Annotated in this window: 49 protein-coding genes, 7 tRNA genes and 3 rRNA genes (1 of these 59 running past the window's edge); 33 read left to right on the top strand and 26 right to left on the bottom strand. The window is 52.1% G+C overall.

From position 1 onward, the window contains the following. Positions 1 to 94: 94 nt before the first annotated feature. From N8M53_RS12720 to def, 6 genes are all read right to left on the bottom strand, one after another. Positions 95 to 373: a YihD family protein gene (locus tag N8M53_RS12720; RefSeq protein WP_269579029.1), complete on the bottom strand. Its 279-nt coding sequence runs from the start codon at positions 371 to 373 to the stop codon at positions 95 to 97. A gap of 94 nt (positions 374 to 467) precedes the next feature. Further along, positions 468 to 1,499 carry a GGDEF domain-containing protein gene (locus N8M53_RS12715; RefSeq protein ID WP_269579028.1) on the bottom strand — a complete coding sequence of 344 codons (1,032 nt, stop codon included), beginning with the start codon at positions 1,497 to 1,499 and terminating at the stop codon, positions 468 to 470. A 123-nt stretch (positions 1,500 to 1,622) separates the two neighbouring features. Next, a complete protein-coding gene (trkA, locus tag N8M53_RS12710) occupies positions 1,623 to 2,999 on the bottom strand; it encodes a Trk system potassium transporter TrkA (protein ID WP_069362349.1) in 1,377 nt (458 codons plus the stop codon). Between the two features lie 18 nt (positions 3,000 to 3,017). Then, positions 3,018 to 4,304 carry a 16S rRNA (cytosine(967)-C(5))-methyltransferase RsmB gene (rsmB, locus tag N8M53_RS12705; protein ID WP_269579027.1) on the bottom strand — a complete coding sequence of 429 codons (1,287 nt, stop codon included), beginning with the start codon at positions 4,302 to 4,304 and terminating at the stop codon, positions 3,018 to 3,020. A 102-nt stretch (positions 4,305 to 4,406) separates the two neighbouring features. Next, positions 4,407 to 5,351 carry a methionyl-tRNA formyltransferase gene (fmt, locus tag N8M53_RS12700; protein WP_269579026.1) on the bottom strand — a complete coding sequence of 315 codons (945 nt, stop codon included), beginning with the start codon at positions 5,349 to 5,351 and terminating at the stop codon, positions 4,407 to 4,409. A gap of 7 nt (positions 5,352 to 5,358) precedes the next feature. Continuing rightward, positions 5,359 to 5,871 carry a peptide deformylase gene (gene def, locus N8M53_RS12695; RefSeq protein WP_269579025.1) on the bottom strand — a complete coding sequence of 171 codons (513 nt, stop codon included), beginning with the start codon at positions 5,869 to 5,871 and terminating at the stop codon, positions 5,359 to 5,361. A gap of 117 nt (positions 5,872 to 5,988) precedes the next feature. Between def and N8M53_RS12690 the strand changes: the two genes are divergently transcribed. Genes N8M53_RS12690 through N8M53_RS12675 form a run of 4 tightly spaced genes read left to right on the top strand, consistent with a single transcriptional unit; the run spans position 5,989 to position 9,211 of the window. Further along, positions 5,989 to 7,050, top strand: a complete 1,062-nt coding sequence (locus tag N8M53_RS12690) for a LysM peptidoglycan-binding domain-containing protein (RefSeq protein WP_269579024.1) — start codon at positions 5,989 to 5,991, stop codon at positions 7,048 to 7,050. Then, positions 7,040 to 8,149: a DNA-processing protein DprA gene (gene dprA / locus N8M53_RS12685; RefSeq protein WP_420066614.1), complete on the top strand. Its 1,110-nt coding sequence runs from the start codon at positions 7,040 to 7,042 to the stop codon at positions 8,147 to 8,149. The genes N8M53_RS12690 and dprA overlap by 11 nt, the downstream gene beginning before the upstream one ends. A 2-nt stretch (positions 8,150 to 8,151) precedes the next feature. After that, positions 8,152 to 8,625 carry a DUF494 family protein gene (locus N8M53_RS12680; RefSeq protein WP_046074885.1) on the top strand — a complete coding sequence of 158 codons (474 nt, stop codon included), beginning with the start codon at positions 8,152 to 8,154 and terminating at the stop codon, positions 8,623 to 8,625. 28 nt (positions 8,626 to 8,653) lie between these two features. Beyond that, a complete protein-coding gene (locus N8M53_RS12675; protein ID WP_077673940.1) occupies positions 8,654 to 9,211 on the top strand; it encodes a type I DNA topoisomerase in 558 nt (185 codons plus the stop codon). Here the strand turns inward: N8M53_RS12675 and N8M53_RS12670 are convergent. Both N8M53_RS12670 and purE read right to left on the bottom strand, forming a co-directional pair. Then, positions 9,208 to 10,356, bottom strand: a complete 1,149-nt coding sequence (locus N8M53_RS12670) for a 5-(carboxyamino)imidazole ribonucleotide synthase (RefSeq protein ID WP_269579022.1) — start codon at positions 10,354 to 10,356, stop codon at positions 9,208 to 9,210. The two genes, N8M53_RS12675 and N8M53_RS12670, sit on opposite strands and share 4 nt — an antisense overlap. A gap of 4 nt (positions 10,357 to 10,360) precedes the next feature. Continuing rightward, entirely contained in the window at positions 10,361 to 10,843 is a 483-nt protein-coding gene (purE, locus tag N8M53_RS12665) for a 5-(carboxyamino)imidazole ribonucleotide mutase (protein ID WP_069362358.1), read from the bottom strand. Between the two features lie 178 nt (positions 10,844 to 11,021). Between purE and hemF the strand changes: the two genes are divergently transcribed. From hemF to N8M53_RS12650, 3 genes are read left to right on the top strand one after another with little or no spacing between them, the layout of a single operon-like run. Then, the gene (gene hemF, locus N8M53_RS12660) at positions 11,022 to 11,939 is read left to right on the top strand and encodes an oxygen-dependent coproporphyrinogen oxidase (protein WP_241836833.1); all 918 of its coding nucleotides are present in this window, start codon (positions 11,022 to 11,024) and stop codon (positions 11,937 to 11,939) included. Between the two features lie 3 nt (positions 11,940 to 11,942). Continuing rightward, complete coding sequence (aroE, locus tag N8M53_RS12655) at positions 11,943 to 12,767, top strand: shikimate dehydrogenase (RefSeq protein ID WP_269579021.1); 825 nt, start codon at positions 11,943 to 11,945, stop codon at positions 12,765 to 12,767. Continuing rightward, on the top strand, positions 12,764 to 13,024 hold the full coding sequence (locus N8M53_RS12650; protein ID WP_096630355.1) for a DUF1488 family protein: 261 nt from the start codon (positions 12,764 to 12,766) through the stop codon (positions 13,022 to 13,024). The genes aroE and N8M53_RS12650 overlap by 4 nt, the downstream gene beginning before the upstream one ends. Here N8M53_RS12650 and N8M53_RS12645 read toward each other — a convergent pair. Next, entirely contained in the window at positions 13,021 to 13,560 is a 540-nt protein-coding gene (locus tag N8M53_RS12645) for a gamma carbonic anhydrase family protein (RefSeq protein WP_269579020.1), read from the bottom strand. The two genes, N8M53_RS12650 and N8M53_RS12645, sit on opposite strands and share 4 nt — an antisense overlap. A 618-nt stretch (positions 13,561 to 14,178) precedes the next feature. On the opposite strand from N8M53_RS12645, the gene N8M53_RS12640 reads away from it, so the two are divergent. From N8M53_RS12640 to N8M53_RS12610, 7 genes are all read left to right on the top strand, one after another. Further along, a 16S ribosomal RNA gene (locus N8M53_RS12640) occupies positions 14,179 to 15,748 on the top strand. An 81-nt stretch (positions 15,749 to 15,829) separates the two neighbouring features. Beyond that, a tRNA-Glu gene (locus tag N8M53_RS12635) sits at positions 15,830 to 15,905 on the top strand. A 2-nt stretch (positions 15,906 to 15,907) separates the two neighbouring features. Beyond that, positions 15,908 to 15,983: transfer RNA gene (locus tag N8M53_RS12630), tRNA-Lys, on the top strand. A gap of 9 nt (positions 15,984 to 15,992) precedes the next feature. After that, a tRNA-Val gene (locus N8M53_RS12625) sits at positions 15,993 to 16,068 on the top strand. A gap of 312 nt (positions 16,069 to 16,380) precedes the next feature. Beyond that, positions 16,381 to 19,267 (top strand): 23S ribosomal RNA (locus tag N8M53_RS12620). Between the two features lie 121 nt (positions 19,268 to 19,388). Further along, a 5S ribosomal RNA gene (gene rrf / locus N8M53_RS12615) occupies positions 19,389 to 19,504 on the top strand. Together the 16S, 23S and 5S rRNA genes with 4 tRNA genes alongside form the textbook arrangement of a ribosomal RNA operon. A gap of 59 nt (positions 19,505 to 19,563) precedes the next feature. Beyond that, positions 19,564 to 19,640: transfer RNA gene (locus tag N8M53_RS12610), tRNA-Asp, on the top strand. Positions 19,641 to 19,718: 78 nt separating this feature from the next. Here N8M53_RS12610 and ilvY read toward each other — a convergent pair. Further along, the gene (gene ilvY / locus N8M53_RS12605) at positions 19,719 to 20,582 is read right to left on the bottom strand and encodes an HTH-type transcriptional activator IlvY (protein WP_269579019.1); all 864 of its coding nucleotides are present in this window, start codon (positions 20,580 to 20,582) and stop codon (positions 19,719 to 19,721) included. Between the two features lie 131 nt (positions 20,583 to 20,713). On the opposite strand from ilvY, the gene ilvC reads away from it, so the two are divergent. Continuing rightward, positions 20,714 to 22,201 (top strand): ketol-acid reductoisomerase, encoded by a 1,488-nt coding sequence (gene ilvC, locus N8M53_RS12600; protein WP_269579018.1) that lies wholly within the window; start codon positions 20,714 to 20,716, stop codon positions 22,199 to 22,201. A gap of 71 nt (positions 22,202 to 22,272) precedes the next feature. Here ilvC and ubiK read toward each other — a convergent pair whose 3' ends face one another. The 4 genes from ubiK to N8M53_RS12580 form a co-directional block, all read right to left on the bottom strand. Further along, positions 22,273 to 22,539 carry a ubiquinone biosynthesis accessory factor UbiK gene (ubiK, locus tag N8M53_RS12595; RefSeq protein ID WP_077773151.1) on the bottom strand — a complete coding sequence of 89 codons (267 nt, stop codon included), beginning with the start codon at positions 22,537 to 22,539 and terminating at the stop codon, positions 22,273 to 22,275. A 93-nt stretch (positions 22,540 to 22,632) separates the two neighbouring features. After that, on the bottom strand, positions 22,633 to 25,725 hold the full coding sequence (locus N8M53_RS12590; protein ID WP_269579017.1) for a multidrug efflux RND transporter permease subunit: 3,093 nt from the start codon (positions 25,723 to 25,725) through the stop codon (positions 22,633 to 22,635). 12 nt (positions 25,726 to 25,737) lie between these two features. After that, positions 25,738 to 26,844: an efflux RND transporter periplasmic adaptor subunit gene (locus N8M53_RS12585; RefSeq protein WP_269579016.1), complete on the bottom strand. Its 1,107-nt coding sequence runs from the start codon at positions 26,842 to 26,844 to the stop codon at positions 25,738 to 25,740. A gap of 21 nt (positions 26,845 to 26,865) precedes the next feature. After that, on the bottom strand, positions 26,866 to 27,426 hold the full coding sequence (locus N8M53_RS12580) for a TetR/AcrR family transcriptional regulator (protein ID WP_269579015.1): 561 nt from the start codon (positions 27,424 to 27,426) through the stop codon (positions 26,866 to 26,868). Positions 27,427 to 27,594: 168 nt separating this feature from the next. Between N8M53_RS12580 and rep the strand changes: the two genes are divergently transcribed. Next, a complete protein-coding gene (gene rep, locus N8M53_RS12575; protein WP_269579014.1) occupies positions 27,595 to 29,616 on the top strand; it encodes a DNA helicase Rep in 2,022 nt (673 codons plus the stop codon). 47 nt (positions 29,617 to 29,663) lie between these two features. On the opposite strand, the gene N8M53_RS12570 is transcribed toward rep, so the two are convergent. Next, positions 29,664 to 30,065 (bottom strand): cytochrome c5 family protein, encoded by a 402-nt coding sequence (locus N8M53_RS12570; RefSeq protein WP_316243047.1) that lies wholly within the window; start codon positions 30,063 to 30,065, stop codon positions 29,664 to 29,666. Between the two features lie 356 nt (positions 30,066 to 30,421). Between N8M53_RS12570 and N8M53_RS12565 the strand changes: the two genes are divergently transcribed. The 8 genes from N8M53_RS12565 (at position 30,422) to N8M53_RS12530 (ending at position 37,627) form a co-directional block, all read left to right on the top strand. Next, a tRNA-Arg gene (locus N8M53_RS12565) sits at positions 30,422 to 30,498 on the top strand. Between the two features lie 35 nt (positions 30,499 to 30,533). Beyond that, positions 30,534 to 30,609 (top strand) — tRNA-His (locus N8M53_RS12560). 25 nt (positions 30,610 to 30,634) lie between these two features. Beyond that, positions 30,635 to 30,711: transfer RNA gene (locus tag N8M53_RS12555), tRNA-Pro, on the top strand. 654 nt (positions 30,712 to 31,365) lie between these two features. Next, entirely contained in the window at positions 31,366 to 33,084 is a 1,719-nt protein-coding gene (locus tag N8M53_RS12550; RefSeq protein WP_269579013.1) for an ABC transporter ATP-binding protein, read from the top strand. Positions 33,085 to 33,172: 88 nt separating this feature from the next. Then, positions 33,173 to 34,726, top strand: a complete 1,554-nt coding sequence (locus N8M53_RS12545; RefSeq protein WP_077773158.1) for an ABC transporter substrate-binding protein — start codon at positions 33,173 to 33,175, stop codon at positions 34,724 to 34,726. A gap of 61 nt (positions 34,727 to 34,787) precedes the next feature. Beyond that, positions 34,788 to 35,765, top strand: coding sequence for an ABC transporter permease (locus N8M53_RS12540; RefSeq protein ID WP_077773159.1), 978 nt, complete (start codon positions 34,788 to 34,790; stop codon positions 35,763 to 35,765). Positions 35,766 to 35,768: 3 nt separating this feature from the next. Beyond that, on the top strand, positions 35,769 to 36,707 hold the full coding sequence (locus N8M53_RS12535) for an ABC transporter permease (RefSeq protein WP_269579012.1): 939 nt from the start codon (positions 35,769 to 35,771) through the stop codon (positions 36,705 to 36,707). Positions 36,708 to 36,829: 122 nt separating this feature from the next. After that, positions 36,830 to 37,627, top strand: coding sequence for a hypothetical protein (locus tag N8M53_RS12530; protein WP_269579011.1), 798 nt, complete (start codon positions 36,830 to 36,832; stop codon positions 37,625 to 37,627). Between the two features lie 71 nt (positions 37,628 to 37,698). Here the strand turns inward: N8M53_RS12530 and N8M53_RS12525 are convergent, their stop codons facing one another. Genes N8M53_RS12525 through hemC form a run of 4 tightly spaced genes read right to left on the bottom strand, consistent with a single transcriptional unit; the run spans position 37,699 to position 41,729 of the window. Beyond that, the gene (locus N8M53_RS12525) at positions 37,699 to 38,913 is read right to left on the bottom strand and encodes a heme biosynthesis HemY N-terminal domain-containing protein (RefSeq protein WP_269579010.1); all 1,215 of its coding nucleotides are present in this window, start codon (positions 38,911 to 38,913) and stop codon (positions 37,699 to 37,701) included. Further along, on the bottom strand, positions 38,910 to 40,040 hold the full coding sequence (locus N8M53_RS12520; protein ID WP_269579009.1) for a uroporphyrinogen-III C-methyltransferase: 1,131 nt from the start codon (positions 40,038 to 40,040) through the stop codon (positions 38,910 to 38,912). The genes N8M53_RS12525 and N8M53_RS12520 overlap by 4 nt, the downstream gene beginning before the upstream one ends. Then, the gene (locus N8M53_RS12515; protein WP_269579008.1) at positions 40,033 to 40,797 is read right to left on the bottom strand and encodes a uroporphyrinogen-III synthase; all 765 of its coding nucleotides are present in this window, start codon (positions 40,795 to 40,797) and stop codon (positions 40,033 to 40,035) included. Before N8M53_RS12515 ends, N8M53_RS12520 begins: the two co-directional genes overlap by 8 nt. Beyond that, positions 40,794 to 41,729: a hydroxymethylbilane synthase gene (hemC, locus tag N8M53_RS12510; RefSeq protein ID WP_269580048.1), complete on the bottom strand. Its 936-nt coding sequence runs from the start codon at positions 41,727 to 41,729 to the stop codon at positions 40,794 to 40,796. Before hemC ends, N8M53_RS12515 begins: the two co-directional genes overlap by 4 nt. Positions 41,730 to 42,118: 389 nt before the next feature. Here hemC and N8M53_RS12505 point away from each other — a divergent pair, with 389 nt between their 5' ends. Beyond that, entirely contained in the window at positions 42,119 to 44,704 is a 2,586-nt protein-coding gene (locus N8M53_RS12505) for a class I adenylate cyclase (protein WP_269579007.1), read from the top strand. Between the two features lie 50 nt (positions 44,705 to 44,754). On the opposite strand, the gene cyaY is transcribed toward N8M53_RS12505, so the two are convergent. Next, on the bottom strand, positions 44,755 to 45,066 hold the full coding sequence (gene cyaY, locus N8M53_RS12500; RefSeq protein WP_269579006.1) for an iron donor protein CyaY: 312 nt from the start codon (positions 45,064 to 45,066) through the stop codon (positions 44,755 to 44,757). A gap of 77 nt (positions 45,067 to 45,143) precedes the next feature. Between cyaY and lptM the strand changes: the two genes are divergently transcribed. From lptM to N8M53_RS12470, 6 genes are read left to right on the top strand one after another with little or no spacing between them, the layout of a single operon-like run. Beyond that, positions 45,144 to 45,254 carry an LPS translocon maturation chaperone LptM gene (gene lptM / locus N8M53_RS12495; RefSeq protein ID WP_240472642.1) on the top strand — a complete coding sequence of 37 codons (111 nt, stop codon included), beginning with the start codon at positions 45,144 to 45,146 and terminating at the stop codon, positions 45,252 to 45,254. Positions 45,255 to 45,278: 24 nt separating this feature from the next. Further along, positions 45,279 to 46,532: a diaminopimelate decarboxylase gene (gene lysA, locus N8M53_RS12490; protein WP_269579005.1), complete on the top strand. Its 1,254-nt coding sequence runs from the start codon at positions 45,279 to 45,281 to the stop codon at positions 46,530 to 46,532. Between the two features lie 8 nt (positions 46,533 to 46,540). Next, positions 46,541 to 47,371 carry a diaminopimelate epimerase gene (dapF, locus tag N8M53_RS12485; protein ID WP_269579004.1) on the top strand — a complete coding sequence of 277 codons (831 nt, stop codon included), beginning with the start codon at positions 46,541 to 46,543 and terminating at the stop codon, positions 47,369 to 47,371. Continuing rightward, a complete protein-coding gene (locus N8M53_RS12480) occupies positions 47,368 to 48,060 on the top strand; it encodes a DUF484 family protein (protein WP_269579003.1) in 693 nt (230 codons plus the stop codon). Before dapF ends, N8M53_RS12480 begins: the two co-directional genes overlap by 4 nt. Then, positions 48,057 to 49,028, top strand: a complete 972-nt coding sequence (gene xerC, locus N8M53_RS12475; RefSeq protein WP_269579002.1) for a tyrosine recombinase XerC — start codon at positions 48,057 to 48,059, stop codon at positions 49,026 to 49,028. Before N8M53_RS12480 ends, xerC begins: the two co-directional genes overlap by 4 nt. A 1-nt stretch (position 49,029) precedes the next feature. After that, a complete protein-coding gene (locus N8M53_RS12470; protein ID WP_269579001.1) occupies positions 49,030 to 49,758 on the top strand; it encodes an HAD-IA family hydrolase in 729 nt (242 codons plus the stop codon). Here N8M53_RS12470 and N8M53_RS12465 read toward each other — a convergent pair. Genes N8M53_RS12465 through N8M53_RS12450 form a run of 4 tightly spaced genes read right to left on the bottom strand, consistent with a single transcriptional unit; the run spans position 49,755 to position 52,093 of the window. Continuing rightward, positions 49,755 to 50,198, bottom strand: coding sequence for a DoxX family protein (locus N8M53_RS12465; RefSeq protein ID WP_269579000.1), 444 nt, complete (start codon positions 50,196 to 50,198; stop codon positions 49,755 to 49,757). The genes N8M53_RS12470 and N8M53_RS12465 overlap by 4 nt on opposite strands. A gap of 3 nt (positions 50,199 to 50,201) precedes the next feature. Beyond that, entirely contained in the window at positions 50,202 to 50,942 is a 741-nt protein-coding gene (locus tag N8M53_RS12460; RefSeq protein WP_269578999.1) for a DNA-binding domain-containing protein, read from the bottom strand. Beyond that, positions 50,939 to 51,778 carry a DUF692 domain-containing protein gene (locus N8M53_RS12455; RefSeq protein ID WP_269578998.1) on the bottom strand — a complete coding sequence of 280 codons (840 nt, stop codon included), beginning with the start codon at positions 51,776 to 51,778 and terminating at the stop codon, positions 50,939 to 50,941. Before N8M53_RS12455 ends, N8M53_RS12460 begins: the two co-directional genes overlap by 4 nt. Positions 51,779 to 51,832: 54 nt before the next feature. Beyond that, complete coding sequence (locus N8M53_RS12450) at positions 51,833 to 52,093, bottom strand: DUF2282 domain-containing protein (protein WP_046074463.1); 261 nt, start codon at positions 52,091 to 52,093, stop codon at positions 51,833 to 51,835. Positions 52,094 to 52,335: 242 nt separating this feature from the next. On the opposite strand from N8M53_RS12450, the gene uvrD reads away from it, so the two are divergent. Beyond that, a complete protein-coding gene (gene uvrD / locus N8M53_RS12445; RefSeq protein ID WP_069360776.1) occupies positions 52,336 to 54,516 on the top strand; it encodes a DNA helicase II in 2,181 nt (726 codons plus the stop codon). Positions 54,517 to 54,612: 96 nt separating this feature from the next. Here the strand turns inward: uvrD and N8M53_RS12440 are convergent, their stop codons facing one another. Beyond that, positions 54,613 to 55,254: a LysE family translocator gene (locus N8M53_RS12440; protein WP_269578997.1), complete on the bottom strand. Its 642-nt coding sequence runs from the start codon at positions 55,252 to 55,254 to the stop codon at positions 54,613 to 54,615. Continuing rightward, the gene (gene rarD / locus N8M53_RS12435) at positions 55,251 to 56,183 is read right to left on the bottom strand and encodes an EamA family transporter RarD (protein WP_077666780.1); all 933 of its coding nucleotides are present in this window, start codon (positions 56,181 to 56,183) and stop codon (positions 55,251 to 55,253) included. Before rarD ends, N8M53_RS12440 begins: the two co-directional genes overlap by 4 nt. A gap of 171 nt (positions 56,184 to 56,354) precedes the next feature. On the opposite strand from rarD, the gene recQ reads away from it, so the two are divergent. Then, a protein-coding gene (recQ, locus tag N8M53_RS12430) for an ATP-dependent DNA helicase RecQ (RefSeq protein ID WP_269578996.1) crosses the window boundary here: on the top strand, positions 56,355 to 56,861 show its start. 1,374 nt of this gene lie beyond the right edge of the window; only the first 507 of its 1,881 coding nucleotides appear in the window; its start codon is at positions 56,355 to 56,357; the stop codon falls past the right edge of the window.

Here is a 56,861-nt window from a genome sequence, read left to right as displayed (position 1 = left end):
CGAACTCCTTGAATACGCTACCAGAGTCATAGTTTGCAACATAGCCACAAACTCAATGAAATCTAGCTATAACAGACGATTAGCCAGACTGCTTTCACGACGATTGATGAGGTGGGATCCCGCGCGCGCGCAAAATCGCGGCTTTAAAATCGTCTTCACAATCTTTGGCTAGCCCAGGAATAGGGGCATTACTGTCCTCTAGTCGCATCTTGAGCTGATAGATCAACGTATCGTCTGACAGGGTGGTGACGTCCTGGCCGTGACCGGCTTCATTAGCGATCTGGATGAGCATTTGCATCAGAGAGTAGTCAGGGTTTTTTTGCCAAGATTGATTGAGTAGGTCGAGCAACTCATTAATACGGTGGCATTGCATGTGGGCATCCTCAGTGTGGCACGTAAAAAATGCCATTTTGCCTGACCACACTGAAGTGAAACTTAGCCAGGATCAAATTCCGCGCTGGTGGTGGTTAATTAATCGGCATCACGCGATTACGGCCTAGGTTTTTAGCTTGGTACAAGTGCTGGTCGGCACGATAAATCAGATCTGCGCTCGACTCTGTTTTCTCCTCATCATACTCTGCGACCCCGATTGAGACGGTAATACTATCGAGGGTTCGGCCGCGACGTCGGTCTTTGATCACCATGCGGTCAATCGCAGCGCGCAATGTTTCCGCTGTGCGTTTGGCGGTACTCAACCTTTTTTGTGGTACCAATAGCGCAAACTCTTCGCCCCCATAGCGAAACGCTTGTACGCCATCCCGACAATAATCGAGGATTCGCTTGGCGACTTGCTTTAGAGCAATGTCACCGAGCACATGACCGTAGGTATCATTAAGGTGCTTGAAGTGGTCGAGATCGATGAGTATCAAGCAAAACGGCCACGTTTGTGGGCTGTCAATATAGGCGGTGAGCTCGCGCTCAAAGGCCGCACGGTTAAGCAAACCGGTTAATCCATCATGGGTGGCTTGTTCGGTCATCTCTGCCAAGTTTTGCTTTAATTGCGCGATCTCTTGCTGGGCATCACTAAGCTGGTGCTTAAAGTAGCGGGTCGACTGGGTGAGCGCTTGCGAATCCTTGACCACGTTGCGCACCACGGCAATGGTCTCGTCAATGGATAGCCCTTCGTTTTCGACCCGTGACAGCTGCTCAAAGGTGTTATCGAGTACCGAATGGAAAGCGTCAGTATCTTGGATAGTATCTGACATTGAGTGGCTCATCTCGGTCATCATCGATTCTAAACTTTGCTTTAATGCATTGATGTCTCGGCTATGCTTATCGGCCATATGTTTTTGGTAAAGCATGTCGCTTTGCAGCGGGCTACAGGTACCGTGCTCATCCACGGTGGCATCGACATCCGCATTGAGTTTGGCATCGGTATTGGCGACATAGGTGTACCACAGGGCATAGTTGGTGGGCGTGGTGGGCACCTTGTATTTCATCATCAAAGGCACAGCTTTTTTGAGGAAGCTGGTAGATTGCTGAAACTTATCGTCCGACATGGCGTTCCTTTGTGTGTCATCGATACCGAGAGAACTTTTACTAGTGTATACCCAAAGTGACTGGAACGGCAGTAGACAGCGAAAAAGCGTGAGCCTGCAGGCAACAACGCCTGCAGGGTAGGATTAAAGGAAGAAAGGGCTGGGCTGGAACAGGCGTTCAACGTCAGGAATATATTTTTTGTTCACCAAGAACAAGACCACATGGTCATCTTGCTGGATCACGGTTTTGTCGTGCGCAATTAACACTTCATCGCCTCGCACCACGGCACCGATGGTGGTTCCTGGCGGTAGTTTGATCTCGCCGATGGCGCGCCCGACCACTTTCGAGGTTGACGCATCCCCATGGGCGATGGCTTCAATCGCCTCAGCGGCGCCGCGTCGTAGTGACGAGACATTAACAATGTCTGCGCGGCGCACATGGGTGAGTAGCGCAGATATCGTTGCCTGTTGAGGAGAGATGGCAATATCAATCACCCCGCCTTGCACCAAGTCCACATAAGCGCCGCGCTGGATAAGCACCATGACTTTTTTCGCGCCAAGGCGTTTCGCCAACATGGCCGACATAATATTGGCTTCGTCTTCGTTGGTGACCGCGATAAACACATCAATCTGATCAATGTGCTCTTCACTGAGCAGCTCTTGGTCAGAGGCGTCACCACAAAAGACCGTGGTTTCTTCCAGCAACTCAGAAAGGTGCTCGGCACGCGTGGGGTTACGCTCAATCAACTTCACACTGTATTGGCGCTCCAACGCCATCGCTAGGCCTGCGCCGATATTCCCGCCCCCGACAATCATGATGCGCTTATAAGGCTTTTCGAGACGCTGCAACTCACTCATCACCGAGCGAATATGGTTACTTGCAGCGACGAAAAAGACCTCATCATCGGCTTCGATAATGGTGGTACCTTGCGGGCGAATGGGCCGATCGCGGCGGAAAATGGCGGCAACGCGCGTATCCACATGCGGCATATGCTCACGCAGCGCCGACAAGGCCTTTCCGACCAGTGGGCCGCCGTAATACGCCTTAACCGCAACGAGGCCGACCTTTTTATCGGCAAAACTGACCACCTGTAAGGCACCTGGGTATTCAATCAGACGGCGAATATAACGGGTCACCAGCTCTTCAGGGGCGATAAGGTGGTCAACCGGACACGCGTCGCTGTTAAACAGTTGCTCTTTCACCGCCAAGTATTCAGGGCTGCGGATCCGGGCGACACGGTTGGGTGTATTAAATCGAGTATACGCAACCTGGCAGGCGATCATATTGGTTTCGTCTGAGTTGGTCACCGCAACCAGCATATCTGCATCTTGAGCACCCGCCTCTTGTAGTGTGGTCGGATGGCTGGCAAACCCTTGCACCACGCGTAAGTCGTACTTATCTTGCAGTTCACGTAGTCGTTCAGGGGCGCGGTCGACAATAGTGATGTCATTGTTTTCCCCCACCAAGTTCTCTGCCAACGTCCCGCCGACTTGGCCTGCACCCAAGATGATGATTTTCATGCTACTGTCACTCCCTGCCTAGTTGCTTGATGACTTCTCTAGGCATGCGTAATAAAAACCGTCCATGTCGTCTTCGCCAGGCAGAATTTGACGGCCTGGCTGCGTTTGCGTGCCGGTATGCAATATCGCTGATGGCTCACGGGATAAAAAGGCGCGGATTTGATCGCTGTTTTCATCTGGCAAGACCGAGCAAGTGGCGTAAACCAGCGTACCCCCTGGTGCCAATTGCTGCCACATTGCGTCTAAAATCTCTGCCTGTAACGTGACCAGGGCATGAATATCACTGTCACGACGCAGCCATTTTATATCAGGGTGGCGACGAATCACGCCCGTGGCAGAGCAAGGGGCATCCAGCAAAATACGATCAAACGCAGGCCCTTGATGCCAAGCGCTCGGCTTGCGGGCATCCGCGTGTTTCACCTCAGCATTAAGGCCCAACCGTGAAAGGTTGTCTTTGATCCGCGACAAGCGGTTTTCATCGGCATCAATGGCCGTCACGATGGCATCAGGCTGGTGCTCGAGGATATGGCAGGTTTTCCCTCCTGGCGCGGCACAGCAGTCGAGAATGTGCTCTGCAGACGCGGGTTGGAGGTAATCGACAGCCAGCTGCGCGGCGGCATCTTGTACCGACACCCAGCCTTGGTCAAACCCGGGTAAGCGAGACACATCACACGGCGCGTCGAGTTTCAGCGCATCCATCGCATCTGGGTGGGCACTGGCGCCAATACCGGCTTGTTGCAGCTGCGTTTGATAACTATCTCGAGAATGATGCTGGCGATTGACGCGCAGCCACATCGGCGCCTTTTGATGGTTCGCCGCGACAATGTCTTGCCAATTTGATGGGTAGGCGGCCTGAAGGCGTTTGAGTAACCAGCTAGGGTGACAATAAAGCCCGGCATCGTGTGCTTGACTGGCTTGGTCTAGCGCCGCTTGATCGCGTTGGTAATTGCGCAAGATGGCATTGATCAACCCTCGCAATTGCGGACGTTTCAGTGGCTTGGTGGCGTTGACTGTTTCAGCCACCGCTGCATGGGCAGGGATGCGCATGTAGCTAATCTGGTATAGACCGACCAGTAGCAAGTGATGGAAAACACGCTGCTTTCCTTTCAATGGCTTGTCCATCAGGGTTTGGACAATGTGCTCTAAGCGCGGCAGCCAGCGTAACGTGCCGTAACACATCTCTTGCAACAAGGCGGCGTCGCGTGGCGCGATCTGCTGTTGAGCAAGAGGAAGCTGCTGTGACAGTGATTGGCCCTGATCGACCACGTGATACAGAACGCGGGCAGCCGCGGCTCTTACATTCATATGTTTACCTATACAAAGGTCAAGTTGGCATCAAACGATGATGTTAGCCAGATAAAAAAAGGCCAGCGTACTGGCCTTATCGTTATGCAGGGCAAGATTAACCTACAGTTGGGTACCCGTTTCAAACCATTCACGACGTGCATTTAGTAGCTCATGCGCTTGCATGGCTTTTTTGCCTGGTGGCTGAAGTTGGGTCAGTTGGATCACGCCTTTTCCGGTCGCGACCTGAATGCCATGTTTGTCAGTGTTGATCACTGTGCCTGGCGCCGCGTCCACGTCGATATCTAGTGCGTTAGCGCCCCACACCTTGATGTTTTGCTCACCTAAGGTGAAGTAGCTGACCGGGCGCGGGTTAAATGCCCGTACACAACGTTCGATAAACGCGGCGTCTTGATGCCAATCGATCTGCGCTTCTTGCTTACTGAGCTTCTCGGCATAGTTGGCTTTGGCATCGTTTTGTGGCTCGGCAAGAATAATGCCGTTAGCCATGTCATTAAGACACTCAGTCAATGCCTGTGGGCCCAGCTCAGCAAGGCGCAAATATAGGCTACCACTGGTCTCTTTCTCTTCAATGGGTAAGGTCGCAATTTTAAGCATATCGCCGGTGTCGAGCCCTTCGTCCATCTGCATGATGGTGACACCGGTCTCATTGTCGCCAGCCCATACTGCGCGTTCGATAGGCGCTGCGCCACGCCAACGTGGCAGAATGGAGCCATGGACATTCACACAGCCTAATCGAGGTGTATCCAAGACCACTTTGGGGAGAATCAGCCCGTAAGCGACCACGACCATCACATCTGCATTCAAGGCAGCCAGCTCGGCTTGCGCTTGTTCATCGCGCAGCGTGCGGGGTTGGTAGACGGGTAAGTCATGCTCAAGTGCGAGCTGTTTCACCGGGCTGGCGGTGAGCTTTTTGCCTCGGCCAGCGGGTTTATCTTCACGGCTATAAACCGCAATCACCTCATGCTCACTGTCGAGCAGGGCTTGCAAATGGCGCGCGGCAAAATCCGGCGTGCCCGCAAATACTATACGCAGCGGTGTGCTCAAAGTGACCTCAACTTGCTTTTTGGTTAGCGCGTTTGATTTTTTCCATCTTCTGCTTGATGCGTTGTCGCTTCAGTGGCGAGAGGTAATCAACAAATAGCTTACCTTCTAAATGGTCAAGCTCATGCTGAACGCAAATCGCGAGTAGGTCGTCGGCATCAAACTGGATAGAGTTGCCGTCGCGATCCAGCGCTTTTACGGTCACTTCTGCCGCACGCGGTACCAGTGCGCGTGCACTGGGGACAGATAAACACCCTTCTTCAATGCCATCTTCACCACGCTTTTCGATGATTTCTGGATTGATAAGCACCATGGGTTGATCGCGGGTTTCGGATACATCAATCACCACCATGCGTTGGTGAAAATCAACCTGAGTGGCCGCGAGACCAATACCGTCTTGGGCGTACATGGTTTCAATCATGTCATCAGCCATTTTTTGGATCTCAGGCGTGACAGCGTCCACCGGCTTTGCCACGGTGCGAAGGCGCTCATCTGGGAATGTTAATACGTTCAGTAAAGCCATAACGTCTCATAAAAATTGAACTGTGCCGAAAGCGGCACGGGGTAATTGGGTTAATTCTAGACATTTTGCCAGCCAATTGACAGCATCAGCATCATTCGTCGGTTGAGGAAGACATTGATGACAAGAAAGCTATTCAATCTCGCCGTCGCTGGGCTATTGGCTATCGCGCTACCAGTACTGGCAGCCGGCCCTGCCGAGAGTCAGCGATATGTGGTTGAGCGGGGGGATACCCTGTGGGATATCGCCGCTACCTTTTTCGATAACCCTTGGCAATGGCCTGAAGTGTGGTACGCAAATCCGGCCATAAAGGATCCCAATCTGATTTATCCCGGCGATGTGCTCACCCTCACATGGCAAGCAGGAAAACCAACTGTCAACTACAAGCCCGAAGGGGCGAATGCGCTGCAGGGAGATACGCCCAAGACGTCCGCACTCAGCAGTGTTGACCCTACGCTGCTGCCGTACTTGCAGCAGGACACGCTGGTCGAAAAGGCACGTTTGGTGGCACTGCCACATGTTCTTGGCTCGACGGATGGGCGTCAATATCTCTCTTTACACGACACCCTGTATGTGGATGCGTCGTTGAGTGCTAAGGATTGGCAAGTGTTTCGGGTTGAGAAAACCTTTCTACGTCCCGCGACGTCAGATGCTAGCGCCGAACCTACCGCGATGGTGAGCTTAAAACATGTGGCTGATGGGCGTATCCGAGCGCGAAGTGAAGGGCGTAGCGTGATGACACTGACACGGGTGGTGCAGGAAGTGCGCCCCAATGACGTTTTATTACCTTTACCCGAGAACACGCATCCACGTTTTTGGCCGCAAGCGGCTCAAACAGACGCCACGTTGTTAGGGCACCTTTATGGCAGTGAATATGTGGCGAATGGCCAGCTTGTGGTGCTTGATAAAGGCGCCAACGATGGCGTGAGTGCCGGGCAAATGTTTGCTGTCACTGAAACCGGTGCCAACGTGGTAAATGGCCTCGGTGAGTATCGCTATCAAAACGCGAGCGACAAAGCTGCGCAGCCCATGACTGCCTTGCCTGATGTGACAGTGGGACAAACCATGGTGGTTCGAGCTTATCCTAGGATCAGTTTGGCGGTGATCACGCAAGCGCGTCAGCCGATCAAAGCCGGCATGCATGCGGTGCCGCCTTCTCCTCAACCGGCCTATGCGCGATAAATCCCTACGAGGGTGGTTGATACTGACCCAAGTGCCGCGGTTGCGCGTCTCTCAGCGACGCGCGCTGTTGGCTAAAATGCCCATCGACGCGTTGAGTGAGCAAACTGCTCATGAGCTTGCCGCGGTTGGCTTAACCGCTGAGCAATGTCAGGCCATCACGCACCCCAACCATGCCATGATTGAGCGTAGTCTTGAGTGGGCGAGGCAAGAGAATTGCCACCTGATTGGCTTTGACCACCCGGCTTACCCTGCATTACTTCGAGAAATCGCACGGCCGCCTTTGGTCTTGTATGTGCAAGGCGATCTGGCTTGCTTGGCGATGCCTCAATTGGCGATGGTGGGCAGTCGTCACGCGACGCCGCAAGGGCTAGAAACGGCGTATCAATTTGCCAAACAACTGGTTGAGCATGGTGTTGCGATTACCAGTGGGCTTGCGCTCGGCATTGACGGCCGAGCACACAAAGGCGCACTAGAGGGTCACGGTAAGACATTAGCGGTACTAGGAAGCGGGCTTGCCAATGTGTATCCCGCGCGACATCGCGCATTGGCTGAGCGGATTGAAGCACAAGGCGCACTGGTCTCAGAGTTTTGGCCAGACGCGCCGCCAAGGGCTGAGCACTTTCCGCGCCGCAATCGACTGATCAGTGGGTTGTCGGCAGGCGTATTAGTGGTAGAGGCCGCGCCGCAAAGTGGGTCGTTGATCACGGCACGCTATGCACTTGAGCAAAACCGGAGTGTGTTTGCCATTCCCGGTCCCATAGGACAAGTCCAATCGCGCGGTTGCCACCAATTGATAAAACAAGGTGCGGTGTTAGTCGACTGTGTTGATGATATTATAAGTGATGTGGATAGCTTGGTGCAGTTTGCAGCGAGTCAGCAACACGAATTATTTAGTGATGCACCCAAGTTAGATACATATGAAGGATTGCCATTTTCTGCGCTGTTGGCTAACGTAGGGACTAACGCGACGTGTGTCGACGTACTGGCTGAGCGCTGCAACCAACCGGTTCACGAAATCATGATGCAGTTGTTAGACTTAGAACTCCAGGGGCTTGTAGCAGCAGTACCCGGTGGCTATGTCAGAACGAGGAGGGGCTAGCCATGATGGACATTCTTATGTACCTGTTCGAGACCTACATCCATAGCGATGTGGAAGTGATGATCGATCAGGACGAGTTAGCAGATGAATTGTCCCGTGCGGGTTTTCATCAAGACGATATATATAAAGCCCTGAACTGGCTTGAAAAGCTGGCACAGTTGCAAAATGCGGATAAACAGCCTTACCTATCAGGCAGTGCCCAAAGCTCGATTCGAATCTATACCGAGCAAGAAACACGCTTTATCGACCAAGAAAGCCGAGGCTTCCTCTTATTCTTAGAGCAAGCTGGAGTACTTTCACCGGAAACGCGTGAAATGGTCATCGATCGGGTGATGGAACTCGAGACCCAAGAGTTTGGTCTTGATGACCTCAAATGGGTCATTTTGATGGTGCTGTTTAACGTGCCCGGTAACGAACGTGCGTATACACAGATGGAAGAAATGCTGTACGACGCACAAGAGGGATACGTGCACTAACGCTTATCAATGACAGTAAAAGGTGTGAATGAGTAAAGATAACACCCCGAATACCCATGAGCGCTGCCCGGAATGTGGCAGCGCTCTTGCGTTTAAATCGGGCAAACGAGGCCCGTTTTTGGCCTGTACAGCCTATCCTGATTGCCACTATACCAAAGCGTTACACCACGGCGATGGCCATGTGGTGAAAGCGCTTGGCGTGGCTTGCCCGGCCTGTCATCAGGGAGAATTGGTGTTACGGCAAGGTCGATTCGGTATGTTTATTGGCTGCGATCAGTTCCCACAATGTACGCATATTGAAAAACCGGACGAACCTGACCACACCACGTTGACTTGCCCAGCCTGCCATAAAGGTGAGCTGGTGGAGCGCACCTCGCGTTACGGTAAGCGCTTTTTTGCCTGTGACCAATACCCCAAGTGTCATTTTGCGGTCAATGCACAACCGATAGCCGGCACCTGCGAGCAATGTGGCTTTGCGCTGCTGGTGGAGCGTAAAAAAGGCGGTAAGACGGTGCATCAATGTGCCGATAAACCCTGCAGCGCGATTCAAGGTGAATCGGCTGCAGAATCGGAAAGCGAGGATTAATCGGTTTGCGCAGCGAGAGCCAATGCAGCCGATTTTAAACCGTGAAAAGCATCGTCGGGGAGGTAGCTGGCGAGGCTGGCTAACTTGGTGGCAAGCGCCGCGTTCGATGTAGCCGTGACATTGATATGGCCCACTTTGCGCCCTGGACGAGGCGTTTTGTTATACCAATGCACATGGGCATCACGATAGGTCGCAAGCGGGACACTGCCTTGGCCTAAGATATTAATCATCGCCGTTGGCTGGATTAACTCGGTCGGGCCAAGGGGTAAGCCGCTGACGGCGCGCAGGTGGTTTTCAAACTGGCAACACGCGCTACCTTGCTGTGTCCAGTGACCGGAGTTGTGCACCCGAGGTGCTATCTCGTTCACCAGCAAGCTGCCGTCTACATCAAAGAATTCCACCGCGAGCACCCCCACATAGTTAAGCGCGCTGGCAACCTTTTCCAACATGTCCGCTGCTTGTGTTTGCAAGGCATGCTCATCCGGGCGCACCACAGACAAGGTCAATATCCCATCATGGTGGTGGTTTTGGGTCAGGCTATAACTGGCAAATTCACCATTCGCGCCACGCACACCAATCAGTGACACTTCTCGGTCAAAGGGGATCATAGCCTCGGCAATAATGGCTTGGCCATCGCGTTGATCCGGTGCGCTGAGAAAGGCGTCGAGCTCTGCCCATAATGCGTGAAGATCATCGCCGTCACGATAGCGCCACTGTCCTTTTCCGTCATAACCATCCAAGGTGCTTTTGAGGACCAAGGGTGCCCCCAGTGCGTCGACCGCCTTTTCTAAATCAGCCTGTGTATACACCACTCGGTATGGCGCATTGGCGACGCCTGCTTGCATTAGCAGGGCTTTCTCAATTTGGCGGTCGCCACCGGTTAGAATCGCCTGAGCACTGGGGCGTAACTTCCCGCTTTGCTCGCATTGGTGCAAGATATCAGCGGGGATATGCTCAAATTCCGCGGTAATAATATCTGCGCCAGCGATGGCCGTATTGAGGCCGTGCCCCAGTGGTTGCAGCGTCAGTGGGTGAATAATGTCGCCACTACGCACATCATAGGCGCTGACGATAAGATTGAGCGGTGCGCCGGCCAAGGCCATCATCCGAGCCAGTTGTCCCGCGCCTAACACCAGAATATTCATGGCCTTACCCTTGTGGGTTGGGTTGAGCGAGAACGGCCTCAGTTTGCGCTTGGCGAAACGCATCCACTTTTGCCATCAAATCAGGGTCGGCCGTTGCGAGAATTTGTGCTGCAAGGAGGCCTGCATTCGCGGCGCCTGCGTCACCAATAGCGAGCGTGCCCACTGCCACGCCCTTTGGCATTTGAGCAATAGAAAGCAATGAGTCCATGCCCTTTAACGCTTTTGACTGGACCGGTACGCCGAGCACCGGCAGGCTGGTGTGTGCGGCGGTCATCCCGGGCAGATGGGCGGCACCACCGGCGCCGGCAATAATCACTTTAATTCCGCGCTCGGCCGCTTGTTGGGCGTAGTCGGCCAGTAACTGTGGTGTGCGATGGGCGGAGACAATACGGGTTTCGTAAGGGATGGCAAAGTGATCCAACATAGCCGCTGCATGTGTCATGGTAGGCCAATCGGATTGCGAGCCCATGATGATACCGACAGTCATAATACGTCCTTCTTGATGACAAGCGTGAATAAGATAAGCTGAGCGTGACACGAATTATACCCAGATTTCATCGCAAGGAAAACGTTTGCGTCGGCGGTGGGGGATGAAATTCCGTCAAGATCCCACTGCGTGGATCAGGTAAAGTAAGCACATAGTCTCAGTAACAAAGGATGTGAGCGTGGCACACGGTCAGTCGACAATTGATAAGCAAGCCGTGAAGGCTTTTTTCCTCCAGCTTCAAGATGATATTTGCCAACAGCTTGCGCAAGAAGATGGTCAAGCGCGTTTTATTGAAGATGCGTGGGAGCGTGAGAAAGGGGGCGGTGGCCGCAGTCGCGTCCTGCGTCAGGGTCAAGTATTTGAGCAAGCGGGAGTGAACTTCTCGCACGTATTTGGCGATCAAATGCCTGCCTCGGCGACCGCGCATCGACCAGAGCTTGCCGGGCGCTGTTTTGAGGCCATGGGGGTGTCGTTAGTGATCCATCCTCACAACCCGTACGTGCCGACCTCACACGCAAACGTGCGGTTTTTCATTGCCGAAAAAGAAGGTGCAGATCCTGTGTGGTGGTTTGGCGGCGGCTTTGACCTCACACCTTTCTATCCGTTCGAGGAAGACTGCCAGCACTGGCATCAGACCGCCAAAGCCTTATGCGCGCCTTTTGGTGATAGCGTGTACGCTGATCACAAAGCATGGTGCGATCGCTATTTCTATCTGCCCCACCGTGATGAAACCCGTGGCGTCGGCGGGCTTTTCTTTGATGATTTGAACCAATGGCCATTCGAACAGTGCTTTGCCTACACCCAAGCGGTTGGAAAAGGCTTTATCGATGCCTACCTGCCGATAGTACAGCGCCGCAAAGCCACGCCTTATGGTGAGCGAGAACGCGATTTTCAGCTTTATCGCCGCGGACGCTATGTCGAGTTTAACTTGGTGTATGACAGAGGTACGCTATTTGGCTTACAAAGTGGTGGGCGTACCGAATCTATTCTGATGTCGATGCCGCCGATGGCGCGCTGGGAATATAACTGGTCACCTGATGACGATGCGCCGGAAGCGAGACTTTATCGCGACTACCTTAAACCGAGGGAGTGGTAACGGATGACCGATCGTTATTGCGTGGTAGGCCACCCGATTGGCCACAGTAAGTCGCCGCAGATCCACGCCGCATTTGCGACGCAAACTCAACAAGACATCGACTATCAAGCCATTGAGGCGCCGCTTGAAGGCTTTGTGACCACCATGCAGGCGTTTTTTGCGCAAGGAGGGCGCGGCGCCAATGTGACCGTGCCTTTTAAACAGCAAGCGTATGACTGGGCTGACACACTGACAGAGCGTGCCCACCGCGCCGGTGCCGTGAATACGCTGGTTAAGCAAAGCGATGGTTCCCTACTGGGTGATAATACGGACGGGGCAGGTTTGGTAACTGACTTACACTACCACCATGTGGCACTGCGCGATAAGCGCATTATGGTTGTGGGAGCAGGCGGTGCAGCAAGGGGTGTGTTGCTTCCTTTACTGGAGCAAGAGCCAGCATTGCTGATGATAGTGAATCGCACTGAGCAAAAAGCCCAGCAATTAGCCGCTGCATTTGGTGAGGCCGGACCGATCGCCAGTCATGCCGTGGATAAACCCATGGCGGCGCCCGTTGATGTGATCATTAATGCGACCTCGGCAAGCTTACATCAAAGCCATCCCCCTCTCCCGCAAGGAGCGATTGGTCCAGCGACCACTGTCTATGACATGGTGTATCAAGCTGGCTGTACAACTAGCAACCAATGGGCGCAACGCCAAGGAGCAGGGCGATGTTTAGACGGCTTGGGCATGCTGGTGGAACAAGCGGCGGAAAGCTTTGCTATATGGCGTGGCTGTCGGCCGCAAACCGAACGTGTGCGCGAGCAGTTAAGAGAGGCACTCAGTCGATGAATCAATCCCTTATTCTGGCTGCGGACGAAGCGCAGGTCGATACCGCAAAGGCGCGTGTTTGTTTCTACGGCCAACTTAATGGTGCGTTATTAACATGCGCTGTCCGCTTTGCCACCTTATCTGCGCTCGCCGGCTGTGCGGTGGACTCGGATAATGCGCAGGCGATTGTCGAACAGGTTTGGTTTGATATTGAAGAGCAAATGGAAGCGGCCATCGAATCAGAAGCGTTTGAACCCGATGGCAGCTTGGTGATCTAGTGCTCGCAGCGGTAGATGTCTTTAGTGTCGACATAGTTTTGCGCTGAGCGTGCAAAATAGGCGCGCTCTTTGTCAGTGAGGGGGCGAACCTGTTTGACCGGTGAGCCAACATACAGGTAGCCGCTCTCTAAGCGTTTTCCGGGCGGGACTAAACTGCCTGCGCCAATTAGCACTTCATCTTCAATCACAGCGTCATCAAGAATAATCGTCCCCATTCCCACTAGAACTCGGTTGCCAATCCGGCAGCCGTGTAACATGACCTTGTGGCCGATTGTCACTTCTTCGCCAATGATCAGCGGGTAACCTTGTGGGTTTTCGGCATTTTTATGGGTGACATGAAGGACTGATCCATCTTGTACATTGGTCCGTGCGCCAATCTGGATATGGTTCACGTCACCACGTGCCGCAACCAGCGGCCAAATACTCACATCATCACCTAGCGTGATATCGCCAGCCAATACACTGGATTCATCAATATAGACGCGTTCGCCAAGCTGAGGCGTCATGCCTTTATAAGTGCGCAACTGTTTTGCCATCACAAATCCCTCTTTTATCTCTTAACAGCGTTAAATAGCGGCGAGTTTGATACCAGTTTTACACCCTAGCGAGTAAAAAAACAGCGAGTGACAGTTTTTTTCTAAAAAACGCCTAAAAAGGACTTGCCAACCTGATCAGCTTCTCTATAATGCGCCTCCATCGACACGGCACGCAGGGCAAGCGCTTAGCGAATATGTCGAGGCAAAAAATCAAATAAAAATAAACGCTTGACGTCAGTTTTTAAATGATTAACATTGCCGGCCTACTTAACGCCAAGCGTTAGGGAAGTCAAAAAGAGGTTTTGTTTCACCCAGCTGGGTTGAAAAGAAAAGATAAAATTTCTTCTTGACTTTAACGGCAAGGCGCGTAAGATACGCAGCCCTGACCAAGCGAAGCGCAGCTTCGCACAGTCAACGCTCTTTAACAATTTGACCTATGCAATCTGTGTGGGCACTCGTTGAGAATAGACAAAAAGATTTATTCGATGAACTGAGTGACCAAACGACAACTTTTATAGTTGTTCGGCACAGTCAATTCGTTTGTCTCGTAAGAGACGAACAAAACAGTATTTATCGAGCCGTTTGTCTTTCCTTTTGGGAAAGCGAACAAAAGAACTTAAATTGAAGAGTTTGATCATGGCTCAGATTGAACGCTGGCGGCAGGCCTAACACATGCAAGTCGAGCGGAAACGGCAGCATTGAAGCTTCGGTGGATTTGCTGGGCGTCGAGCGGCGGACGGGTGAGTAACGGCTGGGAACCTGCCCTGACGAGGGGGATAACCGTTGGAAACGACGGCTAATACCGCATAATGTCTTAGTTCATTACGAGCTGGGACCAAAGGTGGCCTCTACATGTAAGCTATCGCGTTGGGATGGGCCCAGTTAGGATTAGCTAGTTGGTAAGGTAATGGCTTACCAAGGCAACGATCCTTAGCTGGTTTGAGAGGATGATCAGCCACACTGGGACTGAGACACGGCCCAGACTCCTACGGGAGGCAGCAGTGGGGAATATTGCACAATGGGGGAGACCCTGATGCAGCCATGCCGCGTGTGTGAAGAAGGCCTTCGGGTTGTAAAGCACTTTCAGCAGTGAGGAAGGTGGTGTACTTAATACGTGCATTGCTTGACGTTAGCTGCAGAAGAAGCACCGGCTAACTCCGTGCCAGCAGCCGCGGTAATACGGAGGGTGCGAGCGTTAATCGGAATTACTGGGCGTAAAGCGCATGCAGGCGGTTTGTTAAGTCAGATGTGAAAGCCCGGGGCTCAACCTCGGAACCGCATTTGAAACTGGCAGGCTAGAGTCTTGTAGAGGGGGGTAGAATTTCAGGTGTAGCGGTGAAATGCGTAGAGATCTGAAGGAATACCAGTGGCGAAGGCGGCCCCCTGGACAAAGACTGACGCTCAGATGCGAAAGCGTGGGTAGCAAACAGGATTAGATACCCTGGTAGTCCACGCCGTAAACGCTGTCTACTTGGAGGTTGAGGTTTAAGACTTTGGCTTTCGGCGCTAACGCATTAAGTAGACCGCCTGGGGAGTACGGCCGCAAGGTTAAAACTCAAATGAATTGACGGGGGCCCGCACAAGCGGTGGAGCATGTGGTTTAATTCGATGCAACGCGAAGAACCTTACCTACTCTTGACATCCAGCGAATCCTTTAGAGATAGAGGAGTGCCTTCGGGAGCGCTGAGACAGGTGCTGCATGGCTGTCGTCAGCTCGTGTTGTGAAATGTTGGGTTAAGTCCCGCAACGAGCGCAACCCTTATCCTTGTTTGCCAGCACGTAATGGTGGGAACTCCAGGGAGACTGCCGGTGATAAACCGGAGGAAGGTGGGGACGACGTCAAGTCATCATGGCCCTTACGAGTAGGGCTACACACGTGCTACAATGGCAGATACAGAGGGCAGCGAAGCTGCGAAGTGGAGCGAATCCCTTAAAGTCTGTCGTAGTCCGGATTGGAGTCTGCAACTCGACTCCATGAAGTCGGAATCGCTAGTAATCGTGGATCAGAATGCCACGGTGAATACGTTCCCGGGCCTTGTACACACCGCCCGTCACACCATGGGAGTGGGCTGCACCAGAAGTAGATAGCTTAACCTTCGGGAGGGCGTTTACCACGGTGTGGTTCATGACTGGGGTGAAGTCGTAACAAGGTAGCCCTAGGGGAACCTGGGGCTGGATCACCTCCTTACTGACGCTATTGTTGCGAGTGTTCACACAGATTGTATAGGTTGAAGTATTAAAGAGGATATGTTCCCAAACATATCAGTGTGTCCCATTCGTCTAGAGGCCTAGGACACCGCCCTTTCACGGCGGTAACAGGGGTTCGACTCCCCTATGGGACGCCATTGGGTTGTTAGCTCAGTTGGTAGAGCAGTTGACTTTTAATCAATTGGTCACAGGTTCGAATCCTGTACAACCCACCACACTATTGTGGGCGATTAGCTCAGTTGGGAGAGCACCTCCCTTACAAGGAGGGGGTCACTGGTTCGAGCCCGGTATCGCCCACCACGCTTTAAAGGTTTTTACTTAAGAATCTTTAGAACGTGGTTTATTTAGCAATAAACGACATGCTCTTTAACAATCTGGAAAGCTGACAAGTCATTCTTTAAAGAATGACAGTAAAGTTCTCAATCAGTGACATGTAATGTCACTCACACAATCAAGTGTGCTTGGGCTTTGTCTTAGTGATAAGCAAAGTCTCTATTTTGAGTCCGGCAAAAACAAAACCTTAATTAGTTGATGATTCAACACTCAGTGGTTTTGCGACGCAGATTTCTTTTTTAGACAATCTCGCGCAAAAAAAACCTCTTGGGGTTGTATGGTTAAGTGATTAAGCGTAGACGGTGGATGCCTTGGCAGTCAGAGGCGATGAAGGACGTACTAACCTGCGAAAAGCGATGGTGAGCTGGTAAGAAGCATTTGAGCCATCGATGTCCGAATGGGGAAACCCACCTGCATAAGCAGGTATCTTAGCGTGAATACATAGCGCTAAGAGGCGAACTCGGGGAACTGAAACATCTAAGTACCCGAAGGAAAAGAAATCAATTGAGATTCCGGCAGTAGCGGCGAGCGAACCCGGAGCAGCCCTTAAGCGGCTTAGGCGTTAGGTGAACAGGTTGGAAAGCCTGGCAATAAAGGGTGATAGCCCCGTAACCGACGGCGCCTTAGACGTGAAAACGAGTAGGACGGGACACGTGATATCTTGTCTGAACATGGGGGGACCATCCTCCAAGGCTAAATACTCCTGACTGACCGATAGTGAACCAGTACCGTGAGGGAAAGGCGAAAAGAACCCCTGTGAGGGGAGTGAAATAGAACCTGAAACCGTCTACGTACAAGCAGTGGGAGCCTCCTAGTGGGGTGACCGCGTACCTTTTGTATAATGGGTCAGCGACTTAATGTAAGTAGCAAGGTTAACCGCATAGGGGAGCCGTAGGGAAACCGAGTCTTAACTGGGCGTCGAGTTGCTTGCATTAGACCCGAAACCGAGTGATCTAGCCATGGGCAGGTTGAAGGTTGAGTAACATCAACTGGAGGACCGAACTCACTAACGTTGAAAAGTTAGGAGATGACCTGTGGCTAGGGGTGAAAGGCCAATCAAACTCGGAGATAGCTGGTTCTCCCCGAAAGCTATTTAGGTAGCGCCTCGGACGAATACTACTGGGGGTAGAGCACTGTTAAGGCTAGGGGGTCATCCCGACTTACCAACCCTTTGCAAACTCCGAATACCAGTAAGTACTATCCGGGAGACACACGGCGGGTGCTAACGTCCGTCGTGGAGAGGGAAACAACCCAGACCGCCAGCTAAGGTCCCAAAGTTATCGCTAAGTGGGAAACGATGTGGGAAGGCTCAGACAGCCAGGATGTTGGCTTAGAAGCAGCCATCATTTAAAGAAAGCGTAATAGCTCACTGGTCGAGTCGGCCTGCGCGGAAGATGTAACGGGGCTAAGCGATACACCGAAGCTGCGGCAATGTCCTTATGGATATTGGGTAGGGGAGCGTTGTGTAAGCTGTTGAAGGTGAGCTGAGAGGCTTGCTGGAGGTATCACAAGTGCGAATGCTGACATGAGTAACGATAAAGGGGGTGAAAAACCTCCTCGCCGGAAGACCAAGGGTTCCTGTCCAACGTTAATCGGGGCAGGGTAAGTCGGCCCCTAAGGCGAGGCCGAAAGGCGTAGTCGATGGGAAACGGGTTAATATTCCCGTACTGCTACTTACTGCGATGGGGGGACGGAGAAGGCTAGGTGGGCCTGGCGATGGTTGTCCAGGTTCAAGTGCGTAGGCTGATTTCTTAGGCAAATCCGGGAAATCAAGGCCGAGACACGATGTCGAGCCACCAAGGTGGTGAAGTCATTGATGCCATGCTTCCGGGAAAAGCCTCTAAGCTTCAGGTAAGTAGGAACCGTACTCCAAACCGACACAGGTGGTCGGGTAGAGAATACCAAGGCGCTTGAGAGAACTCGGGTGAAGGAACTAGGCAAAATGGTACCGTAACTTCGGGAGAAGGTACGCTGCCCGCGGTGAAGTCCCTTGCGGATGGAGCTATGGGCAGTCGCAGATACCAGGTGGCTGCAACTGTTTATTAAAAACACAGCACTGTGCAAAATCGAAAGATGACGTATACGGTGTGACGCCTGCCCGGTGCCGGAAGGTTAATTGATGTGGTTATCGCAAGAGAAGCCATTGATTGAAGCCCCGGTAAACGGCGGCCGTAACTATAACGGTCCTAAGGTAGCGAAATTCCTTGTCGGGTAAGTTCCGACCTGCACGAATGGCGTAATGATGGCCACGCTGTCTCCACCCGAGACTCAGTGAAATTGAAATCGCAGTGAAGATGCTGTGTACCCGCGGCTAGACGGAAAGACCCCGTGAACCTTTACTACAGCTTGGCACTGAACATTGAGCCTACATGTGTAGGATAGGTGGGAGGCTTTGAAGCGGCGACGCCAGTTGCTGTGGAGCCATCCTTGAAATACCACCCTTGTATGTTTGATGTTCTAACTTAGCCCCATTATCTGGGGTGAGGACAGTGCCTGGTGGGTAGTTTGACTGGGGCGGTCTCCTCCCAAAGCGTAACGGAGGAGCACGAAGGTGGGCTAATCACGGTCGGACATCGTGAGGTTAGTGCAATGGCATAAGCCCGCTTAACTGCGAGAGTGACGGCTCGAGCAGGTACGAAAGTAGGTCATAGTGATCCGGTGGTTCTGAATGGAAGGGCCATCGCTCAACGGATAAAAGGTACTCCGGGGATAACAGGCTGATACCGCCCAAGAGTTCATATCGACGGCGGTGTTTGGCACCTCGATGTCGGCTCATCACATCCTGGGGCTGAAGTCGGTCCCAAGGGTATGGCTGTTCGCCATTTAAAGTGGTACGCGAGCTGGGTTTAGAACGTCGTGAGACAGTTCGGTCCCTATCTGCCGTGGGCGTTGGATGATTGAGGGGAGCTGCTCCTAGTACGAGAGGACCGGAGTGGACGAACCGCTGGTGTTCGGGTTGTGTCGCCAGACGCATTGCCCGGTAGCTAAGTTCGGCACAGATAAGCGCTGAAAGCATCTAAGCGCGAAGCTGGCCCCGAGATGAGTCATCCCTAGAGCTTCGAGCTCTCTAAAGGGTTGTTCTAGACTAGAACGTTGATAGGCAGGGTGTGTAAGCGCTGTGAGGCGTTGAGCTAACCTGTACTAATTGCCCGTGAGGCTTAACCATACAACACCCAAGAGGTTTTGGGTTGGACTTAAAATAAAGCCAGTTGATTGTGGCGAGAACGAACAGCTTTCTAGGTTGATGGTTTTCACTTTTAGAAAAGTGAAGACAAAACAAAATTTTGCTTGGCGACCATAGCGCTTTGGACCCACCTGACTCCATGCCGAACTCAGTAGTGAAACGAAGCAGCGCCGATGGTAGTGTGGGGTCTCCCCATGTGAGAGTAGGACATCGCCAGGCTTTGATTACAATTGATTAAAGCAAAGAGATATAAGCCTTTAATCATACAGAATTGGTGCGGAGTGGTAGTTCAGTTGGTTAGAATACCGGCCTGTCACGCCGGGGGTCGCGGGTTCGAGTCCCGTCCACTCCGCCACTACTTAGAAACCCTAGCTGAAAAGCTGGGGTTTTTTGCGTTTAAGCCCCAGCATCATTGTGTTGGGGCTTTTTGTGTTTATCGCATGACATCGAGTAGGGCGTTGAGTAAAGGCTCTTTTGAGCGGGAAGCTTTACAACAAAGGCCCAGTTCGAGAGGTTGCACAATTTCTTGGCGTAAGCGCTCAACCTTGTCTTTTACTGGGCTGTTATCAATCACCACATCTGGCGCGACACCAATACCACAGCCCAATGCCACCATACTGACAATCGCCTCATGGCCTGCTATTTGTGCGTAGACGTTTGGCTCGATACCTTTACTGGTCAACCATTGATCAGCGAGTTCGCGCGCTGTCCCTGCTTCGGGCAAGATTAACGGTGTGTGCTGCCAGTCAATGGCTTGTAGGTCAATGCCGCTACTGGCCATTGCCGGTGCGATAACTGACAAACTGACTGTATCAATCGGTTGAAACACCAAGCTGGATGACAAGCGCTTGGGTTTAGCGGCAATAGCAATGTCGGCGCTGTTGTCTTGCACCTTCTCTTCTGCTTGAGCGGGGTCGCCGGTCAGCAGTTGTAGCTCGATATTTGGGTATTGCTGACGAAACCGCGCGAGGAGCTCAGGTAAATGGCTATAGCTTGCCGTGACTGAACAAAAGAGCGTGAGCTTACCGCCGAGCAAGGAGGCATGTTCATTGATACTGGCCTTCGTGGTGTGCCAAAGCTGCAGGATATCGCGTGCGACGGGAAGCAGCGTTTTACCTGCTGGGGTGAGATCGACCGCTTTATTGGTACGAATAAACAACGGCTGACCAATATCTTCTTCGAGACGTTGGATGATTCGGCTCAGCGCAGAAGGGCTGACGTGCATTGCTTGTGCGGCCCGGGTATAGCTTTTGGTGTCACAGAGGTGGAGAAAGCCCGTGAGTTGCTTTGCATTCATGATTTCACGTTGCTGTAATTGCAATGTTATGTTGTGAATATATCACTTTAGGCAATATAGTGGTTAGGGTAGTATCAAAAATAGGCGGTGAAAACACACCCAATCACGGATTTGAATCAATGGAGCACACCATGGCGAACTACTTTAATACCCTGAATTTGCGTCAACAATTGGAACAATTAGGCGTATGCCGATTTATGGATCGTGACGAATTTTCGTCTGAGGCTGAATTCCTCAAAGGTAAGAAAGTGGTGATTGTAGGCTGCGGTGCGCAAGGGCTCAATCAAGGCTTAAACATGCGCGACTCGGGCCTTGATGTGGCTTATGCACTACGTCAGGCTGCCATTGATGAAAAACGTCCTTCTTATCAGAACGCGGTCGAAAATGGATTTGAAGTAGGTAGCTACCAAGATTTGATCCCACAGGCAGACTTGGTGATTAACCTTACGCCAGATAAACAGCACTCCAACGTGGTTGAAACCGTGATGCCACTGATGAAAGAGGGTGCTGCGCTTGGTTACTCACATGGCTTTAATATTGTCGAAGTCGGTCAGCGTATCCGTGAAGACATTACTGTGGTTATGGTTGCGCCAAAGTGCCCGGGTACCGAGGTGCGTGAAGAATACAAACGCGGCTTTGGTGTTCCGACCCTGATTGCTGTTCACCCAGAAAATGATCCTAAAGGTGAAGGCTTTGAGATTGCGAAAGCCTGGGCAGCCGCTACCGGTGGTCACCGTGCTGGCGTACTTGCATCCTCATTCGTAGCAGAAGTGAAATCCGATCTGATGGGCGAACAAACCATCCTGTGTGGCATGCTGCAGGCTGGATCCGTCGTTTGTTATGAGAAAATGATCGCAGAGGGTGTTGAGCCAGGTTATGCGGGCAAACTGATTCAGTATGGCTGGGAAACCATTACGGAAGCGCTGAAGTTCGGTGGTATCACCCATATGATGGATCGCCTGTCTAACCCTGCGAAAGTCAAAGCTTTTGAGCTGTCAGAGTCGCTTAAAGAACTGATGCGTCCCCTTTATAACAAGCACATGGATGACATTATCTCTGGTCATTTCTCTGCAACCATGATGGCCGATTGGGATAACGACGATAAAGACCTTTTCACTTGGCGTGAAGAAACGGCACAGACTGCTTTTGAAAATTATCCCGAGTCGGATGTAAGCATCAGTGAGCAAGCGTTCTTTGATAACGGTATTTTGATGGTCGCGATGGTGCGTGCAGGGGTTGAGCTCGCTTTTGAAGTGATGGTGTCATCCGGCATTATCGAAGAGTCAGCGTATTACGAGTCATTGCACGAACTGCCTTTGATTGCCAATACCATTGCGCGTAAGCGTCTTTATGAAATGAACGTGGTCATTTCAGACACGGCTGAGTACGGTAACTACCTATTTGCAAACGTCGCGACACCGCTGCTGCGCGAGCACTTTATGCCAACAGTGGGTGCTGATGTGATTGGTAAAGGACTTGGAGAAACCTCCAATCAGGTCGACAACGCCACCTTAATCGAGGTCAATGACCGTATCCGTAACCACCCGATTGAGTATATCGGCGAGGAATTGCGCGGCTATATGACCGATATGAAGCAGATTGCGCTCGATAACGCATAACGCTTAGCGTTCGACACAAAGTGGAAAGAGAAGCCTGGCCTGAGGGTCAGGCTTTTTTGTGTACGTGCAGTTTACTCTTGATTATCTGCCGACTGATCCACTTTTGCTTCCATGGCTTCAAGCTTGGCTTCGAGCTCGGTGAGCTTTTGACGGGTGCGTAGCAACACCTGAGTTTGCACATCAAACTCTTCACGGCTTACCACGTCGAGCTTGGTGAGCTGGCCTTGAATAGCTTGGCGCACACGGCTTTCCATATCCGTGCCTAACTCTTTAACAGGCTGAGGCATGGCGTCGTGAATTTGCTTGGCCATTTGCTCAAGTTTTTTGGGGTCAAACATGGAATACTCCTTTATTAACTGTCTTTATTCTATGTAAATACGCACAGCTTGTCGAAAGGATGATAAAAGAAAAGGGCCCGAAGGCCCTTTGGGTTAGTGTGATGCGCGATAGTCTTCATCGAGCTTATCAAGTTCATCGTCTTCGACAAACACAGGCAGTGGTTTGTGCTTGCTGGCCAGATAGGTATAAATCACTGGCAGAACGAATAGCGTGAATAACGTACCGATAGCGAGACCTGCTACGATCACAACCCCGATGCTAAAGCGTTGCTCGGCGCCTGCGCCGGTGGCAAACATTAGCGGGATTAGGCCTGCAATCATCGCGGCAGTGGTCATCAAGATCGGACGCAGACGAATCTTGGCCGCTTCTTTCACTGCGTCCATTCGGCTGGCTTGATGATGCAGTTGCTGCTCTTTGGCGACCTCACAGATCAGAATACCGTGTTTAGTAATCAGACCTATCAAGGTTATTAGCCCGACTTGTGAGTAGATGTTCATGGATGACAGCCCCCATGCGAGCGCAATCAAAGCCCCGCAAATGGCGAGCGGCACAGAGACCAAGATCACCAGTGGGTCGAGCAAGGATTCAAACTGAATCGCAAGGACCAGATAAATGATCGCCAACGCGAATAAGAAGGTGGCATACAGCGCACTGCCTTCGGTTACGTATTGACGAGACTCACCGAGGTAATCGTGCTGATAGCCTTTAGGCAACTCTGCCGCTTTGCTCTCAAACCAATCCACCGCCGTACCCATGGTGACCCCTGGTGCAGATACCGCGCTGATAGTGGCAGCATTTAGCTGATTAAAGTGCGGCAGTGAGCGAGGCTCCGCTGTCACTTCAATGTCAATCAGTGAGCCCAATGGAATGGAATCACCGTTGGCCGCACGCACGTAGTAGTTCTCGATCGATTCAGGATTGAGGCGATATTTACGCTCAACTTGTGGGATCACTTCGTACGAGCGGCCATCAAAGTCGATACGATTGACGTAGCCATCGGCCATCATGGTGCCAATGGTGGCGCCAATATCACGCATGGTCACGCCATACGACCCAGCTTTGTCTTTATCAATGCTGATGTTCATGGTGGCCGAATCAAAGTTGAGGTTAAGCTCCGAATAGACGAAATTCGGGCTAGATTGTACCTCTGACATAATTTCGGCGGTCACTTGATAGAGACTTTCGAAATTGTTCGGTGTCGTCACCACAAACTGGATTGGCAAGCCAGACGAAGCACCGGGTAGCTCTGGCATTTCAAAGGTAGTGACCTTCATGCCAGGGATGTCTTTCACTTCGTTAGCCATGCGTTTTACCACTTCGGACTGACTGGCTTCCCGTTCACTCCAAGGTACCAGCGAGGCGATACCAAACGCTTGATTTGACTTGGGTACACCAGAGAAGACCTGCGAAAAAGCCACTTCTGGTTGCTCGTCAAGTTTTTGGTTCACTTCCGCCATGCTGTTTTGGATATAATCCAGGTTGGCTGTAGAGGGGGCGGTACCCATCATTACCACCACGCCTTTATCTTCCGATGGCGCAAGCTCACTGGGGATAAAGTTAAACAGCACAGGCAAAGAGGCAAAGACGATCACCGCAAAGGACACCACCACAGGACGGCGTTGCATCACCTTACTGAGGATGCGCGCATACTTGTCGGTCATGCCATCCAAGAAGCGGTGCACGGCAAGCTCAAAGCGACTTGGCTTGGCGTTGGCTTTCAACATGGTTGAACACATTACCGGTGAGAGTGTCAACGCGACAATCCCAGAGACAAACACCGCCCCGGCAAGGGTTAACGCAAACTCTTTAAACAGCGATCCGGTGATCCCGCCCATCATCGCGATAGGGGCATACACGGCCGCCAGCGTCAGGGTCATTGAAATCACGGGCACAGCAATCTCGCGTGTCCCTATGATGGCCGCGCGGAAAGGCGATTCTCCCAGCTTGATATGGCGGTCGATGTTTTCCAATACCACGATTGCATCGTCGACCACCAAGCCGATAGCCAATACCATCGCCAACAGGGTCATCAAGTTGAGCGAGAAGCCAATCATTTCCATCACCAGTGCCACACCAATCAGGGACAGTGGGATGGTAATAATGGGGATAATCACCGCACGGAACGAGCCTAAGAACAGGGTAATCACCACCAAAACGATCAGTGCCGCTTCAATGATGGTTTTGATTACCTCATTGATGGACTCATTGATTGCATTGGATGAGTCATACAGCACATTCATCTCGATATTGCTTGGCATGTTGCGCTCAACTTCCGGCAACATGTCCATGACGTCAGCAGCAATATTGATGGGGTTGGCCGACGGGGTAGCATTGATCGCGGCGACAACGGCTTCAGAGCCATTGGCCAGTGCGCGTACCCGATCGTGGCTTTTCTCGAGCGAGACGTTAGCGATATCCCCAAGACGCACGACGCGGCCATCTTGAGTATCTACCACCAAATTACGCAGCTCTTCGGGCGTAGACACCTGGGTGTCAGCGCTACCGTTATAGATCATAAAGGTACCAATCGCCTGACCGGTAGCTGACTGGTAGTTGTTGGCATCGAGCACGGACATCACGTCGGTGGCTGCTAATTTAAATGCCGCCATTTTTTCAGGGTCGAGCCAGACACGTAGGCCATATTTGACCCCGCCGTACAGGTCGATTTTGGAGACGCCATCCACGGTAAACAGCTGAGGCTTGACCACGCGCTCGAGGTAGTCAGTGATCTGACTGGAGTCGAGTTCGGGTGAGGTGAAGCCAATATACATCACCGCGGTGGTTGACCCTGTCGACATGGATACCGAGGGATCTTCGGACTCGGCAGGAAGCTGAGCACGCACCGAGTTTACCTTGGCCAGAATATCGGCCAAGGCGGCGTTAGGGTCGGTATTGAGCTTCATGTTGACCGTAATGGTCGAGGAGCCAAGCACCGACTCTGAGGTCATAAAATCAATATTATCAGCTTGGGCCACGGCTTGTTCCAGCGGCGTCGTGATGAAGCCCTGAATCAAGTCGGCGCTGGCACCATAATAGCTGGTTGTGATGGTGACCACGGTATTGGTCATCTCCGGGTATTCCCGAACCTGCATCTTGAATAAAGATTGCAGACCAAGCAGCGCAATCAGAATACTGATTGACGCGGCTAGTACGGGGCGCCGGATAAAAATATCAGTAAAGCGCATCACATCCTCGTCTTACAATTGAGGTAATTGTTCTGGTGGTGTGAGAGCGTCGTTTTCGACGATTTTCACTTTGGAGCCATTGCTCAATCGCACTTGGCCAGAGGTCACAACCTGATCACCAGGCTCGAGACCGTCGATAATGCGCGCTTGATGGCCACGACGTTCACCAACCTTGAGTACTTGCTGATAAGCGCGCTTTTCCCCTTCTTCTTCGCGGATGACGTAGACGCTTTCTCCGTACAAATTAAAGTTAATCGCGGTTTGATCGATCACGATTTGCTCGTCAATGGTGGGCAGAACGATATCGGCACGGGCAAACATGCCTGAGCGCAACTGGCCGTCGTTGTTGGGGATATTGGCTTCCACTTTAATCAGGCCGCTCTGGCTGTTGACCGCAGGCTCAATGGCACTGATAGAGCCGATGAATTCCTTTTCAGGATACGCGTCGACAGTAATGCGTAACGGCTGGCTCAGACGGATTTTGGAGATATCCGTTTGTGGCACGGTAAAGCGCAGCTTCATCACCGAGGTATCTTCTAAACGAGCAATATCGGTACCTGGTTGTAAGTATTCACCTAAGAAAACATCACGCAAACCAATCACGCCATCGAAGGGGGCTTGGATATTACGACGGGCGATGGTGGCTTTCAGTGCATTGATGTCCGCTTGTAGCGAGCGATAATTCGCCTCGGCTTCGTCCAATGCTTCTTTAGAAATTGACCCTTTGGTAAATAGTCCTTGGTAGCGTTTAAACTTGGCTTCCGCCGCCGGTAGGCGCGCTTGCGTGCTGGCTAAATTAGCTTTTTCAACACTCGAGTCGAGCTCGACCAGGTTTTGTCCACGCTCAACGGTTTGGCCAGACTCAAAATTAATCACATCGACGACACCGGCAATTTGGGTGGTTAAGGTGATCCCTTGGTTAGGCTCAACAAACCCAATGGCGTCAAGCGTTGGTGTCCAAGGCTCAGCCTCAACCGTCACCGCGGTGACTGGGTGGGTGGGCTCTGGCATGTTTGCCATATACTCTGCAATCTTTTGCTGCTTGAACAGGTTGAAGCCAATCACACTGCCAAACAGCAGCAGTGCGAGGATAACCATAAAGAAAAACCATTTTTTCATCGAAGTAAGCTCCGAACGTCGTTAGTGAAGAGAAATTGCATCCCAGCAAGCGTGGATCGCATCTGCGATAGCATGACTGTCCAGGGTTATAACACCCCGAACCTGTTTGCGAGCTAAACAAAAAGCGGGTTCGAGTCCCAAGGTGATTAACACCTCATCATCTAGGGACTTGAGCACACCTTGTTGCTTACCTTCTTGAAAGACTTGATAAAGGTCAGAGAAGGCCTCTCGCTCCCGCTGAGCGTGTAACTGGTCGTCCCGTGGCAGCGCATCAAACTGGTCTCGAGACAATAGCAGATGATCGCGTTGTAGCATCATGGTCCAAGTATTGCGCCATAAGCGTTCAAACTGACGTTTGAGTGTCGGTTCATCCTTGACCCCTTGCTGGATATGGGTCGCACACTGCATCATCAGGTGTGAAGACAGTTGGCGAAGCAAATCATCCTTGTCTTTGAAATAGCGATAAATGGTCCCTGCCGCGACATGTGCTTGTGTCGCCACTTGTTGCATTGAGACTTTATCGAGCCCGACCGTCGCGATTAATTGCTCGGTCGCGGCAAAGATTTGCGTACGTTTGTCCATAGGTAATGCACCAAGCAATGAATGAACATTCATTCATTTTAGGGCGCTTTTTGTGCAAATGACAAGCATAAAGAGTAGCAAGAAAAAAAACCTCCAGCTTGGGTGAGATAGACATCAGTTAGATTCGCTCTACAATGCTCATTCAGCCACTAATGAGGTGTTGTCACCATGAAACTTAACCCCGCGCAATCAGATGCTGTTCGACATATCTCTGGGCCGTGCCTGGTTTTGGCCGGGGCAGGGTCGGGCAAAACACGGGTCATTACGCACAAAATCGCCTATTTGGTTCAGCAGTGCGGCTACAAAGCACGTCATGTCGCCGCAGTCACGTTTACCAATAAAGCCGCGCGCGAGATGAAAGAGCGAGTGGCACAAAGCCTAGGCAAGCAAGAATCGCGAGGCTTGATGGTATCGACCTTTCATACCTTAGGGCTGAATATCATTCGTCGCGAGTACAAAACCTTGGGGCTCAAGGCGGGCTTTTCGTTATTTGACGATCAAGACCAACTGGCGCTATTAAAAGCCTTGACCGAACAAGAGCTGGATAACGACAAAGATCTATTGCGTCAGCTGGTGCACACCATTTCCAACTGGAAAAATGCCATGCTGGGGCCGGATGAAGCCCTTGCTCAAGCGCAAGGCGAACGGGATCAGCTGTTTGCCGCTTGCTATGCGCGCTACCAAAAACAAATGCGTGCGTACAATGCGCTTGATTTTGATGACTTGATTTTGATGCCCGTGGCGCTGCTTAGCCAGAATCAAGCCGTGCGTGAGCGCTGGCAAGCGCGCATTCGCTACCTGCTCGTGGATGAATACCAAGATACCAACACCAGTCAATATCAGTTGGTAAAACTGCTGGTCGGTGAGCGCGCGCGCTTTACCGTGGTGGGCGATGACGATCAGTCGATTTACTCATGGCGAGGGGCCCAGCCGAAAAACCTGGTTTACCTGCAGCAAGACTTTCCGCGTTTGCATGTGGTGAAACTGGAGCAAAACTACCGCTCAACCAGTCGCATTCTGCGTGCCGCGAATATCTTGATTGCCAATAACCCCCATGTATTCGAAAAAACCTTATTTTCTGCTTTACCGGATGGCGACATGCTCAAAGTACTGACCGCCAACAATGAAGAGCATGAGGCGGAGCGCGTAGTCGGCGAGCTGATTGGTCATCGCTTTTTGGGACGTACCCAATACAAAGATTACGCCATCCTTTATCGCGGAAACCACCAATCACGTTTGATCGAAAAAGCGCTGATGCAAAACCGCATTCCTTATAAGATCTCCGGTGGCACCTCATTTTTCTCACGCGCAGAAATCAAGGACATCATGGCTTACCTGCGCCTTCTCACGAACCCTGATGATGACAATGCATTCTTGCGGGTGGTTAACACGCCACGACGTGAGATTGGTCCGGTGACGTTAGAAAAACTCGGTAGCTATGCCAACCAGCGAGGTAAAAGCTTGTTTGCGGCAAGCTTTGAGCTCGGGCTCAGCCAACATTTATCGGGACGTGGTTTGGCGTCGTTACAAGCGTTTACCCGTTGGGTGGTGGAATTATCCGATCAAGCCGAACGAGGCGATACCGTGGCGGCGGTTAGAGCGCTTTTGCGTGATATTCACTACGAGGAGTGGCTGTACGAAAGCTCTTCAAGCCCCAAAGTCGCCGAAATGCGGATGAAAAACGTCTCACAGCTTTATAGTTGGATTGTGGCTGATTTAGAAGGTGACAACCCCGATCAGGTTGAACGAACGCTAAGAGAAGTGGTTCAGCGCCTTACACTGCGTGACATGATGGAGCGGGGTGAAGATGATGATGACGCAGACCAAGTCCAGTTGATGACCCTACATGCCTCTAAAGGACTTGAGTTTCCTTACGTCTACTTGATTGGTATGGAAGAAGGTTTATTACCCCATCAATCGAGCATTGATGAAGACAACATCGATGAAGAGCGGCGCTTGGCTTATGTCGGGCTGACGCGTGCGCAAAAGGCGTTGACGTTCGTGGTGTGTAAAGAGCGACGCCAATTTGGCGAATTGATTAAGCCACAGCAGAGCCGCTTCTTAGATGAATTGCCATTTGACGATGTCGAATGGGAATCGCAAAAAAAACCGGTATCGCAAGAAGAGCGAATGGAAAAAGGGCAAGCGGCGATCGCTAACCTAAAGGCCATGCTGGATAAAAACAAATAACGCCGCGGAAGGCGGCGTTATCGTTACATAGACATTGAGCGGCGCGATTAGAGGGCGTCGAGCATGTGCTCAATGGCTGCCACTATTTCATCGTCCGAGCAATCCATGCAGGTCCCTTTGGCAGGCATCGCATTAAAGCCGTTGATAGCGTGCTTGGTTAGCGTTTCCATGCCTTTATCGACACGTGGTCCCCATGCCGCGGCATCACCTGTTTTGGGTGCGCCGGCTGCACCTGTGCCATGACAGGCAGTGCAGTAGGTGTTGTAGACCTGCTCGCCACTGCGTGGGCCACTTGGCTCTGCGGCGGCGGTTTGCGTTGGCGCTTCGCCGTCAATGTAAACATCACCAACCGGGGCAATGCGCTCAGCGATGGCGGCTTTTTCTTGCTCAGACACTTCTAGTGCTTGCGCAGCAGAAGCAAATAAAAGGGCCGCCACAGTGGCAACCATAATATGACCTAGACTTTTTCCCTTTGCGCTCACAATGACACTCCCACATTACTGGTGGCTTAACGCCTTTTTTATCTTATTTGCCGTCAACCTAAGGGGGCGAATCAATAAAGAGTGATTCGGTTGCGGCCTGTCAGTCTCGTCTTAACGGATTGGCCAACGTTGCTGGGTTAACTCCGTGTAAAGATTAGGTGATTATAGCGCTTTAGATTGTTACGTTAAACCGTTATAGTAGAGACCTTACTGACGTTTTCTACGCAATTTGTTGAAAAAGAGACCAGTCAGTAAAAAAATTAAAAAAAGTGCTAGACGGCTGGTGGTGATATCCGTAATATTCGTCACCGCCAACGGGGCAAGCGCCCGTAGCTCAGTTGGATAGAGTGTTGGCCTCCGAAGCCAAAGGTCACAGGTTCAAATCCTGTCGGGCGCGCCATTCCGGGGATAAAGGAAATTGGCAAAAAATCAGTGGTGGCTGTAGCTCAGTTGGTAGAGCCCTGGATTGTGATTCCAGTTGTCGCGGGTTCAAGTCCCGTCAGCCACCCCATTATTTTCGCTCATAGCGAATATGTCGGTGAATAGCGCAGTTTGGTAGCGCATCTGGTTTGGGACCAGAGGGTCGGGGGTTCGAATCCCTCTTCACCGACCACTATTACGAACCCTAGCCTAACGGCTGGGGTTTTTTCGTTTCACCCTCCCCCCTCTGGACATTTCTCTCCCCCTCAAATTGTCACTACTGTCGGGCGGTTTTATATCGCTTTGCCGAGTACGTGTTGGTGAGTCTTTTCTCTACGTGGCGACGTTGAGAGAGGATAAAATGCAGAAATTAGAGCTCTATCAAGATTCTGATAGATAAAAAGTCACCAATTAGCAATAAAAACCACACCTTTTGATGTGACTGCTATACCTGTTGATGAGTGGTTTAAAAACCTGCATTCAAATGACTAACTAATTATTTAGGTTGTTAATTGCTATTTTTTTGGAGTTTATCGCTATCATTGTTCACGCGCTGTTAAATAACTTTGCTTTATTCTATGCGCGATTTGCTTTAAAACAGGGGAAAGCGTAATACCTTATATCTTTATGATATGAAGTGTATTTTTTGTTTGACACTTGGGTGCGCAATCGTAGCCAAGTGAATGAATATTCGAGCCGACTGTGTCATTATGGCATTTTCTGCTGTGATGTTGATTTTTTGTGAAATGTTTGCCAGATTAAATCCGCATCTCTCCGAGGCAAGATCATATCACCTTGTTTTGGTCAGGAAGTCGATCGTCATCTAGGACGATATCAAGGATGAAAAATGTCACTGCTAGAAGTAAATAACCTACGAATTGAGTATCCGTCTCGCCATGGCGTTCATGCTGCCGTGACGTCGTTGTCATTAACGATTGAGCGCGGTGAGATTGTTGGCGTGGTGGGTGAGTCTGGAGCCGGTAAGTCAACGGTGGGTAATGCCGTGATTGATTTGCTCAGTCCGCCAGGGCGTATTGCCAGTGGCGATGTGTACCTTGATGGTAAAAAAATCTCCGGCCTTAGCCCTAATGAAATGCGCAAAGTGCGTGGCGACAAAATCGGGTTTATCTTTCAAGACCCGATGACCTCCCTGAACCCGCTGTTTACGGTCGAGCAACAGCTGACCGAAACCATTTTGACGAATTTGAATGTCACGCAGCAACAGGCTTATCAGCGCGCGCTTAATTTAATGGAGCAGGTGGGGATCCCGGAGCCAGAGCTGCGCATCAAGCAGTACCCTCACCAGTTTTCTGGCGGGATGCGTCAGCGCGTGGTGATCGCGGTTGCACTGGCTGGGGAGCCAGATTTAATCATTGCTGATGAGCCGACCACGGCGTTGGATGTGTCTATCCAAGACCAGATTCTCACCCTGATCCGCGACTTATGCCAAAAGAAAAACGTGGGCTGTATGCTGGTCACCCATGATATGGGCGTGGTCGCCAACGTGACCGACCGTGTTGCTGTGATGTATCGTGGTGATTTGGTTGAGTTGGGCACCACCCAGCAAGTGTTAGGTGAGCCTCAACACCCCTATACGCAAAGCCTTATTTCAGCAGTGCCACGCTCTGACATCAAGTTAGACCGCTTTCCGCTGGTCAATTACATCGAAGAAGCGGGTGAAACCTTAGAGCTTGATGTCAAAAACCATTGGCTGGGGCAAAGCCAAGATCAGCGTGCTTACAGTGGGCCATTGCTGCAGGTGAAAGATGTGTCTTTGCGCTTTATTACCAAAGATTCCTTATTTGCCAGCCGCCGCGAATACGTCCAAGCCTCTGATCATGTGAGCTTTGACGTGGTTGAAGGGGAAACCTTTGGTCTTGTCGGAGAGTCAGGCTCAGGAAAATCGACCATCGCACGGGCAATCACCGGCCTTTATCCGCCCAATACGGGGCAAATCATTTTTGAAGACATTGATCTGACCGCGATTAAAAGCGAACGCGCCCGGCGCCCAATCCGTCGCCAGATGCAGATGGTGTTTCAAAACCCGTATTCGTCCATGAACCCGCGGATGAAAATCTATGACATTATCGCTGAGCCTATTCGCTTTCACCGTTTAGCCGAAGGTGAGTCACAAATCCGCCAAATCGTCGGTGATTTGCTCGACCACGTGGGTTTAGGCCGCGGGGCAGGGATTAAATACCCGCACGAGTTCTCTGGGGGACAACGTCAGCGCATTTCGATTGCTCGCGCACTGGCGACGCGCCCGCGCTTGCTAATTTGCGATGAGCCGACATCTGCGTTGGATGTGTCGGTACAAGCGCAGATTTTGAACCTGCTTAAAGATCTGCAGGACGAGCTCAATCTCACCATGTTGTTTATCAGTCACGATCTGCCGGTGATTCGACAAATGTGTGACCGCATTGGTGTGATGCGCAAAGGCCAGCTGTTAGAAGTGGCACCGACAGAGCAACTGTTTACTAACCCACAACACGAATATAGCCGTCAGCTTATCTCATTGATGCCAGAGTTTAAGGGAATGAGCACGGAAGGTTTGCAACCGGCATAGCACGCTATGTCGACGCGGCAATGCGCCGCACCTCATCCATGATGCAAACACAGCAGGGGGCAACCCCTACGCATAAAGGAGCTATGCAATGAAAACAATGAAGAGCAAGATTGCCGTGGCGCTTATGGCCGCCGGCCTGAGCTTTAGTGCCGCGGCTGCGGATATCACCGTCGCGTATGATGCGGATCCGGTATCACTGGACCCTCATGAGCAGCTTTCCGGTGGTACGCTACAGCTATCACATATGGTCTTCGACCCCTTGGTCCGTTTTACCCAAGAAATGGACTTTGAGCCGCGTCTCGCCACGTCTTGGGAGCGTATCGACAATGAAACCGTACGTTTTAACCTTCGCGAAGGCGTGACGTTCCATTCTGGTAACGCGTTTACTGCTGATGATGTTGTCTGGACCTTTGACCGTTTGAAGTCATCACCCGATTTTAAAGGGATTTTCACCCCCATCGTTGATATCAAAAAAGTCGACGAGCACACCGTTGATGTGGTCACAGACGGTACCTACCCGCTGGTAGAAAACGTCATGACCTACGTGTTCCCGATGGACAGCAAGTTCTACAGTGGTAAAACAGAAGACGGTCGTGATAAGTCTGAGCTGAAGAAAAATGGCTCAACCTATGCGTCAACACACCTATCAGGCACAGGCCCTTATGTGGTCGACGAGCGTGAACAAGGCGTGGTGGTCGAGTTTGACCGTAATGAGAATTACTGGGACAAAGACAGCGAAGGCAATGTGGATAACATCACACTGCGTCCGATCAAAGAAGATGCCACCCGTGTCGCAGCGCTGCTGTCTGGTGACGTCGATATGATTGCCCCTGTCTCGCCAAATGATTATCGCCGTATCGAACGTGCCGACGAGCTGCAACTGGTCACCATGCCAGGGACGCGTGTGATCACCTTCCAAATGAACCAGAGTGTGGTGGATGAGTTTAAAGACCCGCGCGTCCGTCAAGCGGTGGCTTATGCGGTCAACAATGAAGGTATTGCGCAGAAGATCATGAAAGGGGCGGCCACGCCCGCGAGTCAGCAAAGCCCGGTTGGTTACGCAGGCTATAACGCAGATTTAGAGCCGCGTTATGACTTGGCGAAAGCGAAAAAGCTGATGGAAGAGGCCGGTTACCCTGATGGTTTCTCAATCACCATGATTGCGCCGAACAACCGTTACGTAAACGATGAAAAAATCGCACAAGCGGTGGCGGCAATGATGGCGAAAATTGGTATTAAGGTTGATTTGCAAACCATGCCAAAAGCGCAGTACTGGCCTGAGTTCGATAAGTGCGAAGCCGGCATGCAGATGATCGGTTGGCACCCAGATACAGAAGATTCTGCCAACTTCACTGAATTCCTCACCATGACCCGTGATGCGGACACCGGTAAGGGCCAATACAACTGTGGTCACTACTCGAACAGCGAAGTGGACAAGCTGGTGATGGAAGCCAACTCAGAGACGGATCTGGAAAAGCGTAGTGCCATGCTGCAAAAGGTTGAGAAGATCCTGTATGACGAAGCAGCCTTCTTACCCCTGCATTGGCAAGACCCATCATGGGCAGCCAAAAATAACGTTAACATCGAGCCGATCGTTAACGGTATGAACTTCCCTTACTTCGGCGATCTAGTGGTCGAGTAATGGACTAAAACAGGGCCCCAACCACTGGGGCCCCTGATTATCCAATCGCTTAGAGGCACACATGGTAACGTTTTTAGTCAAACGTCTGGTACAGGCACTGATTGTGATGTTTGTCATCAGTCTGGTGGCGTTTGCTATCCAAGACAACCTCGGCGACCCCTTGCGGGAGCTGGTGGGGCAATCAGTATCAGAAGCAGAGCGTGATGCGCTGCGTGATGAAATGGGGCTTAACGATCCCTTCTTAACCAAATATACCCGCTTTGTAGGCAAGGCCCTACAAGGGGATTTAGGCAATTCGTATTTCTTTAAGCGTCCAGTGGTGGACGTCATTTTAGATAAATTGGTGGCAACGCTAGAACTCGTGGCGGGGGCGGCACTGATCATTGTCGTGGTGTCGATACCACTCGGGGTGTACTCGGCGATTCACCCCAATAGCATTCTCACCAAGATAATCATGGGCTTTAGCATCGTGGGTATTTCGATACCTGTCTTCTTAACCGCGATCATGCTCATGTATGTGTTCTCGATTGAATTAGGCTGGTTGCCTTCTTATGGACGCGGAGAGACCGCCAATTGGCTCGGTTGGGAGTCCGGCTTTTTCACCCTGGATGGTTTAGCACACTTGGTGCTGCCTTCGGTGTCACTGGCGTCCATCATGTTGCCTTTGTTTATTCGCTTGGTGCGCTCTGAAATGCTAGAAGCGTTAGGTACCGAGTATGTGAAATTTGCACGTGCTAAAGGGTTACCCGAAAACAAAGTTTATTATCAACACGCGTTGAAAAACACCATGCTGCCGGTGGTAACGGTTGGCGGGGTGCAAATCGGTACTATGATTGCGTATACCATTTTGACCGAGACTGTCTTCCAATGGCCGGGGACGGGCTTTTTGTTCCTTGAAGCGATTAACCGTGTAGATACACCGTTGATTACCGCTTACGTGATTTTCGTTGGGCTTATCTTTGTGGTGACCAATACCATTGTTGATCTGCTTTATGGCTTGATTAACCCAACGGTTAACTTAACCGGCAAGGAGGCGTAAGCGATGACACAAACGAATACGACACCAAGTCGCTGGCAGCGCTTCTTAGACTCGGATTTCTTTTATCACTTCAAGCGCGATAAAGTGGCGATCACAAGCTTCACCATTTTTATGGTGTTCTTATTGCTGGCGCTCTTTGCGCCCTTAGTGTCCCCGACCAATCCCTATGATTTAATGGCGATTGATATCATGGACTCTGAGCTCCCGCCCGTCTGGATGGAGTGGAGCGATCCGCGCTTTTTGCTCGGTACCGATAACCAAGGGCGAGATATCTTGTCGACTATTATTTATGGTCTGCGGATCTCTTTGACCATAGGTTTGTGTGCCGTCGGCCTACAGTTGATTCTGGGGACAGTGATTGGATTAAGTGCCGGGTATTTTGGTGGCCGCATTGATAGCTTCTTTATGCGTATCGCCGATATTCAGCTGTCTTTCTCGACCATGATGGTCGCCATTATTGTTTCAGCGATTTTTAAGGCCAGCTTTGGCAGTGAGTTTTACAGCCAATATGCCATCTTAATGCTGGTGGTGATTATCGGGATTGCCGAGTGGCCACAGTATGCGCGAACCATTCGTGCCTCTGTCCTGGCAGAAAAGAAAAAGGAATATGTAGAAGCGGCGCGGGTGATGGGTTTCCGCTCGCCACGGATCATGTTCCGCCATATTCTTCCCAATTGCTTATCGCCCATTTTGGTCATTTCGACCGTGCAGGTGGCTAACGCAATCATGTCGGAAGCGGCACTGTCTTTCCTAGGACTGGGGATGCCTGTCGATCAGCCATCACTGGGCTCATTGATCAGCATCGGTTTTAACTACATCTTCTCAGGGGCATGGTGGATCACTGCTTTCCCTGGCATCGTGTTGGTTTTACTGGTACTGGTGATCAACTTGCTCGGCGATTGGTTGCGAGATGTCTTCAACCCCAAAATCTACAAAGGGTAAGAAAAATGGCTGCGAATGCAGCCATTTTTTTGATGGCTGTCTGACAGCTTGGTGATCAGTGGCTTGAGTCGATGTGTCTCTTTGCTTAAGCTGAGCAGATTAGATTATCAAGGGAGCGACTCATGGGGCGGTGGCGAGGTTTGGCTGTCAGTGTGGTAGCAATGTGGGCAATCAGTGCGCCAGTGCGCGCAGAACAGAGCCCTTGCGCCATAGTTGACCGCCAGCAAGGCTGGCCAATCATTGGCGAGACATGTGATATCGGACAAGGTCTGTGGGGCAACCAAGCTCCTGATCCCAAAAGTGCAGCGTTCTGGGTGCAATGCGGCGCTACGCAAGGTGTGCCGCCGCGTCAATTTTATCAGTCTCTGCGCCAAGGCTTGCCGGACTTACCGTTTCAAGTACAGGTGCGAGAAGGTCGAGGGCGCTGCTTGATTGGTCCTTACCCTAACTTGGACGTGGCCCTGTTGGTGCTAAAGCGGGTTCGTCAATTTGGTCCCACCAAGCAGGCGGTGTTAAGACAAACCCGTCAGCCTTTGTCGCAACCGGCCGTGATCCGCTTACCACCGCTATCACAAACGACATCGCCTTCGCACAATGGCGAGAAGCCGACGTCGATGGAGACAGCGATCACCTTGAGCCATTTTGGTTTACCAGAGCCAGAAGCTGGCGATAAGCAATATACCGAAAAATCCATGAGTTGGTTGCGTGTCCCTTATGCGCAGGCGGCGCCCCGATGTCAACGTGAAGGGATGGTGTTGGCCTCCCAGCAGGAGTTAGTGCAAGTGGCAAAAGCGACTGACCAGCTCCCCATGCGCTTACCGTACTGGGTGCAAGGCGCCAAGGGGGTAGATGCTCGAAGTGGTAAAGTGGTGACACGTAACGCCGATGCGGCGCTTAATGTGCTGTGTAAAAAGCGGTAAGAGGAACGGAAAACATAACGCCCCGCCATGCGGGGCGTTTTTCTTGGCTGTTTCGCGCTGCCAGCGGGCCGCTATTTGCCGCTTGACAGTGATGCGGCGGAAGGCTGCTCGGGGAGTGCTAACTTCAGTGCAGTACGTGAGACATCACTGGCCGCTTTACCTTGATCAAGCTTATCCAACACATCCGCCAAATACGCATAGTCGGTGACGTCGGCACGGTACTCCAGTGCTTTTTCAAAGTGACTACGCGCGTCTTGCCACTTTCCGGCTTGCATCAGTAACTGCCCCAATGCGCTGTGAAGCACTGGGTTACGATTATCTTGCGTGAGCAACTCTTCCAGCATCACCACAGCAGGGTAGCTATCAGGCAGGTTCAGGGTTGGGATCAGCGCAATCAAGCGATCGTCAGTGCGCTTTTTCAATGCCTCACGCAGCAGAATATAGGCTTCTGAGTCTGCATTACGTGCTGCCAGATGCTTGACTAACCCAGCTAATAACGAAGGCTGGTTGCGTTTGGCTTTTGGTAATTGGTTCCAATGCGCTAGCAGCCCCTCTGTTCCTTGTTGGCTGGCAACATGCGCCATCACGCCCAGCTCGGCACGCTCGTGCAGGGCATTAAACTGGTCGCTATCGAGTAACTGGGTCTTTTTCAACGTGGGTAGCAGGTTAAGAAGCGCTGACCAATCTTCCAGTTGGATATAGGTTTCTTTAAGTAGCGACAACATCACCGGGTTACGCGGGTGCTGGCGTTTAATCGCACGCAAGGAGGCGAGGGCTTCTTCGTGCTGACCGCTTTGGCTATGGAGTTGGGCACGGGTCAGGGCAAGGGCCAAGCTATTGGCATTCAGATCAGCGGCTTGCTGCAGGTATTGGTCGCGAGCCTGCAGGTTTTGTCGTTGTTGTGCCGCCTCAGCGGCCGCCAATAGGTTGTGCATCGGTGCATCACTGTGCGCGCGCGCTTTGGCGAGAAGCTTTTCGGCTTTTTTCCACTCCCCTTCACGTAACTTCATTAAGCCGGTTTGGGTTTGTTGGCGCGCTTTACGTTGTTTGCGCCCAGAGAGCCAGCCTGTTGCGGTGCTACTAATGGATAGCAGCTTTCTCAGTAACCATTCAAGCACCCAGAGGGCGGCAATTAAAATGCCAATCAGCACTAGCAAGGTAGTGACACTCATCTCCAGTGTCTGCTCGGCAGCGGAGATCAGTACATAACCTTGTTGCCCGGCCAGTTGCGGGCCCACGACTAACCCGGCCGCCAACACGAGGACAAGTAACAGCAATCTGATCATGATTGGCCTCCTGTCAGCGGTGCAATGTCTCGGCGCAGTCGGGTGTCGATTTCATCACTGACCAGCGATTGGCTTTTTAGCTTTTGCGGCATATCGACGCCGATGGCTTGTTGGTTTAAATCGTCAAGTTGCTCAACAAAGCGGCGTGTGGCATTGGCGTCTTGATTATAAAAACGCAGTGCCCAGTCTTTGGCCATGCCTAGCGCCTCATGATACAAGGCATCGTTTCCTTGATAGACCGCACGCATCGCTTGATCGAGTTTGTTCTTGAGGTTTTCTTGTAGGTAATAACTTTGGGTGGGTGATAACAGCGGTACTACGTTACCGTCGCGTTTTCGGTAAGTAATAAAGTTGTCGACAAAGTCGGTAACCGACGTGGTGAGGTTATGCTTCCAGTCATTGACGGACTCGGACACCACGGGTTTTTCCACTTCTTCAGCTTCTGGGATCACGGCGCTGGCAAGCGGGAGATTTTCAACCCGTTGCTGCATGCTGGTTAAGCGCAAGACAATCCCATCTCTATCGACGCGCTTCACGGCTTTTAATGCGGTGATATCGTCAGCCATTGCCTGACGAATAGGCATTAAGGACGGATCGTTAAGCTGAGCAATGCGATGGTCGGCTGCTTCCATCAGGGCGGTAGCGCTTTGGGCATCGTGTTCAAGCCAAATTTTACGTCCTGCCATCCGGATCAGGTAATCGGCTTCAGCCAATAACCAGTCGTTAGGGCGTCGACCTTTCACTTCCGCCACGGCTTTTTGCAAGCTGGCGAGACTACTGTCTTGTTGGTTCAAGCGTGTTTGGGTGGTGTCTTTCAGTTGTTCACGCGCTTTTTCTGCGGCTTGTTGTTGTTGGTTAAGGTCTTGCTCAAGGCGTGAAATGTGCGATTGTTGCGCGGCGACGGTGTTTTGTAGCACGGTCGCTTGCTGGTGACCATGGTAAAACACCCAGCCACTGGAGCCGAGGGCCAAGGCGATGGCGATAGCGCCAAGTAGTATGCCACCACGTCCCCCCGATGAGGTTTTGCTGGCTTTTTCAGGCGCTGGCGCATCTGTGGCATGGGCCTTGGGTGAAGATGGCGTGTTGGCCTGGCGTTGTTTGGTGTCGGTATTTTTGTTGTCAGTCATCCGAAAGTCCCGTTTTACTTAACCTGAGCAGCGTGTTGACCAGTGCATCATTGGCCACGCTGTCAACGGTCGTAATCGTGTCAAAACCCAGCGCAGTGGCTTGATCTTGAATCCTTTTACTGGGCACCAGTATACGGCATTGGCGCAGCCAGTGCTGTTCGCTCAGTGTGATAAGTTGATCAAAGTAGGCTAATTGTTGGCCACTGGTGACCACGACTGTCGTTATCGTGTATTTAGGCCAGCTTACTACTTGCGATACTAAAGGCTCAATGGCCCATTGTCGCCGATAGGTCTCGCAATAGTGAACTTGTGCGCCTCGCGCCTGCAACGTTTGCCCCATCATATCGCGTCCGCTTTCTCCGCGCAGGATCACTACTTGCGCGTCGGTCACGTTAGAGAAAAGAGAGAGCGAGAGCATGCCCTCGCTGTCTTCACGGTGCGGAAACTGTACTGACTGCTTTGACACCGCGCGCCACTCGCTCGCCGTACGCTGCCCCACCGCGACATAGCCGATATTGTTTGGCCATGACACGCCTTTTTGCTGTAAGGCGTGATGGGCGAATGCGACGGCCCGTGGGCTCACGGCGACCACGACACTGCCGGTGGGCAGGGAGGGGAGCAAAGTCGCGAGGGTGGTCAAGTCTCGCCCCGGCGCAAAACTTAACAGTGGACAGGGGATCGCGGACAGCCCTTGCTGTGCCAGCTGATCGACTAACTGACTGCAGTCTGGTTCGGGACGAACAACAACAATGGTCATGCGTCGTCTTGGTAAAGTTTATCCAGAATTTGCCGCGCGCCTTGGGCGAGAAGTTGCTCTGCGAGATCGGTGCCGAGCTGTTCGCCTTTTTCAAGCGGGCCCGTGACTTCGGCGCGCAAAATGGTCGAACCGTCGGGTTCGCCGACTAACGCACGTAGCCAGATTTTATCGCCTTGAATTTCTGAATAGCTGCCGATGGGCACCTGACAGCCGCCTTCGAGACGGTTATTCATTGCGCGTTCACACAATACGCGTTCGGTGGTGCTGGCATCAGACAGAGGCGCGAGCAAGGTGCGAATGCGCTCATCATCCAATCGGCACTCAATCCCCACGGCACCTTGTCCGACTGCGGGTAGAATGACTTCTGGAGGGATTTCGCTACGGATCCGCTCATTCAAGCCTAATCGTTTTAAGCCGGCGGCAGCGAGGACAATGGCGTCGTACTGACCGTCGTCGAGTTTGCCAAGGCGCGTGCCGACATTGCCCCGTAATGTGTTAATGACCAAATCAGGCCGGCGCTCGCGTAACTGGCATTCACGACGCAGGCTGGATGTGCCGACGACGGCCCCTTTAGGTAAATCGTCAATGCTTTGGTAATGGTTTGAGACAAACGCATCTCGTGGGTCGCCGCGTTCACAGATGGTGACCAGCCCTAACCCTTCGGGGAATTCAACCGGGACATCTTTCATTGAGTGCACGGCAATGTCTGCGCGGCCGTCGAGCATCGCTTGTTCAAGTTCTTTTATAAACAAGCCTTTACCACCGATTTTCGCCAAAGGCGTGTCCAGAATAACGTCACCTTTCGTGACCATCGGCACCAGTTCAACCGTTAGCCCCGGGTGAGCGCGCTCTAATGCGTCTTTAACAAATTCAGCTTGCCAGAGAGCCAAAGGGCTTTTGCGCGTGGCAATGCGTACAGGCGTTGAGTACATGGTTTGTTTTCCTTCTTGGTTCATAGCGCCCATCGTAACATTGGCGCTGGGCGACTCGTAATCTCTGCCATATGGTTTGGTGATTTATGACGGCGTTATGGTCATATAGGTGAAAAAATGTGATCGATAGCGTAATATTTGCGCAAATAATGAGATCTGAACGCGGCAATATGGCTGACATACGACTAAGGTAGTAGAGCGAAAAAGTTGATATTGGTCTCAAAAAGCACCTATAGTGCGACTTTGATACCACCACACAGGCATCGGGGTTATTGGCTTTACCCGAGTTGTCGAGAGTGTTACATTGATCACGTTTTGTTATCTGCAATTGGGCGGATACGGTGAAGACAGTAACGTCGACCTGTTGACCGGGATGTCAACGAATCTGGATGATTGCCTTGCAAACATACGTAGAACAGCAAACTGAGCGCATAGAAGCGTTTAACCGCGTGAGAATGGATCGCGCGCGGTCCGCGATGAGCCGTCAAGCTCAAGCCATCTTTGATGTGCTGCCAGTGCTTTTACATCTTAATCACCCCGCATTGCCCGGGTTTTGTGGCGACAGCGTGCCTTTCGGCATTGCTGACTACGAGCTCGATGAGACACAACGTGAGTTTGTCTCTGATTGCCTGATCCACTCGAACACCCGCTTCTCCTCTTTAACTGCCTGCGTGGAAGGCCGTGAGCGCCATCCGATCAAAGGCATGTATACCATGGGCAGTACCGGCTCGATGGGGCAAAGCCTTACCAGTGATCTAGATATTTGGGTCTGTATCGATGCGTCAGTGACAGCGGCGCAGCGCGATAAGCTCGATGCCAAGTGCATGGCAATCTCTGAGTGGGCCTTAAACCAAGGGATCGAAGCCAACTTTTTTGTGGTCTGTGAGGGACGTTTTCGTCACCATCTCAGCCAAGCAATGACCAGTGATAACTGTGGTACCAGTCAGCACTTCCTACTGCTTGATGAGTTCTACCGCTCTTCGATGCGACTCGCTGGACAAAAACTGTTGTGGTACATGGTGCCGCCAGAAATGGAAGGCTGCTACGAGGAATATGTTGATACGTTGGTGGCCGAACATGGCCTTGACCGTCGTGATTGGGTTGATTTTGGCGGCTTGCCGACCATCCCGGCCGAAGAGTACTTTGGCTCGAGTTTGTGGCAGCTGTATAAAAGCATAGATTCACCGTATAAGTCGGTACTCAAAGCGATTTTGCTTGAAGCTTACTCGTGGCAGTATCCTGGCACCCAGCTGCTCAGCGTCGATGGTAAACGCCGTTTTTACGCCGGTTGGGTCGATGTGTATCAATCTGACGCCTATTATCTGATGCTGGAAAAAGTCACCCGCTATTTGGAGTCAATTGGTGACACCCGCCGCTTAGATTTGGTTCGTCGTTGTTTTTATCTTAAAACCCATGAGAAATTAACGCAGTCCCCTGCGACTGGCTCGGTCGCCTGGCGCCGCGAAGTGTTGCGCCTGTTGGCGCGTGAATGGGGCTGGGATGAACAAGCATTGGCTTACCTCGACAACCGTCGCCATTGGAAAGTCGAGGAAGTGCAGTACGCGCACAATGAGTTGCTTGATGCCTTGATGCAAAGCTATCGTAACCTGATCCGCTTTGCCCGTCGCAATGACATCACCTCGGCGATCAGTCCACAAGACATCAGTATTCTGGCCCGAAAACTGTACGCGGCGTTCGAGGAATTGCCGGGTAAGGTCACTCTGTTGAATCCACAGATTTCACCGGATCTCCACGAGCCGGATCTCACCTTTATTCAAGTGCCAGAAGGGCGTACCAATGCGCCGGGATGGTATTTGTATAAGCATTCACTAGCACCAGCGGACATCATCGGTCGCGCCCCACTGGAGCATAACAGTTACTTATCCAAACTGGTCGCCTGGGCGTTTTTTAATGGGCTGCTGACTGAGTCAACCCGCTTGGATACCGTGGTGCGCGATGCCGACGTTGATATTGATACCCTGTATCAGCTGGTCAGTGATATTCGTAATACCTTCTCGCTCAATCCTCCACGTCCAACGCTGGATGCGTTGTCGAGCCCATGCGAAATCCGTCAGCTCGCTTTGTTTGTCAACTTGGAGCACGATCCAACATCAGCGTACAAAAAGCCGTCGATGCGCTTTGATTTTAAAAATAGCGACATATTCAGTTATGGCCCTGAACAAACCTGCTTGGTGGGGAGTGTTGACCTCGTTTACCGCAACTCATGGAACGAAGTGCGCACACTCAATTACCGCGGCGACGATGCCATTTTGGAAGCGCTAAAAACCATGTTGGGTAAAATGCACCAAGATGCGGTGCCGCCTGAGTCAGTGGATGTATTCTGCTATTCCAGCAAAATGCGTGGTTTAATTCGTAACCTGGTTTACCAATTGGTCGCAGAATGTATTGAGCTACGTCTTAAACCGGTTGAGAAAGAAAAACGCCGCCGCTTTAAGGCGTTGCGAATTGGCAAGCAAACCCATGGTTTGTTTTTCGAACGTCGTGGCGTATCAGTACAGCGGTTAGAAAACTCAGTCGATTTTTATCGCTGTATTTCCACCAACAAGGTAAACGGCACGCCAGTGATGGTGGTGGATAATCCGCAGGATGTGCATCCGCCGGAAGTCGTGGATGCGTATGCCAGCGAGGGCTTAGTACAGTTTTTCTTTGAAGATTGTACCAACGGCTACAACCTGTACATTCTTGATGAGAACAACCGGGTGGAAGTGTATCGCCAGTGTAGCGGTGATAAAACCGAGATGGTACAGGGCGTGAACCGCTTCTATACCTCCTCACACGACCGCTATAGTTACAGTGCTAACTTTATCAACTTTAACTTGCCACAGTTTTATCAAATCGTTACCGATGATGGTGGCGACACACATGCGCTGCCCTTTAAGTGTGATGGCCAGATGCAGCCGCCACGGCCACCGTCTCAGGGTGGGTTTGCCGGACAAGTCGCTTCATTTAAATAAACATGAGATCCCGATGCTCGGGATCCCATGTGTGCTTTCCCTGTAATTGCTTACCAAGAAACAGGCTCACCCGCGTGTTTGCTGCACTCTTGTTGCACTAAATCCATCAACACCAGGCCTGTTTTGCTGCAAGTCCATTTACCGTCTTTAAGGCCAAAGTGGAATCCACCACTTTTTGACGCCACCCATATTTCTTGCATCGGCTCTTGGCGGTTAATGATGATTTGGCTGCCATCATCAAATTCCAGCGTCATCACGTTGCCAACGCTCTCATAATCGATGTCGGCGCCTGAGTCATCGATACCTTCTTCAATGGCCTGCATTTGTAAATCGACCAACTGATGATATTCCGTTGTGTTCATCCCGTTACATCCTATTGCTTTTCATGGTTGTGATGCGATTATAGAGGGCATTGACTCGATAATCACTGGCATTCACTATGCGAAAACTCGTCATTTTACTGATGTTCACTGGCATCATGACACTGACCGGCTGTGGCCAACAAGGGCCCCTGTACTATCCGGACGAACAACCGACGCAAAATCAATAATCAACCACAACAGGGAAGAGCACCTTGGACTATTTCAACTATCAGGACGACGGCCAGCTGTGGGCCGAATCACTGCCCTTGACCCAGCTTGCCGATGAGCACGGCACACCCTTGTACGTTTACTCGCGAGCCACCTTTGAGCGCCATTGGCATGCGTTTGATCATGCCGTGGGCGACCACCCGCATTTGGTGTGTTACGCCGTCAAAGCGAACGCCAATATCGGTGTGTTAAATGTGCTAGCACGCCTGGGATCAGGATTTGATATTGTCTCTCAAGGTGAACTCGAGCGCGTGCTCGTCGCCGGTGGTGATCCCGCGAAAGTGGTGTTTTCTGGCGTAGGGAAAACGGCCGCAGAGATGCGTCGCGCACTGGAAGTAGGTATCAAATGCTTTAACGTAGAATCACACTCTGAACTCGACCGCTTAAACCAAGTGGCGGGTGAGTTAGGTGTGCAAGCGCCGATATCGTTGCGCATTAACCCAGACGTTGATGCCAACACCCACCCCTACATCTCAACCGGGCTGAAAGACAATAAGTTTGGTATTGCGTTCGACCAAGCATTGAGCAGCTTCCGCTATGCCGCCAGCTTGCCACATTTGAATGTGGAAGGCATTGATTGTCACATCGGCTCGCAGCTGACCGAACTCGCGCCTTTTATTGAATCTACCGACCGTTTGTTGGCGCTGATTGATACCTTAGGCGATGAAGGCATTGCGATTCGTCATCTCGATGTCGGTGGCGGACTGGGGGTCACCTACAGTGACGAGAAGCCGCCTCAGCCTTCTGAGTACGCTAAAGCCCTGATGGCGCGTTTGGACAATCATCGTCATCTTGAGCTGATTTTTGAGCCAGGCCGTGCGATTGCTGCCAATGCAGGAGTGTTGCTGACCAAGGTCGAATTCCTCAAGCACAGTGAGCACAAAAACTTTGCCATTATCGATGCGGGGATGAACGATTTAATTCGTCCGTCACTGTATCAAGCCTATCAAGAAATCATCCCTGTGGTGCCGCGCCAAGGGGAGCCACAAACCTATGATTTAGTAGGCCCAGTGTGCGAAACCGGTGATTACTTGGGCAAAAACCGCTCGTTGGTGCTAGAAGCGGGCGATTTGCTGGCGGTGCGCTCGGCGGGCGCATATGGCTTTGTGATGGCGTCAAACTATAATTCACGCTGCCGCCCGGCCGAGGTGATGGTCGATGGTGACCAAGCGCATCTTGTGCGCGAGCGCGAGAGCTTGGCGTCGTTATGGCAGCTTGAACAGCGCCTACCAGAATAAGGATTGGCATGCAGGTACAGTTTGCAAAAATGCACGGACTGGGCAACGACTTCATGGTGGTTGACTGTGTCACGCAAAACGCGTTCTTTTCGCCGGATCTGATTCGGCGTCTGGCTGATCGCCAGCGTGGCGTCGGGTTTGACCAGTTACTCGTGGTTGAACCGCCTTACGATCCCGAGACGGATTTCCACTATCGCATTTTTAACCCTGACGCATCGGAAGTCTCTCAATGTGGCAATGGTGCGCGCTGTTTTGCGCGCTTCGTGCGAATGAAAGGGCTGACCAATAAGCATCAGATCAGCGTGAGCACCCAAGCCGGTAAAATGCTGCTGCACATTGAAAACGACAATCAGGTGCGCGTGAACATGGGCGAGCCGGAATTCACACCGGGGAAAATTCCGTTTCGTGCCAACTCACAAGAGAAAACCTACTTGATGCGGGTGGCGGAGCAGACCTTGTTTGTGGGTGCCGTGAGCATGGGCAACCCGCATGTAGTGACTGTGGTCGAGGATGTTGACCATGCCGACGTGGACACCTTGGGACCGCTACTTGAAAGTCACGAACGCTTCCCTGAACGGGTCAATGCCGGCTTTATGCAGATCCTTTCCCGCAATGCGATTAAGCTTAGAGTGTACGAGCGCGGTGCCGGCGAAACCCAAGCCTGTGGCAGTGGCGCGTGTGCCGCGGTTGCGGTCGGGATTATACAAGGCCTGCTTGATGAGCAAGTAACGGTGAGTTTACCCGGTGGAGATCTCCGCATTCGCTGGCGTGGGCCGGGTCATCCCTTATCAATGACAGGCCCAGCGACACATGTATTTGATGGACAATTGCAATTATGAATGATGGGGTAGAAGCCTCGACACTGGAAACCATGCCTCTTAGCGATGAGGCGGTGGCAGCGTATTTAAAAGATAATCCAGATTTTTTTATTCGCCATCGCGATTTACTGACGCAGCTGACCGTGCCACACGGCGAGCAAGGTGCAGTATCGCTGGTGGAAATTCAACTTAAGCGCCTGCGTGAGCGGGTGGCGGAGCTGGAAGAAGACATTACCCAACTGATGAGTCTAGGGGCAAAAAACGATGCCCTGTTTCGTGCCTTTGCCGAGGCGCATCAGGCGCTGCTGCGTGCTAATACGCCGCAGGCGGTGCAAAAAGCATTGACGACGCTTAGCGAGCAACTGCAACTGAGCGTCAGCTTACGGGTGTATGCGCCTATCGACGGGCTGCAGAGCATCTCACGTCAGGCGGTGGATCAATTAAAGAGTCATCATTTTGCCGGACGTCGTTGTTATCTCGGACGCTTGCGCCGTGTGGATGCGGAAGCGGTGATGGCAACGCCACCGGAGCTAGGCTCTTTTGCGCTGATACCGATTAAAGGGGAAGGCAAAGAGTGGGGACTGTTGAGCTTTGCGAGCGCAGATGGCGGGCACTTTCAGCCAGAAATGGACACCCTTTTTATCGAACAGCTGGCGGCACACTTGGCCATCTTATGTAGCCAGTGGACGAACAAGGGTGAGCGTCAGTGACAGCGGTAACGTCTGACCAAGCGGCTCCCCGTTCACTGACGGTCCCTCTTGATCGCTTTTATCAATATCAACTCAGCGAACGGGGCCTCAGTGCCCATACGCAACGTAATTATCAGCGCCAGTTAGATAAGATTGTCGACTTTCTGAGCGCGCGGGGCATCGCTTATTGGCAAGATGTAGATGCCGACTGGGTGCGACAAATTTCGAGCCAAGCCAAACGCGATGGCCTCAAACCGGGCAGTATTGCGTTGCGGCTGTCCGCACTGCGCAGCTTTTTCGACTATCTCGTAAAAACCGAACAGCTTGCCGCCAACCCAGCCAAAGGGGTCGCCGCGCCCAAGCAAGGGCGCCAGTTGCCGAAAAACCTCGATGTGGATGAAATGAATCAGCTGCTCGAGGTGGATCAAGACGACCCGCTGTCGGTACGGGATCGGGCGATGATGGAGCTGATGTATGGCGCAGGGTTGCGTTTAGCCGAGCTGGTGGATCTCAACGTGCGTGATGTCTCGGTACGTAAAGGGGATTTGCGTGTCACCGGTAAAGGGGAAAAGGAGCGTATCGTGCCTTTTTCCGGCATGGCGAAAACCTGGGTGATGAACTGGCTAAAAGTGCGCAACCAGCTCCTCAAAGGGCCAGAAGAAGCGCTATTTATCTCTAAACTGGGCCAGCGAATTTCGCACCGTAGCGTGCAAAAACGTATGGCGGAGTGGGGACAAAAGCAGGCGGTGAACAGCCATATTAATCCTCACAAACTGCGCCACAGCTTTGCCACTCACATGCTGGAATCGTCTGGGGATTTGCGGGCGGTGCAAGAGCTGCTTGGCCATGCCGATTTAAGCACCACACAAATTTATACCCACTTGGATTTTCAACACTTGGCGAAAGTGTATGACGCGGCGCATCCCCGCGCCCGCAGCACAGAGGCTCGTAAACCCAGCGCAGGCAAAAAAAACAACTCGGAGTCGTGATATGAAATTTTATCGTCGCTTAAACGCGTTTGATGCGGTGAGTTTTGACTTGGATGATACCTTGTACGATAACTGGCCGGTGATCGCACGCGCGGAGGCGGCGCTAAGCGACTATTTGAGTGAGCACTGCCCACCGCTCGCCGCGCTTGATAAAGCCACCCTTGCGGGATTTCGTCGCCAAGCCCGTGATGAGAACCCTGCCCAACGCTTTGATGTTACCGCGATGCGGGTTGCCCAGCTGACGCTTGCCGGTGAACATGTGGGTTTAACTGCGGAGAAGGCGCGTGCACAAGCTCAAGCGGCGACGACCTTCTTTTGCGGATATCGCAGTGACTTTACTCCGCCGGCGCAAAGTGTGGCTTACTTAAAAGCTTGGTCCGAGAAACTGCCATTGGTGGCCATCACTAACGGTAATGTCGACACCGATGCGATTGGCCTGACGCCGTTTTTCCAGCATATTTTCCGTGCCGGTGAACACGGTGCGGCCAAGCCGAACCCGGAGATGTTTGATAAGGCGGCGCAGGCCTTGGGCATCGCCCCGGCGCGCATTTTACATGTGGGCGATCACTTAAGTTCGGATGTGGCTGGCGCGCGCCAAGTGGGCATGCAAGCCTGTTGGATCCGCCCAGAGCGCCAATCTCCGATGATGCGCAAAGGACGCACCTTACCGGATGTGGCGATCGACGATTTATCTGAGCTCGATACCCTTATTCAGCAGTGGCACCGCTAATCGGTGCCGCTTTGTTTGCGGGCTAGCCAGTTATCGAGGTTAAGCCAACCCGGCCCCCACACACTGACCACCAATAAGATCACGCCCCACATAATGTGGTCATCATAGCCACGCTCCCATAGCAGTGGGTAGGAAGCGACCGCGACAATGTTGAACACAAATAACGCCAAGGTCATGGGACGCGCGAGCAGGCCCAAAGCAACAAATACCGGCAAAATCAGCTCCGCCGTGGTCCCTAAATATGCGGCCAGCTGCCACGGCAGCAACGGAACCTGATACTCATACTCGAACAGGTATAGGGTGCTGTCCCAATTTTGGTATTTGATTAGCCCAGATTGAAAAAAAATCCATGCCACATAGACGCGGCCCACCAGAAGAAGTAGCGGTTGCAGTGGGGTAAGCGCGCGGGTGAAGGTGTGATTGATTATGGTTAGCCACATGGCTTACTCCTTAGCATTGCAGGCAGTCGTTGGGGTGGTAAACGCGTTCATGGCCGCGAGCTCAGACACACACGCCAGTTGCACTTCTGACAGGTCGCCTAATGGTGTGTGGGGGCAGGTTTTGAGCACACTGACATGATGGGTATTGAGCGTGTACCAATGCACCTTGTCTTGGTGAGCAACCAATAACAAAGATTGCGGCTTCTCGACCACCAAGCCTTCGAACTGCTCGGTGGCGATCGCTTGCCATACGTCACTGACCGCGTAGTCGCTTTCAAATAAACGGGCTTGCTGGTTGAGCGGTAAACAAACTTGCGTTTGTTGCTCAGGGCTTAGCAACGCGAGCGCGCTGCCTTCAAACGCCGGAGAGGGAGGGGCGAGGGTGAGTACCACTTGTGCCCACTCAAAACGGGCCAGCTCGGCGCAACACGGCACGGGCTCGATAATATTGGGTAGGGCGCGCAAGGTCGCATCGAACTGTGCGCCATAGTCTTCCATCACCCCAGTTTGCGGGGGATGCATCATCGCATGATGACGCGCTACCGCATCAAAACACGCCTCACCTAATAGTGCACAGGTCTTGGGATACACGCATTTTAAGGTGTCAGTGAGGGTGACCACATAATGGTTGCGATAAATCTGCAATCGCTTGTCAGCGGCAACACGACCGTCTTTTATCGGCAGCGGTTGTGGATCATCTCGCAATGTATCAGCAAAGGCCTGCTGCAGGGTTGCCAGCGTCATACCGCCTCCTTGTGTCGAGCCAGTCGGTGGCGGGCTTTGGCCGCTTCTGCTAACAATCGCTCGGGCGCGGGCAAGTCGCTATCCCACTCAATGAGGGTGTGGCGAGGGCCGTGGCGGTCAATCCACTGTTGATAGAGCGTCCACACCGCCTCGCTAACCGGTTGGTTATGGGTGTCTATCCAAATTTCTCCTGCGGGGGTGTGTTTGACGGTAAACCCAGCAAGGTGAATTTCTTTCACCGCATGGGCGGGAATCGCGTCAAGGTAGGTACTGGCGCTAAAATCATGGTTAAACGCGCTGACATGAACGTTATTTAAATCGAGCAGCAAATCGCAGCCCGTGCGAGCGTGCACTTCGGCGATAAATTCCCATTCGTGGTAGTCACCCTGAGCAAAACATAAATAGCTCGATGGGTTCTCAATCAGTAGGGGGCGCTGTAGCGCATCTTGAACCTGTTGCACATTGGCGCAAAATACTCGCAACGCTTGCTCGGTGTAAGGGAGGGGGAGTAAATCGTGAAAGTGTTGCCCGTCTATCCGGCTCCAACTTAAATGGTCAGACACAAACAGTGGCTCGACGTGTTTGACCAGTGTACACAGTTTGTCTAAATGGGCCCGATCAAGCGGCTCGTCGCTCCCCAGCGATAATCCCACGCCATGACAGCTGATGGCGTAATCCTCACGTAATCGCATCAGGGTTGAAAAAGCAGGACGGTGAGGGCGGAAATAGTTTTCACTGTGAATTTCTAGCCAGCCAAGCTTTGGGCGATATTGGTCGAAGTAGGCGAGATGGGGTTGTCTGAGCCCCACGCCGGTCAAAACGGTTGCCTCATCCATGGTCGCTCCTTGTGATCAAGTGACAAAGCCCGGGACAAGCCCGGGCGCGCCATATCAGGATGACGAGGTACTGCCGCCGGCTAAGCGATCGCACAAGCCTTTTGGTACCATCACAAACGCATCTTTTTGGCCGTCTTCGGTGGAGGTGCCCGCGCAGGAGCTGGTATTGGTGGCGCAGTCATTTTGTCCGGCTTTGGCGACGCCATAGCATTTTTCTTTTTCTGCCGCGTGGGCCGGTGCGCTAGTGAGTGTGGTCGCGCCTACAGCCAGTAATCCTGTCACAGCAGCGGCAACCGCTAGGTTAGTGTGTTTCATCATGCTTCCTCTTCTTGTTCCGTATTGGTGTTATCAGCCCACTGATTCGTGGTGGGCATATAAACCAAGATAGGAAAACACTGCGCAATCTTTCACCACTAAAGCGGTTTTTTTGCATGGTGAGGGCTAACTTGCTGAATGTTTGTTTAAAAAAGTTGCGTCGGGATCGGGCGCGCAATTTAGTGGCGAGCTGGTATAATCGCTAACCAGTGTATAAATACCCAGTAAAATGGCAGGTGGCGATGGACGTATCAACTCTTCTTGACGGACTCAACGACAAACAGCGTGAAGCCGTGGCCGCGCCGCTCGGCAACCATTTGGTGCTGGCAGGTGCTGGCAGTGGTAAAACCCGAGTGCTGGTTCATCGTATGGCTTGGCTAATGCGGGTGGAAGAGGCGTCGCCGTTCTCGGTGATGGCGGTAACCTTCACCAACAAAGCGGCAGCGGAAATGCGCGGCCGTATCGAGCAATTGATGCAAGGCACCGCCTCTGGCATGTGGTGCGGCACCTTCCACGGCATTTGCCATCGTATTCTCCGTGCCCACTATTTAGACGCCAACCTGCCACAAGACTTCCAAATTCTTGATTCAGATGACCAGCAGCGCTTGCTACGCCGGTTAATTAAAGCGCAAAACTTGGATGAAAAACATTGGCCCGCCAAGCAAGCGAGTTGGTACATCAATGGCAAAAAAGACGAAGGCTTGCGTCCCAAGCACATTGATACCCGCCATGATCCGGTTGAAAGCACTTGGCTGCGGATTTATCAGGCTTATCAAGAAGCCTGTGACCGCGCCGGTTTGGTGGATTTTGCCGAGATCTTGCTGCGAACCTTAGAGTTATTGCGCGATAAAGCGGTGATCCGCGAACACTATCAAGCACGTTTCCAGCACATTTTGGTGGATGAGTTCCAAGATACCAACAACATCCAATATGCGTGGCTGCGTATGATGGCCGGCCAACAGGCGCATGTGATGATTGTGGGGGACGACGACCAATCCATTTACGGTTGGCGTGGCGCGAAAGTCGAGAATATTCAGCGTTTTCTGGACGATTTCACCACCCCTCAGACCATTCGTTTGGAGCAAAACTACCGCTCAACCAGTACGATTTTGCAAGCGGCGAACACCCTAATTGAAAACAATGCCGACCGGATGGGCAAAAGCCTGTGGACCGAGGGCAAAGAGGGTGAGCCCATCTCTGTGTATGCCGGTTTTAATGAACTGGATGAAGCGCGTTTTGTGGTCGGTAAAATCAAAACTTGGCAAGACGAAGGCGGCGCACTCACTGATAGCGCGATTTTATACCGCAACAACGCCCAATCTCGGGTGCTGGAAGAAGCCTTAATTCAAGCTGGCTTGCCTTATCGTATTTACGGTGGCATGCGCTTTTTCGAACGTCAGGAAATCAAAGATGCACTGGCGTATTTACGTTTGATGGCCAACCGCAATGACGATGCGGCGTTCGAGCGGGTGGTAAACACGCCCACTCGAGGGATTGGTGATCGCACCCTTGAGACGCTTCGTGGCGCGGCGCGCGATCGCGGCCAAACCTTATGGCACACTGCCGAGCAAATTTTGGCAGAAAAAGCGCTGGCAGGGCGCGCGGCCAATGCATTGGGCCGGTTTATCGAGCTGGTCAATGCGCTAGAAGATGACACCCGTGACATGGCACTGTATCAACAAACCGATGCAGTGATCCGTCACTCCGGCTTGCGCGCCATGTACGAGCAAGAAAAAGGCGAAAAGGCGCAAGCACGCGTTGATAACTTGGAAGAGTTGGTGACCGCCACGCGCCAATTCACGCCGCCAGAAGAGGCGGAAGCGGAAGGCATGACACCACTGTCGGCATTCTTGGCCCACGCCGCCCTTGAGGCCGGTGAAGGCCAAGCGGACGAGTTTGATGATGCGGTCCAATTGATGACCTTGCACAGTGCCAAAGGCCTCGAATTCCCCTTAGTCTTTATGGTCGGGGTGGAAGAGGGCATGTTCCCCAGTCAGATGTCAGCTGAAGAAGCGGGCCGCTTAGAAGAAGAGCGTCGCCTTTGCTATGTCGGCATGACGCGAGCGATGGAAAAACTCTATCTGACCTACGCAGAAATGCGCCGTGTTTACGGCAAAGACATGTTCCATAAGATCTCGCGCTTTATACGTGAGCTGCCCGAGGCCTGCTTGGAAGAAGTGCGTATGCGTGCCAATGTCTCACGCCCTGCTGCAAGCGGTGGTCGTTTTTCCAAAACGCAGACTCAGGAGAACTTTAACCAAACCGGATTTAGTTTGGGTCAGCGGGTTCAACACCCTAAGTTTGGTGAAGGCACCATCATCAACTTTGAAGGCAGTGGCGGACAAAGCCGCGTGCAAGTTGCCTTTAATGGGGAAGGGATTAAGTGGTTGGTGACTCAGTACGCCAAACTGGAAGCGCTTTAATCTCGGCTGCTTAACGCCAAAAAACGTCACATACGCCCAGCCTTGGCTGGGCGTATTGGTATTGACTCGATTGCCTGCATTTTTTCAGCCGCGGCGTTAGCCGAACACGCCGGCTTGCCAAACGACCGCGCCACCTAACAGCAAAAACAACAGCGCACACAGGCCATCGATAACTGGGGCGACCTTGGTGAGCACTTGTTGTACGCGACTGCCTGATAGCAGCCAGGCGAGCGAAGAAAACCAGCCTAATGAGAGTAAGAACACCACCGCCACGGCCATGGCTTTGCCACTGGCAGACATGCTGGCCGGCACCAAGGTACTCATCAACGAAATAAAAAACACCAAAGCTTTAGGGTTGAAAAGGTTGGTCAGTACCCCTTTCCAAAAGGCCTGTTTTTGGCCGTGTACCGCAGGCGCATCATTGGTGGTTTGCGCCGGCGCAGTGGCGGCGAGCAAGCCTTTAATCGCGCTAAGGCCTAAATACATCAGCACACTGCCCCCCGCCACCTGCACCCACATAAAGAGTTGTGGGTGCTGATGCACCAACAGACTGATGCCGGTAATGCTCAGTATTGTGTGCGCCAAAATACTGAGCGATAACCCTAGCGCAATCGCCAAACCAGTAGCACGGCCATAACGGGTCGCATTTTGGAGCACCAAGGCAAAGTCGGGCCCGGGGCTGAGCAGTGCAATCATATGCACCCCCGCCAGTGTGGCGAGAATAGCGAACTCATTCATCCTGATTTTCCTGCTGACAAAGGCGTGGTCTCTATCTTGGCCTCTTGCTGGCGCTTCGCTCGATAGGCATCAAAGCTAAATATCGCCAAGGCGGCCCAAATAAAGGCAAAGGTGGTGGCTTTATCTGGGGTAAAGGGTTCGTCATACAAGCCGACGGCAAGTAAAAACATTAAGCTAGGGCCGATATATTGGAAAAAGCCCAATACCGTTAAGGGTAAGCGAGTGGCAGCACCCGTAAAGCACAGTAAAGGCACCGTGGTGATCAAACCGGCAGCGGCCAGTAGCATATTCAGGTTGATGGGATTATCGAGCAAGTTGGCGCTGGGGGTATCGGCAAACTGCCACAGATAAATCAGCGCAACGGGCAAGAGTGTGCAGGTTTCCACAAACAACCCCGGCACCGCAGGGAGGTTTATTTTTTTGCGCAGTAATCCGTAAATCGCAAAACTGGTGGCCAGCACTAACGCAATCCAAGGCAGTGAGCCAAAGGTGATCAGTTGTACTAATACCCCCACCAACGCTAGCGCGGCCGCAAGCCACTGTAGACGGCGGAAACGCTCACCAAGAAAGATCATCCCCAGCGCCACGTTCACCAGTGGATTAATGTAGTAGCCAAGGCTGGCATCTAGCATGCGGTTATTGACAATCGCCCAGATAAAAATCAGCCAATTACAGCCAATAAAGCAAGAGGTGAGCATCAACATCAACAGCTTTTTCGGCTCGCGGATAATCGGCTTGAGCTGATAAAAACGACGGGTGAAAAAAAGCAGCAATGCCAAAAAGACAAACGACCACAATACCCGGTGCGCTAAAATTTCGGGCGCCGGAATATGGTTGACCGTTTTAAAGTACATGGGAGCGATACCCCACATAATGTAGGCCGCAAGGGCCAGTAACACGCCTTGGCGTGTGCGTTTTGGATCAGGAATCACAGCGCAGTCTCGTTATAAGTGTCGGTCAGGGATGAACACGAACGTGTGCATGTTGCCTAGATGTAACAAGTTGTAAGGGCGGGCGCAAGCACCTTTCTCTGTGCTCAGGGTTTCATCGCTTACGGGGTGTCGGTAGAATGAGCGCCAGTTTGAGTAATGAGCTTGATTATGTCCGCCACCCCCGCCCATGCCGATGCGTCAACCGAAACTGACGCCGCTACCGCTGATCCTGCCGTGAGTCCTGCCCATCAGGTACTCAAAGCGGTGTTTGGTTATCACCAGTTCCGCGAGGGTCAGCAAGCGGTCATCGATGCAGCGATTGCGGGGCGTGATGCCTTGGTGATTATGCCGACCGGGGGAGGGAAGTCACTGTGCTATCAGATCCCCGCGTTGGTGCGCACCGGCTTGACCGTGGTGATTTCACCTTTGATTTCATTGATGAAAGATCAGGTTGACCAGCTTAATGCCAATGGGGTTGCGGCGGCGTGCTTAAACTCAGCGATGACGCCTGAGGCGCAAGCGGATACTTTGCGTGCGCTAAATCAGGGGGAGGTGAAACTACTCTATGTGTCGCCTGAGCGCGCGCTAGGGCGTGACTTTATCCATCGCTTAACGGAGTGGCAACTGGCGTTGATTGCGGTCGACGAAGCGCACTGTATTTCCCAGTGGGGGCAT

Origin of the sequence: Salinivibrio kushneri (genome assembly GCF_027286325.1) — a bacterium.
GTDB classification, from domain to species: domain Bacteria; phylum Pseudomonadota; class Gammaproteobacteria; order Enterobacterales; family Vibrionaceae; genus Salinivibrio; species Salinivibrio kushneri_A.
This window is presented reverse-complemented; position numbering and strand designations above follow the sequence as displayed.

What these genes read in the sequence shown, in the direction of transcription:
- lptM (WP_240472642.1), top strand. Translation starts at nt 45,144, where the DNA reads ATGCGAAAACTCGTCATTTTACTGATGTTCACTGGCATCATGACACTG.
- ubiK (WP_077773151.1), bottom strand. Translation starts at nt 22,539, where the DNA reads ATGTTTGACCCCAAAAAACTTGAGCAAATGGCCAAGCAAATTCACGAC.
- dapF (WP_269579004.1), top strand. Translation starts at nt 46,541, where the DNA reads ATGCAGGTACAGTTTGCAAAAATGCACGGACTGGGCAACGACTTCATG.
- rsmB (WP_269579027.1), bottom strand. Translation starts at nt 4,304, where the DNA reads ATGAATGTAAGAGCCGCGGCTGCCCGCGTTCTGTATCACGTGGTCGAT.
- N8M53_RS12540 (WP_077773159.1), top strand. Translation starts at nt 34,788, where the DNA reads ATGGTAACGTTTTTAGTCAAACGTCTGGTACAGGCACTGATTGTGATG.
- N8M53_RS12545 (WP_077773158.1), top strand. Translation starts at nt 33,173, where the DNA reads ATGAAAACAATGAAGAGCAAGATTGCCGTGGCGCTTATGGCCGCCGGC.
- N8M53_RS12675 (WP_077673940.1), top strand. Translation starts at nt 8,654, where the DNA reads ATGAGTAAAGATAACACCCCGAATACCCATGAGCGCTGCCCGGAATGT.
- trkA (WP_069362349.1), bottom strand. Translation starts at nt 2,999, where the DNA reads ATGAAAATCATCATCTTGGGTGCAGGCCAAGTCGGCGGGACGTTGGCA.
- rep (WP_269579014.1), top strand. Translation starts at nt 27,595, where the DNA reads ATGAAACTTAACCCCGCGCAATCAGATGCTGTTCGACATATCTCTGGG.
- N8M53_RS12450 (WP_046074463.1), bottom strand. Translation starts at nt 52,093, where the DNA reads ATGAAACACACTAACCTAGCGGTTGCCGCTGCTGTGACAGGATTACTG.
- N8M53_RS12470 (WP_269579001.1), top strand. Translation starts at nt 49,030, where the DNA reads ATGAAATTTTATCGTCGCTTAAACGCGTTTGATGCGGTGAGTTTTGAC.
- N8M53_RS12680 (WP_046074885.1), top strand. Translation starts at nt 8,152, where the DNA reads ATGATGGACATTCTTATGTACCTGTTCGAGACCTACATCCATAGCGAT.
- N8M53_RS12570 (WP_316243047.1), bottom strand. Translation starts at nt 30,065, where the DNA reads ATGGTTGCCACTGTGGCGGCCCTTTTATTTGCTTCTGCTGCGCAAGCA.
- N8M53_RS12460 (WP_269578999.1), bottom strand. Translation starts at nt 50,942, where the DNA reads ATGACGCTGGCAACCCTGCAGCAGGCCTTTGCTGATACATTGCGAGAT.
- N8M53_RS12480 (WP_269579003.1), top strand. Translation starts at nt 47,368, where the DNA reads ATGAATGATGGGGTAGAAGCCTCGACACTGGAAACCATGCCTCTTAGC.
- N8M53_RS12465 (WP_269579000.1), bottom strand. Translation starts at nt 50,198, where the DNA reads ATGTGGCTAACCATAATCAATCACACCTTCACCCGCGCGCTTACCCCA.
- N8M53_RS12580 (WP_269579015.1), bottom strand. Translation starts at nt 27,426, where the DNA reads ATGGACAAACGTACGCAAATCTTTGCCGCGACCGAGCAATTAATCGCG.
- ilvC (WP_269579018.1), top strand. Translation starts at nt 20,714, where the DNA reads ATGGCGAACTACTTTAATACCCTGAATTTGCGTCAACAATTGGAACAA.
- N8M53_RS12515 (WP_269579008.1), bottom strand. Translation starts at nt 40,797, where the DNA reads ATGACCATTGTTGTTGTTCGTCCCGAACCAGACTGCAGTCAGTTAGTC.
- N8M53_RS12585 (WP_269579016.1), bottom strand. Translation starts at nt 26,844, where the DNA reads ATGAAAAAATGGTTTTTCTTTATGGTTATCCTCGCACTGCTGCTGTTT.
- N8M53_RS12535 (WP_269579012.1), top strand. Translation starts at nt 35,769, where the DNA reads ATGACACAAACGAATACGACACCAAGTCGCTGGCAGCGCTTCTTAGAC.
- N8M53_RS12715 (WP_269579028.1), bottom strand. Translation starts at nt 1,499, where the DNA reads ATGTCGGACGATAAGTTTCAGCAATCTACCAGCTTCCTCAAAAAAGCT.
- N8M53_RS12525 (WP_269579010.1), bottom strand. Translation starts at nt 38,913, where the DNA reads ATGATCAGATTGCTGTTACTTGTCCTCGTGTTGGCGGCCGGGTTAGTC.
- N8M53_RS12645 (WP_269579020.1), bottom strand. Translation starts at nt 13,560, where the DNA reads ATGGCAAAACAGTTGCGCACTTATAAAGGCATGACGCCTCAGCTTGGC.
- N8M53_RS12690 (WP_269579024.1), top strand. Translation starts at nt 5,989, where the DNA reads ATGACAAGAAAGCTATTCAATCTCGCCGTCGCTGGGCTATTGGCTATC.
- N8M53_RS12440 (WP_269578997.1), bottom strand. Translation starts at nt 55,254, where the DNA reads ATGAATGAGTTCGCTATTCTCGCCACACTGGCGGGGGTGCATATGATT.
- N8M53_RS12455 (WP_269578998.1), bottom strand. Translation starts at nt 51,778, where the DNA reads ATGGATGAGGCAACCGTTTTGACCGGCGTGGGGCTCAGACAACCCCAT.
- N8M53_RS12530 (WP_269579011.1), top strand. Translation starts at nt 36,830, where the DNA reads ATGGGGCGGTGGCGAGGTTTGGCTGTCAGTGTGGTAGCAATGTGGGCA.
- ilvY (WP_269579019.1), bottom strand. Translation starts at nt 20,582, where the DNA reads ATGAATGCAAAGCAACTCACGGGCTTTCTCCACCTCTGTGACACCAAA.
- uvrD (WP_069360776.1), top strand. Translation starts at nt 52,336, where the DNA reads ATGGACGTATCAACTCTTCTTGACGGACTCAACGACAAACAGCGTGAA.
- N8M53_RS12720 (WP_269579029.1), bottom strand. Translation starts at nt 373, where the DNA reads ATGCAATGCCACCGTATTAATGAGTTGCTCGACCTACTCAATCAATCT.
- dprA (WP_420066614.1), top strand. Translation starts at nt 7,040, where the DNA reads ATGCGCGATAAATCCCTACGAGGGTGGTTGATACTGACCCAAGTGCCG.
- N8M53_RS12670 (WP_269579022.1), bottom strand. Translation starts at nt 10,356, where the DNA reads ATGAATATTCTGGTGTTAGGCGCGGGACAACTGGCTCGGATGATGGCC.
- N8M53_RS12550 (WP_269579013.1), top strand. Translation starts at nt 31,366, where the DNA reads ATGTCACTGCTAGAAGTAAATAACCTACGAATTGAGTATCCGTCTCGC.
- hemC (WP_269580048.1), bottom strand. Translation starts at nt 41,729, where the DNA reads ATGTACTCAACGCCTGTACGCATTGCCACGCGCAAAAGCCCTTTGGCT.
- N8M53_RS12505 (WP_269579007.1), top strand. Translation starts at nt 42,119, where the DNA reads ATGATTGCCTTGCAAACATACGTAGAACAGCAAACTGAGCGCATAGAA.
- N8M53_RS12650 (WP_096630355.1), top strand. Translation starts at nt 12,764, where the DNA reads ATGAATCAATCCCTTATTCTGGCTGCGGACGAAGCGCAGGTCGATACC.
- def (WP_269579025.1), bottom strand. Translation starts at nt 5,871, where the DNA reads ATGGCTTTACTGAACGTATTAACATTCCCAGATGAGCGCCTTCGCACC.
- aroE (WP_269579021.1), top strand. Translation starts at nt 11,943, where the DNA reads ATGACCGATCGTTATTGCGTGGTAGGCCACCCGATTGGCCACAGTAAG.
- N8M53_RS12520 (WP_269579009.1), bottom strand. Translation starts at nt 40,040, where the DNA reads ATGACTGACAACAAAAATACCGACACCAAACAACGCCAGGCCAACACG.
- purE (WP_069362358.1), bottom strand. Translation starts at nt 10,843, where the DNA reads ATGACTGTCGGTATCATCATGGGCTCGCAATCCGATTGGCCTACCATG.
- cyaY (WP_269579006.1), bottom strand. Translation starts at nt 45,066, where the DNA reads ATGAACACAACGGAATATCATCAGTTGGTCGATTTACAAATGCAGGCC.
- N8M53_RS12590 (WP_269579017.1), bottom strand. Translation starts at nt 25,725, where the DNA reads ATGCGCTTTACTGATATTTTTATCCGGCGCCCCGTACTAGCCGCGTCA.